This is a genomic window from Candidatus Binatia bacterium (assembly GCA_035631035.1).
Classification (GTDB): Bacteria; Eisenbacteria; RBG-16-71-46; order SZUA-252; family SZUA-252; genus DASQJL01.
The window spans coordinates 1-57,671 of record DASQJL010000050.1; the positions used below are offsets into that span (position 1 = coordinate 1).

The 57,671-nt window shown below is 71.0% G+C and carries 44 protein-coding genes and 1 riboswitch (1 of these 45 running past the window's edge); of the genes, 29 read left to right on the top strand and 15 right to left on the bottom strand.

Annotation, left to right across the window (positions count from 1 at the left end):
* The first annotated feature begins 100 nt into the window (after positions 1–100).
* The 15 genes from VE326_04530 (at position 101) to VE326_04600 (ending at position 19,721) form a co-directional block, all read left to right on the top strand.
* Positions 101–1,741, top strand: coding sequence for a hypothetical protein (locus VE326_04530; GenBank protein HYJ32462.1), 1,641 nt, complete (start codon positions 101–103; stop codon positions 1,739–1,741).
* An 8-nt stretch (positions 1,742–1,749) separates the two neighbouring features.
* The gene (locus VE326_04535; protein ID HYJ32463.1) at positions 1,750–2,586 is read left to right on the top strand and encodes a CpsD/CapB family tyrosine-protein kinase; all 837 of its coding nucleotides are present in this window, start codon (positions 1,750–1,752) and stop codon (positions 2,584–2,586) included.
* A 5-nt stretch (positions 2,587–2,591) separates the two neighbouring features.
* Positions 2,592–3,920, top strand: coding sequence for a nucleotide sugar dehydrogenase (locus VE326_04540; protein HYJ32464.1), 1,329 nt, complete (start codon positions 2,592–2,594; stop codon positions 3,918–3,920).
* Positions 3,921–3,928: 8 nt separating this feature from the next.
* Complete coding sequence (locus VE326_04545; protein ID HYJ32465.1) at positions 3,929–4,876, top strand: SDR family oxidoreductase; 948 nt, start codon at positions 3,929–3,931, stop codon at positions 4,874–4,876.
* Positions 4,866–5,939: a FemAB family XrtA/PEP-CTERM system-associated protein gene (locus VE326_04550; protein ID HYJ32466.1), complete on the top strand. Its 1,074-nt coding sequence runs from the start codon at positions 4,866–4,868 to the stop codon at positions 5,937–5,939. The genes VE326_04545 and VE326_04550 overlap by 11 nt, the downstream gene beginning before the upstream one ends.
* A complete protein-coding gene (locus VE326_04555; GenBank protein ID HYJ32467.1) occupies positions 5,936–7,177 on the top strand; it encodes a TIGR03087 family PEP-CTERM/XrtA system glycosyltransferase in 1,242 nt (413 codons plus the stop codon). The genes VE326_04550 and VE326_04555 overlap by 4 nt, the downstream gene beginning before the upstream one ends.
* 70 nt (positions 7,178–7,247) lie before the next feature.
* Positions 7,248–9,137: an asparagine synthase (glutamine-hydrolyzing) gene (asnB, locus tag VE326_04560; GenBank protein ID HYJ32468.1), complete on the top strand. Its 1,890-nt coding sequence runs from the start codon at positions 7,248–7,250 to the stop codon at positions 9,135–9,137.
* A 16-nt stretch (positions 9,138–9,153) separates the two neighbouring features.
* Entirely contained in the window at positions 9,154–11,043 is a 1,890-nt protein-coding gene (gene asnB / locus VE326_04565; GenBank protein HYJ32469.1) for an asparagine synthase (glutamine-hydrolyzing), read from the top strand.
* On the top strand, positions 11,040–12,302 hold the full coding sequence (locus tag VE326_04570) for a glycosyltransferase (protein ID HYJ32470.1): 1,263 nt from the start codon (positions 11,040–11,042) through the stop codon (positions 12,300–12,302). Before asnB (VE326_04565) ends, VE326_04570 begins: the two co-directional genes overlap by 4 nt.
* Positions 12,299–14,200, top strand: a complete 1,902-nt coding sequence (locus VE326_04575) for an asparagine synthase-related protein (protein ID HYJ32471.1) — start codon at positions 12,299–12,301, stop codon at positions 14,198–14,200. The genes VE326_04570 and VE326_04575 overlap by 4 nt, the downstream gene beginning before the upstream one ends.
* Complete coding sequence (locus VE326_04580) at positions 14,197–15,327, top strand: GNAT family N-acetyltransferase (GenBank protein ID HYJ32472.1); 1,131 nt, start codon at positions 14,197–14,199, stop codon at positions 15,325–15,327. Before VE326_04575 ends, VE326_04580 begins: the two co-directional genes overlap by 4 nt.
* A complete protein-coding gene (locus VE326_04585) occupies positions 15,324–16,433 on the top strand; it encodes a polysaccharide deacetylase family protein (protein HYJ32473.1) in 1,110 nt (369 codons plus the stop codon). Before VE326_04580 ends, VE326_04585 begins: the two co-directional genes overlap by 4 nt.
* A gap of 2 nt (positions 16,434–16,435) precedes the next feature.
* Positions 16,436–17,737, top strand: a complete 1,302-nt coding sequence (locus VE326_04590; GenBank protein ID HYJ32474.1) for a putative O-glycosylation ligase, exosortase A system-associated — start codon at positions 16,436–16,438, stop codon at positions 17,735–17,737.
* A 3-nt stretch (positions 17,738–17,740) separates the two neighbouring features.
* Positions 17,741–18,961: a glycosyltransferase family 4 protein gene (locus VE326_04595; protein ID HYJ32475.1), complete on the top strand. Its 1,221-nt coding sequence runs from the start codon at positions 17,741–17,743 to the stop codon at positions 18,959–18,961.
* A 13-nt stretch (positions 18,962–18,974) separates the two neighbouring features.
* On the top strand, positions 18,975–19,721 hold the full coding sequence (locus VE326_04600; protein ID HYJ32476.1) for a hypothetical protein: 747 nt from the start codon (positions 18,975–18,977) through the stop codon (positions 19,719–19,721).
* A 21-nt stretch (positions 19,722–19,742) separates the two neighbouring features.
* Here the strand turns inward: VE326_04600 and VE326_04605 are convergent, their stop codons facing one another.
* The 4 genes from VE326_04605 to VE326_04620 all read right to left on the bottom strand — a co-directional run bounded on the left by VE326_04605 (position 19,743) and on the right by VE326_04620 (position 26,625).
* Complete coding sequence (locus VE326_04605) at positions 19,743–21,245, bottom strand: oligosaccharide flippase family protein (GenBank protein HYJ32477.1); 1,503 nt, start codon at positions 21,243–21,245, stop codon at positions 19,743–19,745.
* On the bottom strand, positions 21,242–22,534 hold the full coding sequence (locus VE326_04610) for a hypothetical protein (GenBank protein HYJ32478.1): 1,293 nt from the start codon (positions 22,532–22,534) through the stop codon (positions 21,242–21,244). Before VE326_04610 ends, VE326_04605 begins: the two co-directional genes overlap by 4 nt.
* A gap of 97 nt (positions 22,535–22,631) precedes the next feature.
* Positions 22,632–25,478 carry a hypothetical protein gene (locus tag VE326_04615; protein HYJ32479.1) on the bottom strand — a complete coding sequence of 949 codons (2,847 nt, stop codon included), beginning with the start codon at positions 25,476–25,478 and terminating at the stop codon, positions 22,632–22,634.
* Entirely contained in the window at positions 25,459–26,625 is a 1,167-nt protein-coding gene (locus VE326_04620; GenBank protein HYJ32480.1) for a kelch repeat-containing protein, read from the bottom strand. Before VE326_04620 ends, VE326_04615 begins: the two co-directional genes overlap by 20 nt.
* A gap of 497 nt (positions 26,626–27,122) precedes the next feature.
* Between VE326_04620 and VE326_04625 the strand changes: the two genes are divergently transcribed.
* The 14 genes from VE326_04625 to leuS all read left to right on the top strand — a co-directional run bounded on the left by VE326_04625 (position 27,123) and on the right by leuS (position 46,380).
* A complete protein-coding gene (locus VE326_04625) occupies positions 27,123–28,133 on the top strand; it encodes a hypothetical protein (GenBank protein ID HYJ32481.1) in 1,011 nt (336 codons plus the stop codon).
* Positions 28,134–29,699, top strand: coding sequence for an exosortase A (gene xrtA / locus VE326_04630; GenBank protein HYJ32482.1), 1,566 nt, complete (start codon positions 28,134–28,136; stop codon positions 29,697–29,699).
* Positions 29,700–29,884: 185 nt separating this feature from the next.
* Positions 29,885–29,983, top strand: a riboswitch (cyclic di-GMP riboswitch).
* 64 nt (positions 29,984–30,047) lie between these two features.
* A complete protein-coding gene (locus VE326_04635) occupies positions 30,048–30,938 on the top strand; it encodes a fibronectin type III domain-containing protein (GenBank protein ID HYJ32483.1) in 891 nt (296 codons plus the stop codon).
* Positions 30,935–31,942 carry a fibronectin type III domain-containing protein gene (locus VE326_04640; protein HYJ32484.1) on the top strand — a complete coding sequence of 336 codons (1,008 nt, stop codon included), beginning with the start codon at positions 30,935–30,937 and terminating at the stop codon, positions 31,940–31,942. The genes VE326_04635 and VE326_04640 overlap by 4 nt, the downstream gene beginning before the upstream one ends.
* A gap of 82 nt (positions 31,943–32,024) precedes the next feature.
* A complete protein-coding gene (locus VE326_04645) occupies positions 32,025–32,936 on the top strand; it encodes an XrtA system polysaccharide deacetylase (GenBank protein HYJ32485.1) in 912 nt (303 codons plus the stop codon).
* The gene (locus tag VE326_04650; GenBank protein HYJ32486.1) at positions 32,933–34,369 is read left to right on the top strand and encodes a GAF domain-containing protein; all 1,437 of its coding nucleotides are present in this window, start codon (positions 32,933–32,935) and stop codon (positions 34,367–34,369) included. The genes VE326_04645 and VE326_04650 overlap by 4 nt, the downstream gene beginning before the upstream one ends.
* A gap of 103 nt (positions 34,370–34,472) precedes the next feature.
* Positions 34,473–35,573: a DUF5683 domain-containing protein gene (locus VE326_04655; protein ID HYJ32487.1), complete on the top strand. Its 1,101-nt coding sequence runs from the start codon at positions 34,473–34,475 to the stop codon at positions 35,571–35,573.
* Positions 35,574–35,845: 272 nt separating this feature from the next.
* The gene (locus tag VE326_04660) at positions 35,846–37,339 is read left to right on the top strand and encodes a PorV/PorQ family protein (GenBank protein HYJ32488.1); all 1,494 of its coding nucleotides are present in this window, start codon (positions 35,846–35,848) and stop codon (positions 37,337–37,339) included.
* Positions 37,340–37,646: 307 nt separating this feature from the next.
* Positions 37,647–38,396 carry a sugar transferase gene (locus VE326_04665; protein ID HYJ32489.1) on the top strand — a complete coding sequence of 250 codons (750 nt, stop codon included), beginning with the start codon at positions 37,647–37,649 and terminating at the stop codon, positions 38,394–38,396.
* A 638-nt stretch (positions 38,397–39,034) separates the two neighbouring features.
* Positions 39,035–40,888, top strand: a complete 1,854-nt coding sequence (locus VE326_04670; protein HYJ32490.1) for an ATP-binding protein — start codon at positions 39,035–39,037, stop codon at positions 40,886–40,888.
* A gap of 13 nt (positions 40,889–40,901) precedes the next feature.
* Entirely contained in the window at positions 40,902–42,335 is a 1,434-nt protein-coding gene (locus VE326_04675) for a sigma-54 dependent transcriptional regulator (protein HYJ32491.1), read from the top strand.
* The gene (locus VE326_04680) at positions 42,322–42,840 is read left to right on the top strand and encodes an LptE family protein (protein ID HYJ32492.1); all 519 of its coding nucleotides are present in this window, start codon (positions 42,322–42,324) and stop codon (positions 42,838–42,840) included. The genes VE326_04675 and VE326_04680 overlap by 14 nt, the downstream gene beginning before the upstream one ends.
* A gap of 2 nt (positions 42,841–42,842) precedes the next feature.
* Positions 42,843–43,811 carry a hypothetical protein gene (locus tag VE326_04685; protein HYJ32493.1) on the top strand — a complete coding sequence of 323 codons (969 nt, stop codon included), beginning with the start codon at positions 42,843–42,845 and terminating at the stop codon, positions 43,809–43,811.
* Complete coding sequence (gene leuS / locus VE326_04690; protein HYJ32494.1) at positions 43,804–46,380, top strand: leucine--tRNA ligase; 2,577 nt, start codon at positions 43,804–43,806, stop codon at positions 46,378–46,380. Before VE326_04685 ends, leuS begins: the two co-directional genes overlap by 8 nt.
* 657 nt (positions 46,381–47,037) lie before the next feature.
* Here leuS and VE326_04695 read toward each other — a convergent pair.
* The 11 genes from VE326_04695 to uvrC form a co-directional block, all read right to left on the bottom strand.
* A complete protein-coding gene (locus VE326_04695) occupies positions 47,038–47,376 on the bottom strand; it encodes a hypothetical protein (protein ID HYJ32495.1) in 339 nt (112 codons plus the stop codon).
* A complete protein-coding gene (locus VE326_04700; protein HYJ32496.1) occupies positions 47,376–47,753 on the bottom strand; it encodes a hypothetical protein in 378 nt (125 codons plus the stop codon). Before VE326_04700 ends, VE326_04695 begins: the two co-directional genes overlap by 1 nt.
* Positions 47,754–47,784: 31 nt before the next feature.
* Entirely contained in the window at positions 47,785–49,839 is a 2,055-nt protein-coding gene (locus VE326_04705; GenBank protein ID HYJ32497.1) for a glycoside hydrolase family 57 protein, read from the bottom strand.
* 10 nt (positions 49,840–49,849) lie between these two features.
* Complete coding sequence (locus tag VE326_04710) at positions 49,850–50,554, bottom strand: tetratricopeptide repeat protein (protein ID HYJ32498.1); 705 nt, start codon at positions 50,552–50,554, stop codon at positions 49,850–49,852.
* A 67-nt stretch (positions 50,555–50,621) separates the two neighbouring features.
* Positions 50,622–51,428: a hypothetical protein gene (locus tag VE326_04715; protein HYJ32499.1), complete on the bottom strand. Its 807-nt coding sequence runs from the start codon at positions 51,426–51,428 to the stop codon at positions 50,622–50,624.
* Positions 51,415–53,409, bottom strand: coding sequence for an SNF2-related protein (locus VE326_04720; protein ID HYJ32500.1), 1,995 nt, complete (start codon positions 53,407–53,409; stop codon positions 51,415–51,417). The genes VE326_04715 and VE326_04720 overlap by 14 nt, the downstream gene beginning before the upstream one ends.
* Entirely contained in the window at positions 53,406–54,794 is a 1,389-nt protein-coding gene (locus VE326_04725) for an MBL fold metallo-hydrolase (protein ID HYJ32501.1), read from the bottom strand. The genes VE326_04720 and VE326_04725 overlap by 4 nt, the downstream gene beginning before the upstream one ends.
* Before the next feature lie 5 nt (positions 54,795–54,799).
* Positions 54,800–55,579, bottom strand: coding sequence for a hypothetical protein (locus tag VE326_04730; GenBank protein ID HYJ32502.1), 780 nt, complete (start codon positions 55,577–55,579; stop codon positions 54,800–54,802).
* A 41-nt stretch (positions 55,580–55,620) separates the two neighbouring features.
* Positions 55,621–56,565, bottom strand: a complete 945-nt coding sequence (gene xerD / locus VE326_04735; GenBank protein ID HYJ32503.1) for a site-specific tyrosine recombinase XerD — start codon at positions 56,563–56,565, stop codon at positions 55,621–55,623.
* On the bottom strand, positions 56,562–57,194 hold the full coding sequence (locus VE326_04740; protein ID HYJ32504.1) for a methylated-DNA--[protein]-cysteine S-methyltransferase: 633 nt from the start codon (positions 57,192–57,194) through the stop codon (positions 56,562–56,564). Before VE326_04740 ends, xerD begins: the two co-directional genes overlap by 4 nt.
* Positions 57,191–57,671, bottom strand: partial view of an excinuclease ABC subunit UvrC gene (gene uvrC, locus VE326_04745; protein ID HYJ32505.1) — the 3' portion only. Its footprint extends 1,364 nt past the window's final position; the window shows 481 of its 1,845 coding nt (coding positions 1,365–1,845); its start codon lies beyond the right edge, outside the window; its stop codon occupies positions 57,191–57,193. Before uvrC ends, VE326_04740 begins: the two co-directional genes overlap by 4 nt.

Genomic DNA, 57,671 nt, shown 5'->3' on the forward strand with positions numbered 1-57,671 from the left:
CGGAAGGAAGGCACCTCGATCTGGGTCCACCTCGCACAGATGAGCTCCGTCATCTCCCTGGTCGCGTCCATCATCGCCCTCTCCAGGCATTGAGCCGAGCATGAGCGCCGCCGAGCAGGAAAAGGGACTCGTTGTCGACACGCGCGAGATCGTGTGGAAGGCGAAGCGATACAAGTGGCTCGCCCTCCTCCCGATCGTCGGCGCGCTCTGCGCGGCCTTCCTCTACCTGAACGTGGCGCCGAGCGTCTACGAATCCTCCGTCGTCATCTCGATGGAAGACCCCACGCGCGTTTCCGAGGGCATGGAGCGCCTGGTGCGCCCCAGCGATCAGCAGGAAGATCTCGTCCAGAAGATGGCTCGGGTCCGAAGCCGCGTCTTGAACCGCACCTTCCTCACGGCCATCAGCGACCGGTTGGCGCTCGGACGCGATCCCAAGCTGGTATCGATCTCGACGGCCGCGGCACGCAAGTATCCCGGCATCACCCCCGAGGAGTACGCGACCCGCATCGCGGTCTCCACGCTGGCCAAGCGGATCAACGTCCTTCCGGTCGGCTCGACCTACATCCGGCTCGCCGTGAAGGACCCCCAGCCCGAACAGGCGCGGCGCCTGGCGACCGCGGTCGGCGAGGGCCTGATCGAGGAGACCCGGAAGAGCGAATTGGAGCGGACCCAGGCGCGCGGGGAGTTCAGCCAGGACCAGATCGCGGTCGAGCGCGAAAACCTCCGCCGGGCCGAGGACGCCTACCGCGCCGCGGCGACGAGGGTCGTGGGCGCGACCATCACGACGGGATCGGTGGACCCCGGCAACGTGGAGGCGATCCGCGAGCTAGCCGACGCCGCGGACAAGGAAGCCGACCAGGTCTCCGAGCGGATCCGGACCGACAAGCAGACCTGGGTCGACCGGATGGGTGGGGCCCGGATGCCGGACCTGCGCACCGGCCGCACGGCGGAGCTGGAGTCGCGGCTCTCCGGCCTCGAGGCCAGCTACGGCGTGGCCGCGGCGCGCGGCACGTCGCAGGGGGACGCCTCGGGCCAGTCGCTCCTCCAGCAGATCGGCGGGGCGCGCCAAGAGCTCCTCTCCGAGTACGAGAACGCCGCGGGCTCCCTCCAGGGGAACATCCCCGACGACGCCAAGCAGATCGCCGCCGGCGTCGCCCTCGACCGCTCGATCCTCAATTCGCTCCGCATGCGCAAGAAACGGCTCAGCTCCATGGTCGGCTCGTACGTCAGCAAGGCCCGGAGCGCTCCCGCCTCGCAGATGGAGCTGGACGGGCTCAAGGCCGAGATGCAGAAGCATCAAGATCTGCTCGCCACGCTGGAGAAGGAAGCGGCCTCGTCGCGGATCAGCGAAGCGATGGAAACGAGCCAGCTCTCCTTCCGGATCGAAGTCGTCGAGCCGCCCGTGCTGCCGCTCAAGCCGGTGTGGCCCGACAAGCTCAAGGTGATCCTGGGCGCGCTCCTCCTGGGGCCGCTCTTCTCGGTCGGCATCATCCTCGGCGCCGAGCGCGTAGGAGCGATCCTCCGCACGGTGGAGCAGGCCGAGGAGGAGATGGGAACCAAGGTGATCGGGACGATCCCGCGCATCGAGGGGTGGTCCCGCCCCGGCTCCTTCCTCGAGAACAACTGGGCGCCGCTCTCCATCCTGGCCATCGTGATCCTGACCGCGCTGGTGTCCGTGACGTACACGAGCCTCAACTCGACCCGCCACGCCGCGACGACGAGCGGCGAGCTGCGCCGGTAGGGTTCCCCGTGCCCAAAGAAGCGCCGCGCAGCCTCTTCACCGAATTCAGCACCGACGCGCCCTACGTGACCGAGGCGCGGCGGCTTCTCCAGTCGCTGATGCGCCAGCACCGCGGGCCCGCCTGCCGCGTCTACATGGTCTCCAGCGCGGGCCGCGGCGAGGGGAAGAGCACGATCTGCGGGCTGCTCGGCATCGTTGCGGCGCGGATCTTCCACCGGCACACGCTCATCATCGACGCCGACATGCGGCGGCCCACGATGCACCAGCTCCTGGACCTCTCGCAGAAGCCGGGTCTCTACGAGATCCTGCACGGCACGGCCAGCCTGGACCTGGCGCGCCGGCCGACGACGCTACCGCTCCTGCACGCGATCCCCAGCGGGAAGCCGGGGTCGCACGTGAGCGATTCCTACGACGACGAGGGCTTCGAGAAGCTCCTGCAGTCGGTGCGCCCCAGCTACGACCTGATCTTCATCGACGCGGCGCCGATCGTGCCGGTCGTGGAGCCGATCATGATGGCGGAGCACGTGGACGGGATCCTGCTGGTCGCCATGGCCGGCCGCACCCCGATCACGATGATCCGCCGCATGCGCGGCATCCTGACGCCCGTCGCGAGCAAGGTGGCCGGCGCGATCGTGAACAACGCCACGGAAGGGCTGCCGTACTATTACGACTACAGCTACTACGGATACAAACCGCTCCTGTCCCGGCGCGATCGGAATAAGGTGGGGGGTCCGACCGCTCCGAGCGCCGATGTCCAAGCGAACGGCGATGGAGCCGCAACACCCCACGCGGCGTCCTCCCCCGCGCCACCGGCGCACGCCGCGAAACCCAAGCCCAAGGAGTAACTCTCATGTCGCCCCGCAAGCGGTCCGGAACGGCCGCATCGCGTCTTTCCGCTCGCCTGGAGAACCGCAGCGCACGCATCGGCGTCATCGGACTGGGCTATGTCGGCCTGCCGCTGGCCGTGGAATTCGCCAAGGTGGGCTACCGCGTCACGGGCTTCGAGATCGATGCCAAGCGCGCCTCCACGCTGAACCGGGGGATCTCCTACATTCAGGACGTCCCGACCGGCGACGTGCGCGGGCTGGTGCGCGAGGGAATGCTGCAGGCCACCCTCGACTTCGACGCGCTCGCCAAGATGGACGTCGTCGACATCTGCGTGCCCACGCCGCTACGCAAGACCAAGGACCCCGACGTGTCCTACATCGTCGCGGCCGTGAAGGACATCGCGCCGCGCCTGAAGCGCGGGCAGCTGGTCGTGCTGGAGAGCACCACCTACCCGGGCACCACCGACGAGCTCGTGCTCCCGCTGCTGGCGGAGGGGGGCCTGACGGTGGGGAAGGACTTCTTCCTCGCCTTCTCGCCCGAGCGCGTCGACCCGGGCAACGAGAAGTACCAGACCAAGAACATCCCCAAGGTTGTGGGCGGCGTCACGCCCGAGTGCACGCGGCTCGTCGCGCAGTTCTACGGGGCCGTCATGGATTCGATCGTTCCGGTCGGCTCCACGCGCGTGGCCGAGATGGTGAAGCTGCTCGAGAACACCTTCCGGAGCGTGAACATCGGGCTGGTGAACGAGCTGGCGCTCATGTGCGACCGGATGGGCATCGACGTCTGGGAGGTCATCGACGCCGCGAAGACGAAGCCGTTCGGGTTCATGCCCTTCTATCCCGGACCGGGACTGGGGGGCCACTGCATCCCGATCGATCCCTTCTATCTCTCCTGGAAGGCGCGGGAGAGCGGGTTCGAGGCGCGCTTCATCGAGCTCGCGGGGAACGTGAACGGCGGGATGCCGCACCACGTGACCAAGCGGGTGTCGGAGGCGCTGAACTCCGTGCGGAAGCCGCTTCGCGGCTCCAAGGTGCTCGTGGTGGGGGTGGCCTACAAGGCCGACATCGACGACGTCCGCGAGTCCCCCTCGCTGGACATCATGGAGATCCTGGAGCGCGAGGGGGCGCGGGTGACGTACGCCGATCCGTACGTGCCCTCGCTGCGGCACAACGGCTCGATGATGCACGCGAAGTCCCTGACGCCGGCGATGATCCGCGCTGCCGACTGCGTCGTGATCGCCACGGCGCACAAGAACATCGACTTCGCGATGATCGCGAAGCACGCGAAGACGATCGTGGATTCGCGCAACGCCTTGAAGGGACGCCGCACGCGCGGCGTCTTCAAGCTGTAGGCCCGCGCATGGGACGCTACCTGGTCACCGGCGGGGCCGGATTCATCGGCTCCCACATTGCCGAGCGCCTTCTCCGGGACGGCCACGAGGTCCGCATCCTGGACAACCTGGCCACGGGGAAGCGCGAGAACGTGGAGGCGATCCGTCCCGCCGGACCCGGGCGGCTGGAATGGCTGGAGGAGGACGTGCGCGACCTGGCCGCGTGCCGGCGCGCGTGCGCCGGCGTCGAGTACGTCCTCCACGAGGCCGCCCTCGGCTCGGTGCCGCGCTCGGTGGAGAACCCCGGCGAGACCACCGCGGTCAACGTCCTCGGCACCGTGAACGTCTTCCAGGCGGCGCGCGAGGCCAAGGTGCGCCGCGTGGTCTGGGCGTCGTCTTCCTCCGTGTACGGCGACACGCCGACGCTTCCCAAGCACGAGCAGATGCCGCTCTCCCCGCGCTCGCCCTACGCGGCGGGGAAGCTCGCGGGCGAAGAGTTCGCGCGGGTTTTCGCGGGAACGATGGATCTGCCCGTGGTCTCGCTTCGCTATTTCAACGTGTTCGGCCCGCGCCAGGATCCCGACTCGCAGTACGCGGCGGTGATCCCGCGCTTCATCCGCGCCCTCGTGGAGGGGAAGCGCCCCACCGTCTACGGGGACGGGGAGCAGAGCCGCGACTTCACCTACGTCGACAACGTGGTGCAGGTGAACCTGGCCGCCTGCGGGAAGGGCCCCGGGCGCGGCGAGGTCGTGAACGTCGCCTGCGGCGACCGCTACACCCTGAACGACCTCTTGCGCTGCCTCGAGAAGATCCTCGGCGTCAAAGCCGATCCGGAGTACCTGCCGCCGCGCGCCGGCGACGTCCGGCATTCCCAGGCCGCCATCGACCAGGCCGTGAGCCTCTTCGGCTTCCAGCCCACGGTCGGCTTCGAGGACGGCCTGGCGCGCACGGTGGAGCACTTCCGGCGTGCCGACTGAGTCGTCCGAGGCGCTGGAGACGCGCGCCGGAGCGGAGACGCTCCGGGTGGAAGAGGTCGCGCTGGACGACCCGCGGTGGGACGGCTACCTCCGCTCGCATCCCGACGCGACGATCTTCCACCGCATGGCCTGGCAGCGCTCCGCCGCGCGCACGTTCGGGTATCGCTTCCGCGGGCTCCTCGCGCTGCGCGACGACCGCCCCGCCGGCGTCCTCCCGCTCTTCCAGGTGCCCGGCTTTCCCGTCGGAACGTCGCTCATCTCCACGCCGCTCGCGGTCTACGGGGGCGTGGTCGCGGACGACGACGCCGCCGGCGCGGCGATCCGCGGGGCCGCGCGCGCGATGGGAGAGACGATCGGCGCGCGCTACGTGGAGCTGCGCGGCGGCATGCGCTTCGACGGGCTGCCGGTCAAGGACCTCTACGTCACCTTCCGGCGGCCGATGGTCTCCAGCCACGACGCCAACTTCACCGCCATCCCGCGCAAGCAGCGGACCAGCATCCGGGCGGGGCAGAAGCGCGGCCTGACGCACCGGACGGGCGGCGCCGAGCTGCTCGACCGCTTCTACCCGATCTATTCCCACAGCGTGCGCAACCTGGGCACGCCGGTGTTCCCGCGACGCCTCTTCTCGATTCTCATGGAGGAGCATCCCGACGAGAGCGGCATCCTCCTCGTCGAGACCGACGGACAGTTCGTCGCCGCCGTGCTCTCCTTCTTCGACCGCGGCCAGGTGCTCCCGTACTACGCCGGCACGCTGCGCGGCGCCTACCGCTACTCGGCCAGCGACTACATGTACTGGAGCCTCATGTGCCACGCCGCCGACCGCGGCTGCACGGTCTTCGATTTCGGCAGGAGCAAGCGCGACACGGGAGCGTTTCACTACAAGCGGCACTGGGGCTTCGACCCGACGCCGCTGGCCTACCAGTACGACCTGGTCCGGGATCGAGCCATTCCCGACCTGAGTCCGCGGAATCCCCGGTTCTCGCTGGCGATCCAGGCCTGGAGGATGCTGCCCCTGCCGGTCGCCGAGCGGATCGGCCCCGCGATCGTCCGCTACTTTCCGTGAACATCCTGTACCTGGCGCACCGGATCCCCTATCCGCCGGACAAGGGGGACAAGATGGTTTCGTACCACCAGGTGCGGCACCTGGGGGCGCGCCATCGCCTGCACCTGGTCTGCTTCGCCGATGACCGCCGCGACCTGGTCCACGCCGACGTGCTGCGCGAGTTCTGTGCATCGGTGGACGTGGTCTACCGCTCCCCGCGCCGCGCGCGGCTCGAGGGTCTGCGGGGCCTTCTGGACGGGCGCGCGATCTCGGTCGCGGCGTTCGACAGCAAGGCGCTCCGGCGCGCGGCGGCGGAGCGGCTGCGCGGCGCGGACATCGTGCTCGCCTTCTCCTCGGTCATGGCGCAGTACGTGCCGGCGGGGGACTGGAGGCCGCGCGTCATGGATTTCGTGGACGCCGACTCGGAGAAGTGGCGGCTCTACGCGTCGCGAAGCCGCTGGCCCGCCTCCTGGCTGTACGCGCGCGAGGCGGACCGGCTCGGACGCTTCGAGGAGGCGGTGGCGCGCTCGTGGGACCAGTCGCTCTTCGTCTGCGAGCGCGAGGCCCGCGTGCTGCGGGAGCGCGTCCCCGGCGTTCCGGTGGGCGTGATCCCGAGCGGCGTGGACCTCGACTACTACGCGCCGCCGCCCCGCGCGGCTTCGGGGAACGGCGCGGGTCCGCATCACGAGCGGGTGCCGCGCCTGGTGTTCACGGGGATGATGGACTACTTCCCGAACGTGGACGGGGTGCGCTGGTTCGCGGCCCAGGTCTTTCCGCGGGTGCGCCAGGCGCTGCCCAACGCCCGCTTCACCGTGGTCGGGAGGAACCCCGCCCGCTCCGTACGCGCGCTCGCGTCGGTGCCGGGGATCGAGGTGACCGGCGCGGTGCCGGACGTGCGCCCCTACCTCGCGGCCGCCGACGTCGCCTGCGTGCCGCTGCGCGTCGCGCGCGGGCTGCAGAACAAGATGCTCGAGGCGATGGCGATGGGGCTGCCGGTCGTGGCGACGACGCCGGCCTACGAGGGGCTGGACGCGCCCGAGGGCGCGGGCATCGAGGTGGCCGACGATCCCGGCGTCTTCGCCGAGCGGGTCGTGGGATTCCTCCGGGACGAGCCCCGCCGGCTCGAGGCGGGCCGTCGCGCCCGCGCCCACGTCGAGGCGCGCCATCAGTGGGCGGCCCACGGCGCCGCGCTGGAAGCGCTCCTCGAGGGGCTGGTCGCGTCGCGGCCCAAGCCGGGACGGCGAGAAGCGGTATCATGAGAGGCGCGATCGGACCGCGGCCCCTCCATGCCCGGCGCCGGACCGTCGCATCCACCCGGAGCCACGCCTGATGTGCGGCATCGCCGGAATCGTCGAGCTTCGCGGAGCCGTCCCCGACCGGGGAACGCTCGAGCGCATGGCCACGCTGCTCGCCCATCGCGGTCCCGACGAGCAGGGGATCGCCGTGATCGGACAGGCGGGGCTTGCCCATCGCCGCCTCTCCATTATCGACCTCTCCGGGGGACACCAGCCGATGGCCGACGCCACCGGCACGCTGACCCTCCTGTTCAACGGGGAGATCTACAACTTCATGGATGTCCGCCGCGAGCTGGAAACCCGCGGGCACCGCTTCGCGACGCGCTCCGACACGGAGGTGCTGCTCCAGGCCTACCAGGAGTGGGGCACCGACTGCGTGCTCCGGCTGAACGGGATGTACGCCTTCGTGATCTGGGACGCGCCCCGGCGGCGGCTGTTCGCGGCGCGGGACCGGCTGGGGAAGAAGCCGTTCTATTACGCGCTCACGCCCGACCGGTTCGTCTTCGGCTCCGAGCTCAAGGCCGTGCTGGCCGCGCCGGGTGTTCCGCGCGACGTGGACCCGGCCGCGGTGGACGAGTTCCTCTCCCGCTACTACGTGGGAGGGGCGCGAACCATTCTCCGCGGAGTCGCGAAGCTCCCGCCCGCGAGCTGGCTCAGCCTGGAGGAGGGACGCCTGACGGTCCAGCGGTACTGGCGTCCCGCGTTCCGTCCCGACGCGCCCGCGCGCCGCGAAGAGGAGTACCTCGAGGAGCTGGAGGCGCTCTTCCGCGACGCCGTCCGCCGCCGGATGATCAGCGACGTGCCGCTCGGCGCCTTCCTCTCGGGGGGCGTGGACTCCAGCGCCATCGTGGCGATGATGGCGGCCGAGGGGGGGCCGCCGGTGAAGACCTTCACCGTCGGATTCGACGAGGCCGGCTACTCCGAGGTCGAAGACGCGCGCGTCGTGGCCCGCCACCTCGGCACCGACCACCACGAAGAGACGGTTCGCCCCGACGCGATCGCGATCCTTCCCGATCTCGTGTGGCACTACGACGAGCCGTTCGGCGACTCCTCGATGGTGCCGACCTGGTACGTGGCCCGCATGGCGCGGCGCCACGTGACGGTGGCGCTCTCGGGGGACGGCGGCGACGAGCTCTTCGCCGGCTACACGCGCTACCAGCGCGCGCTCGACGAGCGCAGGCTCGACTGGATTCCCGAGCCGCTGAAGCGGCGCGTGCTCGCGCCCCTGGCCGAGGCGCTTCCCGCCGGGGCGCCGGCGCGGAACCGGCTCTACGCGGCCGCGCATCACTCCGTGCTGACCGGCGGTTACGACCTCGGGCTCTACCCCTACATCAAGTCCTGGCTCTACGCGCCGGCGATGCGGACCCAGGTGGGGAACGGCGGCGGGAACGGTGGAGCGGCGCTGCCGGCCGGCCTCACCCGGGCCGACCTGGAGCCGCTGGATCTGGTGAGCCGCCTCCAGTGGATCGACACGCTCGCGTATCTGCCCGACGACATCCTGACCAAGGTGGACCGCGCGAGCATGGCGCACTCGCTGGAGGCGCGCGCGCCGCTTCTCGACTACACCCTGGTCGACTTCATGGCCCGCGTGCCCAGCCGGCTCAAGCTACGAGGCGGCGTCTCCAAGTACCTGTTCCGGAAGATGCTCGCCAAGCACCTCCCGGCGTCCGTCTTCACCAAGCGGAAGCAGGGCTTCGCCGTGCCCAAGGGGGAGTGGTTCCGGCGCGATCTCAAGACGGTCGCGCGGGAGCGGCTTCTCGATCCCCGGACGCTCGCGCGCGGCTACTTCCGCCCCGAACGGATTCGCGAAGTGCTTCAACTGCACGAGGCAGGTCAAAGGGATTACAGCGATTGGATCTGGTGCCTGTTGATCCTCGAGGAGTGGCACCGGACCTTCATCGACCCCGCGACGAGGCGGATCTGAACGTGGAGGCTGCCTGATGTGCGGCATCTGCGGCATCTTCGCACCCGGCTCCGGCGCGGTGGACCGGGCGGTCCTCGAGCGCATGACGTCGTCGATCGTCCACCGGGGCCCCGACGACGTCGGGGTCCACGCCAAGGGACCGATCGGCCTCGGCTTCCGCCGCCTCTCGATCATCGGCATCGAGACCGGACACCAGCCGATGTTCACCGAGGACGGCCGGCTGGCGATCGTCTTCAACGGCGAGATCTATAACTACCGCGAGCTGCGGCGCGAGCTGGAGTCGCTGGGGCACCGCTTCCGCACCGAGACCGACACCGAGACGATCCTCCTCGCCTATCGCCAGTGGGGCCACGATTCCGTGCGGCGCCTGCGCGGCATGTTCGGCTACGCCATCTGGGACGAAGCCCAGAGCGCCCTCTTCCTCGCGCGCGACCGGCTGGGGATCAAGCCGCTCTACTACGCCTGGGACGGAAGCACGCTCCGGTTCGGCTCGGAGATCAAGGCGATCCTCGAGGACCGCTCCTTCCGGCCCACGATGGACCCGCTCGCGCTGGACGAGTACCTGACCTACCTCTACGTCCCGGCGCCGCGCTCGATCTTCCGCGAGGTGCGGAAGCTGCGCCCGGGGCACACGCTGACGGCGACCGCGCGGGGCATCGAAGAGCGCGAGTACTGGGATCTCGCGATCCGTCCCGGCCCGCCGCGTTCGGAAGAGGAAGTCGTCGAGGGGCTGCGCGCCGCGCTCGAGGACTCCGTCGCCTGCCACCTCATGAGCGAGGTGCCGCTGGGCGCCTTCCTGTCCGGCGGGGTCGATTCGAGCGCGGTGGTCGCCACCATGGCGCGGATGAACGACCAGCCCGTGCGCACGGAATCGATCGGCTTCCGCGAGGACGCCTACGACGAGCTCCCGTACGCGCGGCAGGTGGCCCGGGCCTTCGGCACCGACGCCCACGAGAAGATCGTGGAGGCGCACGCCGCCGACATTCTGGACGCGCTGGCGTGGCACTACGACGAGCCGTTCGCCGACTCCTCCATGGTCCCCACGTGGTACGTCTCGAAAGCGGCACGGGAGCGCGTGACCGTCTGCCTCTCCGGCGACGGAGGGGACGAGAACTTCGCGGGCTACCGCCGCATGCGCTTCGATTACCTCGAGAACCGGATCCGGTCGCGCATCCCGCGCTGGGTGCGCCGCGGCGTGCTGGCGCCGGTGGCCGCCGCGTATCCCAAGGCCGACCGTCTGCCGCGGGTGTTCCGCGGCAAGACGCTCCTCACCAACCTGACGCTCTCGCCCGAGCGCGCCTATCACAACACCATGCGCTGGTTCACGCCGGCGATGAAGGCGCGCCTCTACCGCCCCGCGCTCCGCGCCCAGGTGGGGGATCACGACGCGTTCGGCGTGCAGGAGGAGTTCTTCCGGCGCTCGGAGGGGTGGCACCCGCTCTCCCGCATCCAGTACGTCGACTTCAAGACGTACCTGCCGGACGACATCCTGGCCAAGGTGGACCGGGCGAGCATGGCCCATTCGCTGGAGGTGCGGGTGCCGCTCCTCGACCACCGGTTCGTCGAGCACGTCGCGACGATCCCCGCCGATCTCAAGATCCGGAACGGGTCGGGGAAGTACGTGTTCAAGCGCGCGCTGGAGGGGCGGGTGCCTCCCGACGTGCTCACGCGGCGGAAGATGGGCTTTTCCGTGCCGCTCGACCTCTGGTTCCGCGGCGAGCTGCGCGCGCCCTTCGAGGAGCGCGTGCTCGCGCCAGGGTCGTTCACCGAATCGCTGTTCGAGCCGGGCGCGATGCGCTCGCTCTGGGACGAGCACCAGAAGGGGATCCGCGACCGAAGCTATCCGCTCTGGGCGCTCCTCGTGCTCGAGCACTGGGGGCGGCGCTTCACGCCGGCCGCGTCGTGAGCGGCCCCGCCATCGGCGCCGGACGCGAGGGCGCGCGCCTTCGCATCCTCTCCTTCACGACGCTCTTTCCGAACCCGGCCGAGCCGGCGCGCGGGATCTTCGTGCGGAACCGGCTCGCGGGCGTGGCGGCGCACGCCGATCTCGTCGTGATCGCCCCGGTGAACGCGGGGCGAAACCCCCGCGTGCTGCGCGTCCCGCGGCGCCGGAAGGACCCGGCGGGATTCGACGTGCTCCACCCCCGCTTCGCGGTGCTGCCCGGGATGCTCAAGGGCTGGGACGCCGCGCTGCTCCACGCCGAGACGCTGCCGCAGATCCGCGGCGCTCTCGACGAGGCGCTGGGCGGGTCGCCTCCCGACCTCGTCGATGCGCATTACGCCTACCCCGACGGCGCGGCGGCCGCGCGCCTGGCGCGCCACCTCGGGGCCCCGCTCGTGCTCACCGTGCGCGGCTCCGACCTCGAGGTGCTCGCCCAGAACCCGGCGCAGCGGGGGCCGATCCAGCGAACCCTGCGCGAGGCGCGCGCCGTGGTCGCCGTCTCCCGCTCCCTGGAGCGGCGCGCGATCGAGCTCGGCGCCGCGCGCGACCACGTGCACGTCGTGCCGAACGGCGTGGACGTCGGCCGCTTCCGCGCGCTCGACCGGGCCGCCGCCCGCGAAGGGCTGGGACTCCCGGCGGGGCGCCGGATCCTGCTCGCGGTGGCGCGGCTCGATCCCGTGAAGGGGCTCGACTTCCTGCTCGAGGCGATGGCCGCGCTGCGCGCACGGCCCGGCGGCGCGGAGGTCGCGCTCCACATCGTGGGCGAGGGACCCGAGCGGCGCGCCCTGGAGGCCGCGATCGCGAGGCTCCGTCTCGGCGAGGTCGTCACCCTGCACGGCGCCGCCGCGCCCGAGATGCTTCCCCTCTGGTACGCGGCCGCGGACGTGGTCTGCCTCACCAGCCACAGCGAAGGGTGCCCGAACGTGGTCGCCGAAGCGCTCGCCTGCGGGCGTCCCGTGGTGGCCACCGCGGTGGGAGGCGTTCCCGACATGGTTCAGGACGGCGCGAACGGACTTCTGATTCCGCGGCGCGACCCGGCTCTCGCCGCCGACCTCCTGGCGCGGGCCCTGGCCCGGTCGTGGAGCGCGGAGTCGATCGCCGCCGGCGGACGCCGCAGTTGGGAGACGGTGGCCCAGGAGCAGCTCGCGATCTACCGCGCGGCCGCGGCGGGGGCGCCCGTCGCGGCGCTGGCCGCCGCGCCCGGACTGGAGCGCGCACGATGAGCGGCATCGCCGGAATTCTCGTGCCGCCGGGAGGGCGCCCCCTCGCCGCCTCCGATCTGGACGCGATGGCGCGCGCGCTCGGCGGGGAGGAGGCCGGACCGCCGCTCCTCCTCGACGAGGGGCGCGCCGCATTCGTGGTGCGCGGCCGCGCCGGCTACGATTCGGGGCTCGCGAGCCGGCGCGTGGGGAACGCGGTCCTGGGCCTCGCCTTCTTCGGCCGCCTCACCGCGCCGCCGCCGGCGGCAGGAGACGAGGGGGATTCGGGGCCGGGCCGCGGCGGCGCTCCGCTCCAGGCTCTTCTCTCGCTCTGGCTCGACCGGGGACCCTCCTGCGTCGCCGATCTGCGCGGCGAGTTCGCGCTTGCCGTGTACGACGGCCGCGACAAGACGCTCCACCTGGCCACCGACCGGATCCGCATCCAGCCGCTCGTCACGGCCGACCGCCCCGACCAGTTCCTCTTCGGGTCGCACATGGCGGCGCTCCTGGCCTCGCCGGTCCCCTTCGCGCCGACCCTGGACGCGGGAGCGCTCCTCGACGTCGTCGCCTCCTCGGTGGTCTCGGCGCCGCGCACCATCTTCCGCGAGGTGGACAAGCTGCCGGCGGGGCACCGGCTGGCCTTCCGGAACGGCCGCGCGTCGGTCGAGCCCTACTGGGAGCCCGACTTCACGCGCGCCGACGGCGCCTCGCCCGAGCGCCTGGCCACCGCGACCCGCGACGCGCTGGCCGCCGCCGTCCACGATCGGCTCGCGCGGGACGGTGCGGGGAGCTACGGCGCGTTCCTGAGCGGCGGCGTGGACAGCACGACCGTGACCGGACTGCTCACCAAGGAGAGCGGCGGCCGGATCGCGACCTTCTCGATCGGCTTCTCCGAGGAGCGCTTCAACGAGCTGCAGTACGCCCGGGTCGCCGCCTCGACGTTCCACACGCGGCACACCGAGTATTTCGTCACGCCGCGCGACACCGAGGATGCCGTGCTGGCCGTGGCGGAATCGTTCGACGAGCCATTCGCGAACGCGTCGGCCGTGCCCACCTACTATTGCGCCAAGGTGGCCCGCGAGCACGGCGTGGCGACGCTCTACGCGGGAGACGGCGGGGACGAGCTCTTCGCGGGCAATCAGCGGTATGCCGACGGCCGCGTCTTCGAGCCCTACGACCGGGTGCCGCGCTGGCTTCGCGACCCCATTCTCACGCCGGCGATCGCGGCGGCGGGCCGGATCGTGCCGCACCCGCTCTTCGTGAAGGCGGGGAAGTACGTGCGGCGCGCGTCCCTTCCGCCCGCGGAACGGATCGTCTCCTACGATTTCTGGAACGTGGTGCCTCCCGCCGCGTTCGCCACGGCCGACCTCATGGCCGCGGCGGCCGGCTGGCGCCCGGCGGCGATGGTGATCCGCCATCACGACCGCGCGCACGCCACGACCGCGCTCGACCGGCACCTCTATCTCGATCTCAAGATCACGATCAGCGACAACGACGTCCCCAAAGTGGCGCGCATGTGCGAGCGCGCCGGCGTCGCCGTCCGGTTTCCGTTCCTGGACGAGCGCGTGGTGGACGTGGCGACGCGCGTGCCCGCTCGGATCAAGATGCGCGGGGGAGAGCTCCGGACATTCTTCAAGGACGCCTACAAGGACCTTCTCCCGGTGGAGACCCGCACGAAGTCCAAGCACGGCTTCGGGCTCCCGATCTCCGGCTGGCTCAAGAGCGATCCGGGCCTCCGCGCGATGATGCGCGACCTGGTGCTCTCCCCGCGCAGCGTGGACCGCGGCTACTTCCGGCGGGAAGCCCTCGAGGACGTGGTGCGCCGCCACGAGGAGGACGCGACGCCGTACTACGGAACGGTCCTCTGGAATCTCATGGTGATCGAGCTGTGGCACCGCCGGGTGCTCGACGGACGGCGGTGAGCGCGCCCGACCGCTTCGAGGTGGTGGAGCCCGCGCGCGCGTTCGGCGAGCTGGGCCCGGCCTGGGAGGAGCTCCTTTGCTCGAGCGCGGCGGACTCGCCGTTCCTCACGCCGGCCTGGCTCGAGGCCTGGTGGGGCGCGTACGGCGCCGGCCGCGAGCCGCTCCTGGTCTTCGCCCGGCGCGGCGAGGCGATCGTCGGCATCTTCCCGCTCCAGGTCGCGGCCGAGCGGTGGCGCGGCCGCCTTCCGCTCCGGACGCTCCGCCTGTTCGGAGACGGGACGCACGATTCCGACTACCTGGACTTCATCGTGGCGCGCGGCGAGGAGGATCTCGTCCTCCCCGCGTTCTGGGCCTGGCTCCGCCGCGCCGGCTCCTCCCTCCGCTACGAGGTGGCGCAGTGGAACGAGATCCCGGAGGCGTCCCCCGCGGGCGCGGTCGTCCGGAAGCTCGCCGAGCGGGACGGCTCCCTCCTGGAAGAGCACCGCGTCGGGTGCGTCGTCACGGCGCTGCCCCCGTCCTACGAGGGCTACGTCGCGTCGCTCAAGCCGCGGATGCGGACCAAGGTCCGCTCGCTGCGTCGCGTCCTCTCCGATCAGCACGGCGCCCGGTTCGAGCGCGCCGACGAGGCCACTCTGGACGCCACCCTGGACTCGCTCTTCCGTCTGCACGAGCGCCGGTGGACACTTCGAGGGGAGTCCGGCGTGTTCGCCGCTCCCGAGAAGCGCGCCTTCTACCATGCCATGGGACGCGCCCTGTTGACGCGGGGCTGGCTGGATCTGACGACGCTGGTCGCCGACGGGGCCCCCGTGGCGCACCAGTGCTGCATCCGCTACCGCGGGACCGCGTTCCTGCTCCAGGAGGGGTACGACCCCGACTGGGAGGACCGCGGCGTGGGCAACGCGCTCCGCGCGATGACGATCGAGGCCATGATCGGGGACGGCCTCCACACCTACGATTTCCTGGCGGGCGTCACCAGCCACAAGCTCTCCTGGGGGGGCACCGTGAAGGAGAGCCTCCGGCTCACCCTGCGGGGAAACGGCGCGCGCGCGGCGATCGCGTCGGGGCTCTCGCTGCTCTCCGCCGCGCGGGCGCGTCTGCGCGCCGCCTTCTCCCGGAGCGCCCGATGAACGCCGCGAAGGCGGCCGCGGCGGCGCTCTTCCAGGCGGCGGGAGGGGAGCCGCTCCTCCGGGCCGCGGGAAACCGCTGGATGCTCGCGCCGGGCGGCGGAGGCGCGCGCCTGCGCCGCCGCGCGTCCCCGCCCTTCCTGATCCTGATCTATCACCGCGTCCACCCCGACCCCGGGCCGTTCATGATCGATCCCGTGCCTCCGGCGCTCTTCGAGCGCCAGATGCGCCACCTGGCGCGCGCCTACCGGCCGCTGCCGCTCGCCACCCTACTCGAGCGGAGCCGCGCGGGCACCGTCCCCGAGGGGGCCGTCGCGGTCACCTTCGACGACGGCTACGCCGACAACGCCGAGTACGCGGCGCCGATCCTGGCGCGCCACGGGGTTCCCGCGACGATCTTCCTCGTGACCGGGTGCATCGGCACGGGGACGATCCCCTGGCACGACGAGGTGCTCCTCGCGTTCGCGGCGGCGCGCGGAGGCGCGATCCGCATTCCGGGGCAGCCGGCCGACGAGCCGCCCCTTCCGCTCGGAACCGAAGCGGAGCGGCACCGCGCGGCCTTCCGCGCCCTGGCCGCGCTCAAGCCGAGGCCCGAGGCGGAGCGCCTCGCCGGCGTGCGCGCGATCCGGGAAGCGCTGGGGCCGGGCGATCCGGGTACCGCCGCGTCGCTGATGCTCGACTGGGACCGCGTGCGCGCGATGCGGGACTCGGGGATCGTGTTCGGCTCGCACACGGAGACCCACCCCATCTTGAGCCGCGTCACCTCCGAACGGGCGCGCGAGGAGGTGGTGCGCTCGAAGCGGACGATCGAGAAGGAGCTGGGGGAGGAGGCGGCGTTCTTCGCCTATCCGAACGGCCGCCCCGAGGACTACGACGAGGGCGCGGTCGAGGCGCTCCGCGCCGCGGGGTACCGGGGCGCGCTCACGACGACGTTCGGACCGAACGAGGCGGGGGAGGACCCGTTCCGGTGGCGCCGGGCCGCCGCGTGGTCGGCCGATCCGCGGCGCTTCGCGCTGCAACTCGCCTGGTATCGGTTCCGCGGCGCCGACGCGGCGGCCGAAGCGCCCGTCGCCGGCCCCGCGCTGGCCGGAGCCGGAGGGGGCCGCTAGCGATGCGCGACATCCTGATCGCGCTCCTCGTCTTCGGCAGCGCTCCGGTCGCGGTCTTCCGCCCCGACATCGGCATCCTGGCCTACATCTGGATCGGGCTCATGAACCCCCACCGCCTCTCGTGGCGGCTGGAGTACGCGCCGGTCGGGCTGGTGGTGGCGATCGCCACGCTGCTCGGCACGGTGATCCGCGGGGAGATCCGGCGCATCCCGATGAAGTCCACGACCATCCTCCTGATGGTCTGGATGCTCTACACGACGCTGACGACGATGACGGCCATCTCCGGACGCGACGCCTGGATCGAGTGGAACCGCTTCTCGCGGATCATCTTCATGTGCTTCGTGGCGATGATGCTGCTCCAGGAGCGGAAGCGCCTCGAGCGCTACGTCTGGGTGGCGATGGCCTCGATCGCCTTCTACAGCGTGAAGGGGGGGCTCTTCTCCCTCGCGACCCGCGGCGCCTATCGCGTGTGGGGGCCGATGGGCTCCTTCATCGAGGGGAACAACGAGCTGGCGCTCGCCGAGATCATGATCCTGCCGCTCATGCTCTACTTCGCGCGCCAGGTGAAGAAGACCTGGCAGCGCTGGGCCTATTACGGCTCGATCGTGCTGACGATCTTCTCGATCCTCTTCTCCTATTCGCGGGGGGCCTTCGTGGCCTTCGCCGGCGTCGCGGGCATCCTCCTGGTCCGCTCCCGCTACCGGTTCCAGGGACTTCTGATGGTGCTCGTGCTCGGAGCCGCCCTGATCTCCTTCGTTCCGGCCGAATGGAAGGATCGGATGACCTCGATCGAGTCGTATCAGACCGACCAGTCCGCCCAGGGGCGTATCAACGCCTGGCACTTTGCCGTGAACATCGCGATGACGCATCTCTTCGGCGGGGGGTTCCGCACCTTCACGAAAGAGCTCTTCATGGTGTACGCCCCAAACCCGACCGACGTCCACGACGCGCACAGCATCTACTTCGAGGTGCTTGCGGAGCAGGGGTTCCCCGGGCTCTTCATCTTCCTCGGCATCCTCGCCACCGCCCTCTGGAAGCTGGAGCGGATGCGGAAGCGCTGGCCGAAGGATCCCGACCGGCGCTGGGCGCGCGACCTGGCCGAGATGCTGCAGTTCTCGCTGCTCGGCTACATGTTCGGCGGGGCGTTCCTGGGGCTGGCCTACTTCGACCTGCCGTACTACCTCGTGGTCTCGACGATTCTCCTCGAGTACGTCGCCGAGCGCCAGCCGGCCGCCGTCCCGGTGCCGTCGCCGGCGGAGCCGGCCCGTCCCGGCGCGCTCGGCCGCGCGCCCGCGGCGGGCTAGCGCATGCGGCTGGTCGTCGACCACCGGACGCAGGGGCAGGGCGTCGAGGGGGTGCACCTTCTCGGCATGGCGCGCGCCTTCGAGCGCGCGGGCGCCGAGGTCGTGATCGTCTCGCCGCCGGGGGTGGAGGTGGGGCGGCCCGGCGCGGCGCCGCGCAAGGCGCCCGGCCTCCGGGGGCTCTGGTGGATGCTCGCCGAGCACGTCCCCGAGACGCTCTTCGAGCTGATGGAGATGGTCTACAACGTCCCGGCCTATTTCCGCCTGCGTCGGGCGCTGCGGACGCCGCGGGCCGACGCGCTCTACGAGCGCTACGCGTTCTTCCACGTCGCGGGAGCGCTGGCGGCGAGCGCCGCGGGCGTGCCGCTGATCCTGGAAGTGAACTACACCGCGGCGACGCCGCTCTACCGGCGCCGCAGCCGCCTGCTTCGCCCGATCGCGCGCGCCGCCGAGCGCTTCGTCTTCCGCCGCGCCCGGCTCATCGTGGCCGTATCGTCGGTGCTCCGCGACGCCATCGTGGCCGGCGGCATTCCCGCCGACCGCGTCCTGACGCTGCCCAACGCCGCCGATCCCGATCGATTCCGTCCCGAGATCTCGGGGGAGGCGGTGCGCGAGCGGCATGGGCTTCGCGGCGCCCGCGTCGTGGGCTTCACGGGGGCGTTCTTCCCCTGGCACGGCGTCGGGTTCCTGCTCGACGCGGTGGCGGCGCTCCTGCGCGAGATGCCCGAGGCGGCGGCCCTGCTGGTGGGGGACGGTCCCGAGCGGCCCCTCCTGGAGGAGCGCGTGCGCCGCGAGGGCCTCGAGGCGCGCGTGCGCTTCGCGGGATGGATCGGCCACGACGGACTCCCCGAGCACGTCGCCGCCTTCGACATCGCGGTGATGCCCGACTCCAACGAGTACGGCTCGCCGATGAAGATCTACGAGTACATGGCGATGGGGAAGCCGGTGGTGGCGCCGCGCCTGGGCCCGCTCGCGGACGGGATCGTGGATGGGGCGACGGGAATTCTCTTCCCGCGGCGGGACCCCGCCGCGCTGCGTGCGGCGCTGGCGTCGCTTTTGGGCGACGAAGCGCTCCGGGCGCGCATGGGGGCGAACGCCCGCGCGCACGTCCTGGCCCATCACACGTGGGACCGGAACGCGGCGCGGGTCCTGGAACGGATCGGCGCGTCCCCGCCCACGACGCCCGCCGGGGTCGGGGGACGCACTGCTGCGCCCTCGGGAACGTGATACTCTTAGGGGTATGAGAACGATGCGATGGGCCGTTCCGGCCCTCCTGATGGGCGTGTGCGCGGCGGCGTTCTGCGGGTCCCGGGAACAGGCCCGCGCCCAGGGGAGCTATATCCCCTCGCCGCCGGAGCAGGACTCGATCCTCTATCCGGAGCAGAAGCAGGATCCCCGGGTCGCGCCGCACGACGCGCACAACGCCTACACCAAGGACCCGTACTCGCCGAAGAACGAGAAGAAGGGGTTCGTCAACAACGACTACTTCTCGATCGCGGTGAACCCGACGGCCGCGCAGCTCATTCCGATCGTCGAGAACGGGCACCTGGGCTCAAAGAACAACCCGCGCGGCTTCTGGCCGCGCTACAACGAGGGGAACAAGGACCAGGCGTTCGGCGAGCTGAAATACGTCCTCTGGGTCTTCCCGAACCATCCCCGGGCGCTCCACCTGCTGGGGATGCTCTCCCGGGAGACCAACCAGCCCGCGATCCCGATCGCCTACTACGAGAAAGCGCTCCGGCTCTTCCCGGACCGTGCCTACACGCACGCGCAGTATGGCGCCTACCTGGTCGAGATCGGGGAGAAGACGCAGGGAATCCTGCAACTCCAGCAGGCCCTGCAGATGGACCCCAGCCTGCTCACGGCGCGCGCCTGGCTGGACAAGGCCAAGCGCTCGGTCGGGATCGAGGTGGGGGACAACGCCCCGGCGTCCAGCAGTCCCGAGAACCCCACCCAGCGGGACGGAATGTACGTGCCGAGGCGCTAGCCGCCGGCCGTCGATTCGATCCTAGGAAGCTTCCGGCGCTGCCGTGCCGGGGCGCAGCCGGGCCCGCACCCACGCGACGAGCGCCTCCCGCTCCTCCTTGCGGATCCATCCAAGACCCCACATCAGGCCGGCGTACACGAGGAAGAGGGCGATTCCCACGGCGAGCGATGCGACGAGCGGCATCGGCGGCAGCAGGGCGCGCAGCCCCCAGATCGCCGCCGCGAGCAGGGCCGCCGGGACGACCCGCCCGAACTCGAAGCGGATCGGGTAGGCGCGCTGCCCCTCGCGATAGACCCACACCGCCTTGAAGGCGAACGCGATGACGGTGGCGAGCACCGCGCCGAACATCCCCCAGCGGGGAATCAGGACGGCGTAGAGCCCGAGGCAGAGGAGGCAGGTCCCGGCGAAGATCGCTCCGAGGAGCGGCGTGCGGCTCTTCAGCTTCATCCCCAGCTCGAAGTAGGTCCCGATCCCGTTCAGCACGTACGCCACGACGACGAGGGGGACCAGGCGCGCCGCCGCGGCGTAGCTCGGCGGCGCCACGATGCCGATCACGTCGCGGATGACCAGCGCCATGCCCAAGCCGGCCGCGAGGAGGCCCAGGGTGAAGTAGCTGAAGACGCGCGTGTAGAAGGACGGCGCCGCGGGGTCGCTCGCGACCTCGAACGATTTCGCGTTCCACACCTGGAAGAACGACGCGACCACGAGGGTGTTCAGCATGATGCCGAATTTGTAGGCGAGGGCGTAGATGCCCACCTGGGCGAAGCCGGCGCTGGCCTGCAGGAAGAAGCGGTCGGCGAAGTTGATGCCGAACAGGCTGAGCTGCACCAGCACCAGCGGGTAGCCGTAGGCCACCATCTTCCGGAGGAGGGCGCCGTCGAACCCGAGCCCCACCGAGCGGATTACGTACGCGAGGAGGACGCCGCCCAGAGCCAGGTTGGTGATCAGGTTGCTGACCAGGATCCCCTCGACGCCCCAGTGGAGGCCCACCAGGAAGAAGACGTTGAGGAGCGCGCCCACGATGAACTTGATCACTGTGATCGTGCTGAAGAGGGCGGAGCGCAATAGAACGGCCAGGTAGGTCATGCCGAACTCGGCCACCATGTTGAATCCGAATCCGACGAAGAGGATCCGGAGCCAGCGGGTGAAGCGCGGGTCGTGGAAGACGCCCCGCGCGAGCCAGGGCGCCGCGAGAAAGAGCGCCGCCGCGATCGCGAAGGACACCGCGAGGATGGGGAGGAGCGCGGTGGAGACCACGCGCTTCCGCTCCTCCTCGGGGGCGAGATAGTAGTAGCGGTAGATGGCGTTCGCGAGCCCCAGGCTGAAGAGCATCCCGATCGCGAGGGCGGTCAGGTCGAGGTACTCGATGACGCCGTACTCGGCGGGGGAGAGGTTGTACGTGTAGAGGGGAACCAGGAGGAGCCCGGCGATGCGGATGCCGACGTTCCCCAGGCCGTAGATGCCGGCGTGCTTGAGAACGCTCGCGAAGGAGGCGGCGGAGGGCTTCCCGGCGGGGGCGCTCACTCGGGGCGGGACGCCTCATCGCCGGCCCGGGCAGGCATGGCGCGTCCGGTCGGGTCCGAGGCGCCGCGCGTCCCGCCCAGCCGCCGCGCGACCGCGGTGCGCACGCGGCGCGCCAGGGGCGCGAGCCAGGCCGCGTAGGGGCGAAGGTCCCGCCAGTCGAAGAGGGCGAACCGCTTCGGCTCGAGGAGCTGGGCGATCAGGCGGCCCTTCGGCACGGCCGGGTCGGACCACGATTCCAGGAACACCCCCAGATCGCGATCGCCGTCCACCCACGCGGCGCGGTTCTTCTGCCGCTCCGAGGCGCCCACGTCCACGCCCGCGAGGTCGGCATAGACCAGCGCCGGCAGGTCCACCCCGTTCACGATCATCGTCTTCATCCAATAGTCCGACCGCCCGACGGTTGCCTCGATGAACCAGGGGGCGCCGGCGCCGTCCAGCTTGAACTCCACCGAGGCGATCCCGCGGTAGTCGAGCCCGCGAAAGAGGCGGAGCCCCTCGTCGATCAGGTCGGGGCGATCGAGGCCGCGCGCCGCGCTGCTGTTGCCGAGGGTGCGCGGCACCTGGCGGATCTTCTGTCCCGCGAAGGCGCCGCGCGGGCGCCCCTCCCGATCGAAATACCAGGCGGCGAACACGACCTGCTCGTCGCCGCCCTCGATCCACTGCTGGAGCAGGTAGCGGTCGATGTCGCGATGGCGCTCCGCGAGCCGCGCGAGCTCCCCGCGGTCGGGAACGATCTCGACCTTGAGCGAGGACATCGGCACCGCGGGCTTCACGACGCAGGGAAACGCCGCGGCGTCGAGCGCGGCCGAGGGGCGTTCGCCGCGGGCCTCCGCGGCGCTCACCGCAGTCGTGCGCGGCACGCGCAGGCCCTGACGCTCCGCGAGGGGTCCCAGGGTGTCCTTCTCGATCAGCTCGAGGAGGAGCTCGGGGCGGGGAAAGGGAATCCGGTAGCGGTCGCGGAGCCCCGCCCGCGGGTCGTTCACGACGCGGACCATCCGGTCGTTCGTCACGAAGAGGACCGGGGCTTGGGGCAGGGCGCCGGCCAGCTCGGTGAGAAAGGGAGCCAGCGAGGGCCCGTGCACGTCCTCGTGGTGCAGCTTCAGCCCGTAGCGGGTCGCGGCGGAGGGCTGCGCCCAGTTCGATTCGACCGCGACCACCGTGACCCCTTTCCGCGCGAGGGAGCGCACGATGGCAAGCCCGTGCGAGCAGAGGCCAACCACCACGGCCGGCGGCCTGCCGGACGCGGGCAGGGCCCGCCTCAGGCTCTCGACCGAGCGGTGGATCGTCACGCTGGAAACACCTCCGGGAAGACCGATGGAACGGGAGGGGCGGGAGCGCCCCGGCCGACCATCTTAGACGATTTCGAGGATTTGGGGCGGGCCCGGCTCAGCGCGCCATCAGGTTGCTGGGCGGCGCCGGGGGGGTCGTGTCGACGACGTTCGTCGTGTAGCGCACCGCGAACTTCCAGCTCTTCGCGGGGTCGAGGCCGCTCACGGTCACGGTCTGCACCGAGCCGGGCGCGAGCGGGGCCGGGACCGTTCCCGGCGCGTCGCCGGCCGCGAACCACGCCACGTTGCTCGCCGGCGGGAACTGGTAGGCGCGCGTCGCCTGGTTGAACCCGAGCCAGGGAACGATCGTGCGGTCGGCCGCCTTGATGCGGTAGCCGGTCGTGCCGGGGGGAACGGTCCAGGAGAGCTGGTAGGAGCCGCTGCCCACGCTGGTCGCGGCGACGCCGGGAACCGTGAACCACCCCGTGACCGGACGATACAGGTCGGTCTGCATCATCGCCTCGCTCGCGGGATCGCTGGGGGTTCGCACCGTGACGTACTGGATGTCGCCGACCAGGAGCTTGGCCGCGCGCGTCAGGTACTTGGCGTCGCCGGTCAGGTTGTAGGCCAGCGTGAGCGCCCGCGCGCTGGAGATCGGACGGAAGCCCTCGGACCAGTAGGGATTGGTGGCGTCGTTCACCTGGTCCAGGTAATAGGCGTAGACGTATCCGAACTGCGTGCTCCCGCTGCCGACGTCGAAGTAGAACTCGTTGTAGATGAAGTCGGCCAGCCCGAGCAGGTAGTCCTCCATCGCCTGTGCGCGCGGATCGTTCGCCTCGCGCATCAGGCGCAGCCCTTCCCACATCGCCTCGAAATGAATCTGCACCGTCATGAAGTCGGAGACCAGGCGCGGCGTGACGTAGCCGTTCCAGGACTGCCACATGTAGCCCCGGTCCAGGTTGCGTCCGGCGGGAAGGCCGCTGCCGGGCGTGTCCCGCGATGCGAGGGTCGCGGTCGTCATCGTGCTGAGGTCCGACCAGTAGCGCGGATCGCGCGTGATGTCCCAGAGGAGCGCGAAGTCGCGGTAGTAGCGCGACCACCCGCGCATGCCTCCGTCGCCGAAGGTCTGGAGCGGCTTGTAGTAGTAGGGCGTCACGCCGTCCGCCATGCCGTGCTTCCATTCGCCGTAGTCCAGGAACGCCTCGTGGTAGAGCTCGTTGCCGGTCATGTAGTAGGCGATCGGCACGCTGATCCAGTGGGGGTGCTCGAAGTCGAAGATCCGGCCGTTGAACGTCCCAAGGTTCACGCCGCTCCCCTCGTCGCCCGGGTCGATCTGGTTCGCCGTGTAGTCGAATCCGTCCGAGTGGCGCACGGCGGTGTCCGCCTTGTAGAGCGAGTTCCGCTCGCCCTCCGCCAGGAAGCCGCCGTTGCCGGTTCGGATCCAGTCGATCATGTCCACGAAAGCGAAGTCCATCTGGTTGCCGCCGCCGCCGGCGCCCCACGCCTTGTACCGGTAGAAGCCCGGGGTCAGGTTCGCCAGGGAGGGGCTGGTGCCGCCGTGGGCGGTGAACCAGCGCTGCTGGTCGTTCGCGGAGACCAGCTTCGTCTCGCCGTAGATGGCGCCGGCCGCGGAGTACTGCGCCATCGGCGCGCGGCCGGAGAGCGGGTACTGCATCTCGTAGAGCGCGGTGTTCCGGTTCGCCGGAGCCGTGGCGTGGAAGTCGAAGAAGAGCTCCCGCGTCTCGTAGGCGCCCCACGCGAACTTGATCGAGGTCTTGCTGTTCCGCTTGCTGAAGAGCTCGATCCGCGCGCTGCCATCGCCGGCCAGCTCGAATCCGGCCGGCCAGAGCGCGCTCATCCAGCGCATGCCGAGGGTGATGCCGCGTCCCGTCCCGTCCTCCAGCGAGGCCCATCCCAGGGCGTAGTCGGCGGCGTTGCCCGACAGCGCCTGGTAGATCGTGCCGCCGACCTTCCGGACCTCGACGCCGTTCTGCGCGAAGGTCGTCCCCGAGATCACCATCGGCGCGTTCGTGTAGGCGTTCTCCGGGATGCCGTCCTGCGTCGAGTAGGCCTGGTAGAGGTACATCGTCTCGCCCGAGGCGAGGGCGTCGGTTACGGTCCCGCGCGACGTCGCCGTCGTGAAGCGCAGGGAGGGTCCGGGGGAGAGCGGCACGACGACTTCGGCGCTCTTGAAGGCGAAGGCGGAGACGTTCGCGGCCCTGGCGTTTCGGAGCGAGACCCACGCCCGCGCGTACGACTTGCCCTTGTAAAAGTGGAGCCGGACCAGGTACTCGCAGAGCCTCGTGCCCGCGCCGTTCTTCAGGGTGCCGGTCGCGCGCACCACCGCGCGCACGGGTCCGTTCTCCTCGATCGTGACCGAGGCGCCGGCATCGTTCGCCGAGGTGAAGCGCCCGCCCGAGGGATCGATCGCCACGACGCCCTCGCCGCCGGCCGTGACGAGGGAGGTGGCGCCGACGGAGACCTGATCGAAGAGCCGGAAGGGGCTCTTTCGGATGGTGAAGGTCGCCGCTCCGGTCGCGATCTGGATCGACGTGCCCTGATCGGTCGCGAGATCGGACCCGCCGAAATTCCCGGCGCCGTTCGTGAGCGAGACCGAGGCGCTCGATCCTCCGGCGGCGAGGTCGCTCTGGTAGTCGACGAGGACCCAGCGGATCGCCCCGCTCGGGTAGCGCGCGAGCTCCCGGAACTGGCCCGCGGCGGCGCCGGTGAGCCCCAGCTGGGACACGCTCGTGATCCCCTGCGCTTCCTCGAGGGGGATCCCCACGCTGACGGGACCCGCCGTGCGCGCGAGACCCGCGGCGCCCGCCACGAGCGCTTCCTGAACCGTGATCGGAACGGGGAGCGCGGCGAGCGCGGGGAACACAGCCACGGAGGTCAGGAAGAGGAACGCGGCCAGCGCGGTGGCGCCCGCGGCGACCGCGCGTCTACCGGATCCGGAGGTCACTCACGTCCCCGGGCGCGATGGCGTCGCTGCTCGATGCGTAGCGGTAGAGCCAGAAGTCTCCGTTCATGTGGAGGATGAAGACGTCGTTGTCCGGATCGTAGATGAGATCCTCGTTGCTCATGTCCAGGTTCGGCGGGGAGGTGGCGGGGAAGACCTGCTGCCACTGCCGCGTCGAGGGCCGGTAGAGCCACGTGTCGGTGAGCGGCGTCGTGTTGTTCGTGCCGCCCCAGAGCATGACGAGATCGTGCTTGGAGTCGTACGCCATGGACGCGAAGCGGCGCACCGGCGGCGGGCTGTTCTGGGGCGACACCTGCGACCAGACGCGGGCCGATGCGTCGAAGGCCCACATCTCGTTCCCGGGATTGGGGTAGACGGTGCCTCCGCCGAACACGTAGGAGACCCGCCGCATGGAATCGAAGACCATCGACTGCGACATCCGGGCTGCCGGCGTGCTGGCCGTGGTGGCCTGCTCCCACAGCTCGGTGTTCACGTCGAAGAGCCAGGCCGAGGTTCCGCTGCCGTAGGAGGACGTGGCGCCGCCGAACACGACGAAACGGTGCGTGTTCGGATCGTACGTCGAGGTCTGCTCGAAGACGTTGAAGGGGTGCGTCGTTCCGGTCGCCTGGTGCCAGGCCTTCGTCGCGAAGCTGTAGATCCAGGTGTCGCCGACGTAGTCGTTCGGGATGCTGCTGTTCGCGCCGCCCCACATCACGACCTCGTTCTTCTCGGGGACGAACGCGATGCAGGCATAGGAATGGCGGTCGAACGGCGTGGGATCGGTCGTGTTGGCCGGGAGGGCGGTCGTGATCCCGTTGATCCGTGCCCAGTTGCTCACCTTCTCCAGGGAGATCCGGTTGGCGAGCGGATCGTACGTCCAGAGCGCGTTCGCGTAGATGTTGTAGGGGCGCGACGCGTCCATGTAGCCGTCGAAGAGGATCAACCGTTTGCCGAGCGGGTCGTACATCATGCGGTTCCAGCCGCGCGCCTGGAACTGCCCCGAGAACCCGGAGAGCCCGACCTGGCTGGGGGTCGGCTGCTTCACCCAGATATTGGATGGAATGGAGATGGCGGCGGCCGCGTCGCTCGAAACGATCAGGAGCGCGGCCGCGAAGAGCGCGGCGAACGTTCGCTGCAGCCACAGGAGCACAGTTCCACCCTCCGGGACCGGCGGTTCGCGCCGCCGGCGCCGATCTCGATTCTCGGTGTAGGTTCTCGGTGACGGAGACGGCTTTCCCCCGGAAAGCGCCGCACACGAACAAGCAGCTATCGTACCATCGTTCGGCAGCGCTGCGTCGCGGGATCAGCGTGGCCCCGCATTCGATTGGGCCCGACCCATATGGCATCCGGGACGCGCCGCAAACCGCAACTCGCGACCGCAGCTACGGCGCGAGGTCTTGCACGCCCCGCGTGCGAGACGCCACCGGCCGTGGCGGCGGCTTGGGGGCCGGATCCAGCCCAAGACGACGCGACTCGCTCCGAATCACGTACCGATCCGTACTCCGAGCGCCCGAACGGGGTTCGGCGGGGACATGGCACCGGGCGGGCGATTTGCCTCATAATGGCTATCTTGCCTTCCGATGGTACGAACGCGGCAGGGGTTGCCGGATGGGTCGACCGGCGGCCCGCGACCAGAGGAGACAGCACATGAGGGACCGGACATCGAGAATGCGTCGCGCGGTCGCCCTCGCGCTGGCCGCGGGCGCCATCCTGGGCGCGTCCGCCTCCCGCGCGCAGAGCAACGGCTACAACTCCCTCACGGCGTTCTGGACGGCTCCCGGCGACGACGGCACCACAGGGCAGGTGAGCGCCTACGAGCTCTTCTATGACACGCGTCCGCCCGGAGCCGACATCGGGGCTTGGTGGAACGCCGTTCCGTTCTCGCAGCGGGTGAGCCTCATCCCGCCCCTCGCGGTCGCGGGGCAGCCCGATTCGGCGCGCATCGCCGGTCTCAGCCAGGGCACCACCTATTATTTCGTGATCGTGGCGCGCGACGAGGCCGCGAACGTTTCCGGATATTCCAACGTCGCCTCGGGGACCACGCTCTCGTGCGGAGCGCCCACCACGGCGCCCTCCTCGTTCGCCTCCGAGGTCGATTCGGCCGGAGTCCTGGTCACGTGGGACGCGGCCACCGATCCCGCGGCGCTCTCCCTTCACCTCTATCGCGCGACCGGTTCGGGGCCCTCGTGGACGATGCTCCAATCGCTCCCACCGTCGTCCACCTCCTGGCGCGATCCCCAGACCGCGGCGGGAACGACCTATCGCTACCGGGCCACGTGGGCCGGTCCCGACATCCAGGGCGTCACCTGCGAGGGGCCCTACTCCGCCCAGGCGGTCGTCACGACCCCCTCGCGCGCCGGGACGGCCGCGATGGCGGGGAGCGGGCAGATCCACGCGTACCCCAATCCCGCCTCCGACCACGTCCAGGTCGCCCTCGACGTCACGGCGCCGTCGCCGCTCGCCGCGCGAATCCGGGTCTACGACCTGAACGGGCATTGGCTCGCCACGGTCGCCGAGGGGACGTTCCCGCCGGGGCGCAGCGTCGTCACGTGGGACCGTCTGGGGCGGAGCGGCTTGAAGCTGGCCCCGGGCTACTACGAACTCCTTGGGACGGTGGGGAACAGCCGCGTGCGCGAGCGCCTCGTCCTACTCCCCTAGGTGGATTCCCTTCGAGCCAAGTCCGGCGGCCTGGCCCCGTCGCTCGACCTCCCGCGACCGCGGCGCTGGCCGCTCGCCGCCGCGCTGTTCGCCTTGGGCCTCGCGGCGATGGCAGCGGCCTATCCCGCGACCCTCGGGTCGTTCTACGAGGTCTGGCGCGGGTCCGACACCTTCACGCACTGCTTCTTCGTGATCCCGATCACGGCGTGGCTCGTCTGGCGCCGGCGCGCCGACCTCCGCGCGCTCGCCCCGGAGCCGTTCTGGCCGGGGCTCCTCCTCATCGCGGGCGCGGGCGCGCTCTGGCTGGTGGCCCATGTCGCGGGGGTGCTCTTCTACGAGCAGCTCGCGTTCGCCTTGATGATCCCGGCGCTCGTGATCACGCTCTTCGGGCTGCGCGTGACGCGCACCCTCACCTTCCCGCTCGCGTTCTTCTTCTTCGTGGTCCCGTTCGGCGAGGCGCTCCATCCCGCGCTCATGAGCTTCACGGCCCGGGCCACGGTGTTCGGCCTGCGCCTCACCGGCGTCCCGGTGGCGGTGGAGGGGATGTACCTCACGACGCCCACAGGGAACTGGCAGGTGGTGGAGGCCTGCAGCGGCCTCCGGTTCCTCATCTCGATGTTCACGCTCGGCTGCCTCTTCGCCTACCTGCACTTCCAGCGCGCCCGAAACCGCATCCTCTTCGGCTCCCTCGCACTCGTCGCGCCGATTCTGGCGAACGGGCTCCGCGCCTACGTGATGGTGCTGACCGGATACCTGAGCCGGCGCGAGATCGGAGCCGGCTTCGACCACTTCGCGATCGGCTGGACGGTGTTCGCGATCGCGATGGCGATCTTCTTCTTCCTGGGGAGCCGCTGGCGCGAGACGCCGGTTCCCGTGGACGACGCCGCCGCGCCCCGGCCCGCGACGGCGCGCTCGCCACGCCGGCTCGCGGTGACGGCCGCGGCGGCCGTGGCGCTCGCGCTCGCGCCCGCGGCGTACGCGGCCTGGATCCGGCCGCCCGTCGAATCCGCACCCGTCGCGCTCCACGCCCCCGCTCCGGCCGGAGGCTGGACGCCGCTCCGGATCCCTCCCTCCGCCTGGGCGCCCGAGTTCAAGGGCACCGACGCCGCGGTGCGCGCCGTCTTCGAGAAGAACGGAAGCCTGGTCGACTGCTACATCGGGTTCTACCGGAATCAATCGCAGGGGCGGGAGCTGATCCACTACGCGAACGTGATCGCCCCGCGGGGGGAATCGGTCTGGCACGTCGTGACGCAGCGCGACACCACGATCGCCGCCGAAGGGGATGCGGTCCCGGTGCACGAGACGCTCATGCGCTCTCCCGGGCTCCGCTACGGCGTGTGGCACTGGTACTGGCTGCCCGACGAATTCACGGGGAGCGCCACGCGCGCCAAGCTCCTCCAGGCGCGCTCGAGGCTGCTTCGCCGGCCGGACCACGCGGCGGTCGTGATTCTCTCGGCGCCGTACGTGGACAACCCCGCGCGCGCCCGCGCGCGGCTCGAGGACTTCACGCGCTCCATGCTTCCCTCGATCCACCGCTCCCTGCGCGAGGCCGACGCCTCCCACTAGGTTGCATCCTGAAATGCCTTCAGGTGCAAAACCCCGGGTGCATCCTGCACGGCGCGCCCTGCCGGCATCGCGCTTCGCAGCCATGAGCCCACGTACCCTCGCGTGCCCGCCGTGCACAACGCAAGACGTCTCCTGGCACCGAACCTGCACGGGCCCCGGACACGCGGGGGCATCCAATCGCATATCCATGCTCAGAGCAAACCGTTCGAAAGGACGGGGCGCAGAGTCACGGGGCTTCCGATCGCGGGGTCTTTCCCTCGATCCACGCCGGCCGGGCCGCCATGGATCCGAAGCGGGTCGTGGCGGGCTCCGACATCCGGCGGGGGCCGTCGAGGAGGGGGACAACGCATGCCTGACATCGAATCGACGACCGAATCCGGCGCCGCGAGAACCGCGAGGGTCCCCCTGTGGGTCCTCATCGCGGTCTTTCTCGCGGGAGTCGCGCTGCTCTCGGTGATCCAGCCGGCCGCCGCGCACGCCCAGACCGCCGCCGACTCGACGGTGCTCCTGAACTGGACCGCGCCCGGCGACGACGGCACGGTGGGACGCGCCACCACCTACGACATCCGCTACCGGACGGTCGCGATCGCCGGCACCGACACGACGACGTGGTGGAACGCCGCGACCCAGGTGACCGGCGAGCCCGTGCCCGGCACGGCGGGGGCGTCCGACTCGATGCGCGTCCGCGGCCTCTCGCCGCTCACCACCTACTACTTCATGATTCGCGCCGCCGACGAGGTGCCGAACTGGTCGGGCTACTCCAACGTCGCGGTCCGCTCCACCAGCGGCGACGCGACGGCGCCGGCCACGATCGCAGACCTCACGGTCACGGGCACCACCGGGACCTCGGTCTCGGTGCGCTGGACGGCGCCGGGCGACGACGGCACGACCGGCACCGCGGCGAGCTACGACGTGCGCTACTCCACCTCGGCCATCACGAGCTCCAACTGGAGCAGCGCGCTGCAGGCGACCGGCGAGCCGGCTCCGGCGGCGGCGGGGACCTCCCAGTCCTTCACGATCAGCGGCCTGAGCGGCAGCCGCACGTACTACGTCGCCATCAAGACGACCGACGACGCCGGCAACGTCTCGGTGCTCTCGAACGTGGTGAACGGCACGACGTCGGACACCGTGGCTCCGGCCCCGGTGCGCGACCTCTCGCGTCTCGACGGATCGGGCCTCTCCTCGGAGATGCTGGCGCTCGCCGACGCAGACTCGAGCGGCGCCGCGGACCTCCCGTGACCATGCACACGATTCCGGGCCGGGGCCGCCGCGCGCACGCGGCGGTCCCTTCGCTCGCAGCGGCGATCCTGTTCGGCGCGTCGGCGCTCGGCGCGTCCTTCGGCGCGCCGGCGTCGGCACGCGCGGACTCGATCACGCTCACCTGGACGGCGACCGGCGACGACGGATCGGCCGGGCGCGCGACGGCGTACGAGCTGCGCTTCTCGGAGCAGCCGGTGTCCGGAGTGGACACGACCTCCTGGTGGAACAGCGCCTCGACCGCCGGCGTCCTGCCGCCACCCGCCACCTCGGGAACGCGCGAGAGCTACGTGATGTCGGGACTCGCGACCGGCTCGACCTATCACTTCGTGCTGCGGGTCGCCGACGAGGCGGGCAACTGGTCGGGCTTCTCGAACGTGCGCGCGCGCCAGGCCGGCACCACCGGCGGCACGCTCGCGACGCCCGAGTCGTTCACGGCGTCGGCGGTGAGCGGCGGGGTGGACCTGACCTGGACCGAGCCGGCATCGGGCTCGGGCAGCGGCTATCACCTGTACCGCCGCACGAGCGCGGGACCCGACACGCTTCTCACGTCGCTCCCGGTGGGCGTCGTGGCGTGGTGCGACTCCACGGCGGCGGGGGGCTCGTCCTACGAGTACCGCCTCGCCACCTACCAGGGCTCGGGCGAGGGCGTTCCGGCCGTCGCCTCGATCGCGGTGCCGAGCGATCGGCTGGCGAACGCCACGACCGGGATCCACGGCTATCCCAACCCGGCCCGGGGCCGCGTGACCCTTCGCTTTGCAGGCGGCACGAAGGAGGGTGCGCCAGGGCGGGTGCGCCTGGTCATCTACGATCTCACCGGCCACATGGTCTGCCAGCTGGTGGACCGCGTGCTCCCGGCGGGGGAGCAGGCGATCGAGTGGCCCTGCCGTTCCGACGCCGGGAACGCGGTCGCGCCCGGCCTCTACAATGCCATCCTCGACGCCCCCCAGGGACGTACCGTTACGCGCATCGCCGTCGTCCCCTGACGACCTTCGCTCTTCCGCGCAGGCCCTCCGGTCCGTATCCTCTCTGGTCGCGCGCACCATCCCGCGCGCGGGGAGGAGCCCCTTGTCCAATCGTCCGCCGGTTGGCGGAAACGGCGCCCACGGAGGCGCCGAGCCGGCGCTCGCCTTGAGCGTCGACGTGGAAGACTATTACCAGGTGCAGGCGTTCGCGGGGATCGTGCCGCGCGACGCCTGGAGCAGCTATCCCTCCCGCGTCGTGGCGAACACGCGCCGCCTGCTCGATCTGTTCGACGAATCGGGGGCGCGGGGGACCTTCTTCGTGCTCGGCTGGGTCGCCCGGGCGGAGCCCGGGCTGGTGCGCGAGATCGCCGCGCGCGGGCACGAGGTGGCCTCGCACGGGATGGACCACCGGATGCTGACCGAGCTCTCGCGGAGCGAGTTCCTGGCGCAGGCGCGCGAGTCGCGCGCGCTCCTCGAGGACCTGGCGCAGGCGCCGGTGCTCGGCTATCGCGCGCCCAGCTACAGCGTGGGGAAGGGCACCCTCTGGGCGATCGGCGCCCTCGCCGAGGCGGGGTACGCCTACGACTCCAGCGTCTACCCGATCCGCCGCCGCCGCTACGGCTACCCCGAGGGGCCGACCCGCCCCACCCGATTCGAGGCGGAGGGCGTCACCCTGGTGGAGTTTCCGCTTCCGACGGTCCCGATCGGACCGGTGCGCTTCCCGGTGCTCGCGGGCGCGTATCTCCGGCTCCTGCCGCGGTGGGTCTCGGCGCGGGCGCTCGACTACCACCTGGCCCGGGGCGTGCCGCTCATCCTGAACGTCCATCCCTGGGAGGTCGACCCCGACCAGCCTAGCGTCGGTCCGGCCCGTCGTCCCTGGACCCACTACGCGGGCCTCCACAAGACGGCCGGCGTGCTCCGGGCCGCGCTGGCCCGGGCGCGCTTCCGCACGGCGGCGGCATGCCTCCGCGATCTGGGCCTCCTCCCGGCCGCGCCTGCCGGAGCGATTCGATGAGCATGGATCTGCTGCTCCTCGGCGCCGGAGGCATGATCGCCCTGATCGCCGCGGGAATCGTGGCCATCCTCAGTCCGGGAGGCATCGTCTCGCTGATCGCCGCCGGAGCGCTGGCCATGCTCGGAGTCCTCGAGTTCTGCTTCGCGCGCGCGGTGTTCGATCTGGCGGCGACCGGCCGCACCGAGTGGTTCGTCAACTCGCTCGCGCTCTCGCTGCCGGTGTCCGCTCTCTGGGTGCTACTGGCGGCGACGCTCGGCCGCACGCGGGGCTCGCGGGGCATCGGCGCCTGGCGTTTCTACCTGCTCTTCCAGGCGCTGCTCGCGGCGGGAGTGGCGACGTACGCCTTCTTCCGCGTCGATCGCGCGCCGGAAGCGCCGGGCGAGGTCTTCCACCTGCACGGCGTCGACTGGGCGATCCTCGCCGCCATCCTCCTCAACCTGATCCTGCTGGCGGCCAAGTTCGAGGCGACGCACCTGTCCCTGCCGCCGCGCCGGCGGGAGACGTTCCGTCCCGCGCTCCTCGGGGTGCTCGGCTGCTCGGGACTCCTTTCCTACCTGATCTTCTCGATGCTGGCGACCGGCCGCGTCGACGTGGGGGACATCGGAGCGAGCGCCGCACCGGCTTCGCTCCTCTCGTTCCTCCTCGCCGCCTCGCTGATCCGCGGCCGGATCGGCGAGGCGCGCGCGCCCGAAGACCGGCTCCCCGCGACGGCCACGACCTCGCTCCTGATCGCCGTGGGCTACGTGACGTGGACCGCGATTCTCCTGTGGCTCACCCGGTCGGCGGGGATGCGACTTGCGGAAGGGCTGCTCTGGATCACGGTCGGGGGGGTCGTCGTCGGCGTGACCGCGCTCACCGTGTCGAACCGGCTCCGCCGCAAGCTCGACCTCTTCCTCGATCCCGTGTGGTTCGAGCCGCGCGCCGTGCGCCGGATGGCGGCCAAGGGCGCCGACGCGCCGCTGGCGAGCGCCGCGTCGCTGGAGGATCTCTGCCGGCTCATCCCGGAGAATGCGCGCGCGCTGGCCGACGTCGACCCGGTCACCCTCTTCCTCGCCGATCCCGCCGAGCGCTGCTTCCGAGCGGTGGGGAGCACGATCGCGCCGGGGCCGGGTGTGGTGATCCCCGACCGCGAGCCGCTTCCGATGGAGCTGCGCCGCGCGCGGCGCCCGATCCGGCTGACCGGCCGCTCCGACGATCTCGAATACGTCGGCATCTACGTCGAGAACGCCGAACAGATCGCGGCCTGCTCGGCCGTCTGCGCCGTGCCGATCCTGGGGGACGAGGGGCTGATGGGATTCCTGCTCTGCGGCTCGCGCGGCACGGCCCGGCAGCTGCACGGGGAAGAGCTGGTTCTCCTGAATCTCGTCTCGCGCGACTACGCCGAGCGGCTCGAGCGGCTGCAGCGGGAGACGGCGCGCAGCCGCCCGCTGTGACGCCCGCGAAGAAGTCCACCGCCGCGAGCGGCGCGGCCCGCTCCGCCGCGACACCGGGTCGGTCCTTGACAGGCTCGCGGGCCGCCCGTACCGTCTCGTGGCCATGACCCCACACCGGTTCCTGCCATCGCTCGGCCACGCCGCGCCGCTGCTCGCCGCGCTGCTGCTCGCCGCGGCCGCGAGCGCGCAACCGCTGGGCGAAGCGCCCTCGGCCGCCGAGCCGGGGCCGCCCATCCTCACCGTGCTTTCCAGCCCGCCCAACGTGTCCTTGTCGCTCTCGGGGCCGGCCGAGGTGTACGGGCGCACGCCGATGGACCTGCCGTCGTCGGTGGTGGGACGCTTCTCCGTCCTCGCCGAGGGCGGGGGCGTCGCGAAGACGCAGGGCGTGTTCGCCTTCAGCCCGCGGGGCGGGGCGCCGTACTGCCTCTCCGAGCCTCCCGGCATGAGCGCCGGGCTTCTCATTCGCTCGCTCAACTATCCGGGCGTTCCGGCCATGACCGTGAAGCGCGCCCTCCGCGGAGCCCCCCTCGCGATCGCCGAGACCGGCGCGATCGCGGAGGCGCTGCGCGCCCATCTTCGCTACCGCGACCGCCTCGACGAGCCGGGAACGCTGTCGGGGTTGCGCGCGGTCGAGGAGCGCCGCGTGCGCAACGGGTGGATCATCTACGGCGCCTCCGTCTGGGGCATCAGCGCCATCGATTACTGGATCCGCCCGCGATTCACGGTCCAGGAGGCGACCCCGTCACGGCTCTCGCTCGTCATCCCGACGCTCGACCGCCAGGAGGTGGTCACGCGCTCGCTCATCATTCCGGGAGCGGGCCAGGAGTTCGCGAACCACAGCACCCGCGGCGCCCTCTGGCTGGCGGGCGTGCTCGCGACCGGCGCCGGGTACACCGCCGCTCAGGCGGTCGTCAATCACAAGCGCGCCGACATCGCCTACAACCAGATCCTCGCCGATTCCAGCGGTCCCGGCGATCAGCTGCGCTACCTGCGCGAGGTCGAGGTCCTCAGGAGCGACCTCAAGTCCGCGCAGGATCTCCGCCGCGGATTCGCCTACGCCACGCTCGCGGTGTACGCCGCGAACATCGTCGACGCGCTGGTGCTCTCGATCGGACCGCCCGCCGCCAAGACGCCGGCGCGCGTATCGGCGACGTTCCCGATCGGGCCCCGAAGCGCCGGTTTCGCCCTGACCTACCGCTACTGACGCCGCCGCCGCGCGCGTACTTCGCGAAACGCGGCGTGCGGAATACGGCGTCCCGGCACCACGCCACGATTGCGTTTTGCGCGATCGCGCCGGCCCCGACCCACCCCTCGAAACCGCATACGCTTCCACGGTTTCCGAGCGTGCGTAATGCGCGATTCCGCTGGCATGTTCCGTGCTCGACCATGAGCGGACACCCAATCCTCAAATGCCTGCCTCGCAAAGTTCGGCGGACGGGGGCCGATTCAGACTCGACATCATCGGGGGAAACTCGCATGTCCAGGCTGCCTCACGCCTCCTCGTGCTGCGCCTCCACGCCGGTTCGCCTCGCCCTGATCACGACCGCCTGCGTCCTCTCTGCGTACCTGTTCGTACGCCCCGCGTCCGCGGATGTTTCCGTCGGAGCCTCCTCGGGGGACTTTCTTTCGTTCGAGGTGGGCGGACGTTCCGCGGGCATGGCGGGCGCGCACACCGGCGTCGCCACGGGGGTGACGGCGCAGTTCTGGAATCCCGCCGGGCTCGCGACGCTGACGCAGCCGCAGGTCGGCGCGATGCACGCGAACTGGCTCCAGGACCTCAGCTATGAGTGGCTCGGCGTGGCGAAGCCGATGGGGATCGGCGTCGGCTCGCTCAGCGTTGCGTATTTCCACACTCCGGGGATCCAGGGGGTGGATGAGTTCGACAATCCCACGGGCGACTTCCGCGTCTACGACCTCGCGGTGACCGCGGGCATCGCGCGATCCCTGGCCCGCGGGTTCTCGATCGGCGCGAACGCGAAGATGGTCCGCCAGAGTCTCGGCACGATCTCGGCCACGGCGCCCGCCGTCGACTTCGGCGCGCGCGCCACGGTCGCCGGCGCCAGCATCGGCGCCGCCGTTCAGAATCTCGGCCCGGGCCTCTCCTTCGGCGGCTCGGCCTATCCGCTGCCGCGGGAGATCAAGCTGGGCATGGGCCGCTCCTTCTGGAACGACCGCATCCAGCTCGCGGCGGACTACAACATGCCCAGCCACTACTACGACGACCTGCGCGTGGGGACGGAACTCCGCGCGCATCCGAACGTCTCGCTGCGCGTGGGGTATCGCCACGAATTCGGCACGCCGGAGGATCCGGCCAACGGACTCTCGTACGGGCTCGGGCTCCACTTCCACCAGCTCGAGGTGGACTACGCCATGACGCCCAGCAACGCCTTCGACAACGTGCACCGGCTCTCGTTCGGCTACAGCTTCGGCTCGGGCTCGGAGGAGAAGAAGCCGGAGAAGCCCAAGCCCGAGGTCGAGCCTCCGCCGCCGCCCGCGCAGCCGGGCCCGAAGGTGATCGCGTCGGCTCCGGAGACGAAGGCCCCGTCGCCCAAGCCTCAGGCGAGCGTGCAGGCGCCGAAGGCCATCGCGGCGGCGCCGGCAGCGCCGACGTCCAAGCCTGCGACCGAGACGGTGGCCCAGGCGGCGCCGAAGCCGGACCAGGCCCTTGCGACCGCGTCGGCTCCGGCCGCCCCGTCCGAGCCGGCGCCGAGCAAGCCGGCCAAGGCCAAGGACCTCGAATACCTGGTGATCCTGCCCGGCTACTGGTCGAAGGAAAGCGCTGAGGCGGAGCTCAAGGCGCTCTCGCTGCTCGGATTCCGGATCAAGGACGCGCAGATCGAGAAGAGCCCCGGATCCGGCTACCAGGTCCGGCTGGCGCGCACCCGTTCGAAGTCGAACGCCGACGACATGGCCGCGTCGCTCTCGCGCATGTCCTTCCGGGCGTCCGTCGAGGTCGCCTCCGCGCCGTAACACGCTGCTGACGGCAGAGCGTCCGCTCCATAGGCTCCATTGTCGAAGCCGCGGTCCCGAGGGGGCCGCGGCCTTGTTTTGAGGTCTCCCGTCGCCTATAATTGACAGCGATCGGTGGGGGGCCGGTCCGCGGCGGGTCCACACTCGCGCGCGGGCCCTCGCCTGACATCCATCGGTCCCGCCGTCCCTGGTGCCGGTGCACGGGAATGGCGGAGCCGCCGGATCCGCGTCGCTCCTGATTCGCACGGGGGCTTGCGCGCGCCCGGCTGTCGCCCGGCGTTCCACGGCGAGGAACGGCCCCTTGAGCATGATGATCCTCCCATCCACGATGAAGGAGGGGACGGCTGTGGCCAGGGGATTCGCCGACGTGCCCGCCAACGGGCGCATCTACTCCCGCCTGAAGCGCGCGCTCGACATCCTCGTCTCCGGCATCGGTCTGATCCTCCTGCTCCCGATCTTCGTCCTGGTGGCAATCGCGATCAAAATCGACAGCCGCGGACCGATCCTCTACGCGCAGGAGCGGGTGGGGAAGAACCGCCGCCGCCGCCCGCGCCGCGCCGCCGATCCCGCGTCCGGACTACGCCCCGGAGCGCCCGACCGGCGCAAGGCCGACTGCTATGGGCGCGTCTTCGAGATCTACAAATTCCGAAGCATGGTCGTGGACGCGGAAAAGCACACCGGCCCCGTCTGGGCCACGCAGAAGGACGCGCGCGTCACGCGGGTGGGGAAGATCCTCCGCAAGTCGCGCCTCGACGAAACTCCTCAGCTCTGGAACGTGCTGCGCGGCGACATGAGCCTCGTCGGCCCGCGTCCCGAGCGGCCGAACTTCGTGATCTCGCTCGCGCGAACGCTCCCCGACTACCCGGCCCGCTGCCAGGCGCTGCCCGGCGTCACGGGGCTCGCGCAGGTGAAGTGGCGCTACGACACCTCGATCGAGACGGTGAACCGAAAGCTTCAGTACGACCTCTACTATCTGCGCTATGGACGGCTGCTGCTGGATCTGAAGATCATGGCGGCGACACTCCGCGTCGTCGTGCGCGGCGATGGGGCGCTCTAGACCGAAAGACTGACGCACGCGCAGGTCGTCTCTACAGGCGGCCGGGCGCACTGCGGTTGGCGCGAGGAGAGACAGCCCTTCGGGCGGCCGCCCTTCGGCCCGACTCTCTCCTCGATGGTGGGTACCGCCACGGCGGGCCTCCGGGAGGCGCCCTCCGCGGCTGTCTCTCCTCGCGTCCAAGACTGCGTTGCGGCCTGCCCCCGTAGATTCGAAGTGCGTGGCGATCGTCTCCCGTTAAGGCACTCCACGAAGCGCACGGCGCCGCCCCGCTTCTCGTGAAATCATCATCCCCCCGATCGAGTCCCGATTCATTCCCACCAAGAAGACTGAGCCGCACGCACCGCACCCCACCGTGTGTACGTGGGGGAGGGCGGCGCGCGAAGCGCGCACGCCCGAACGCCGGCAGGTCACATCGCGGTCTTTGACGTGAGGAGAGACAGCCGCGGAGGTCGCCTCCCGGAGGCCCGCCGTTGGCGGTCGGCAATCACGAGGTCAGTGTCGGGCCGTAGGGCGGCCGCCCGAAGGGCTGTCTCTCCTCACGCCAACCGCAGTGCGCCCGGCCGCCCTTTGGCGTGGTCGCTCGAAGGGGGCGTCTCCCTTGACCGCACCAGAGTCGGATGCTAGCGTGCGCCACAAGCTTGAAGACACCCCCTCGACCGACACAGCGCACCGCCGTCGAGCGCCTTTGGCGCCGCGCGGAAGAGATCCGATCGCTCTGCGGTCTGCCTCCGCTCACGGGGCAGGAGCAGGGCGCGCCGGAGAGCGGCGATCCTGTCGCGCTCGAACCGCTGGTCGAGATCCTCCTTCGCGACCTCGAGACCAACTTCCGCCGCGAGCTGGCCACGCGCGTCCAGCTCGAGGGCCTCGGCGAGCTGGTCGCCTTCGCCGCCCGCGACGCCGAACCCGGGCGCCCCTATCAGATTCTCGTGAACTACCTCGCGCGCGCCCTCGACGAGCCGCGTCTCTGGCTCGGCACCGTCGACGGGAGCCCCGCCTCGTTCACCGTCTACCGCGCCGGCGATCCCGCCGTGATGGACGTGAGCCCCGACCGCGTGCAGGTTCACTGGCTCCAGCCCGACTGGCTCCACTGGATCGCGCTCGGGGAGGGGAACCGCCAGCTCTGGATCGGACCCTCGGGCTCGCGGAAGGGCGGACCGTGGCATCCGATCCCCGTGCGCGGGGAGATCGCGGTGGACCGTCTCACCGGCGAGGTGCCGATCTGCCCGGGCGCCGTCGGAGGCGGCAAGTCGTGCGGCCTCTCGCGGCTTCCGCTTGAAGAGATGGCCGGGGGGCATCGCGCGTGCGGCCGCTGCCAGTTCCGCCACGTGGTGGCGCTGATCGGGATCGAAGGGGCGGACGCACGGCAGCGGCTCTCGCAGCTGGAGGCGATCGCCCCATCGCTCGGACCGATCCTCGTCAACCTCGGCCTGAAGGAGGTGCTCGATCTGGAGGCGCGGTTCCGCGACGAGGTGATCGAGAACCTCCCGCTCGGCGTGGTCGCCATCGACACGCGGGGCCGCGTGCTCGCCTGGAACCGCTCGGCCGAGGCGATCGTCGGGCTCGATCGCGAGCGGGTGCGCTCGGGACCGCTGCCGCGGCTCCTCCCGGAGCGCTCCTGGCACGAGGTGCTGGTGCGATCGCTCGAGATGGGGGAGACGACGGTGGGCGCGGAGAACGACATCGTCCGCCCCGACGGATCGAGCGTTCCGGTGGAGGTGAGCACCGCGCCGCTGCGCGACGCCGAGGGGCGGATCCGCGGCGCGGTGGCCACGCTGCTCGACGTCTCCAGCCTGCGCGAGATGGAGGACCGGATCCGCCAGCTCGACCGGCTCGCGGCGCTGGGGCGGTTCGCCTCGAGCGTCGCGCACGAGCTCCGCAACCCGCTCACCGGCATCGCGACGGGCGTCCAGTATCTGAGCCGGGGGTTCCCGGAAGGAGACGAGCGCCACGAGAGCGTGGCGTTCATCCTGCGCGAGGTGGTGCGCCTGAACACCATCATCCAGGACCTCTTCACCGCCACCAAGCCGCGCGCCATCCTGCCGCGGCCGACCCGACTCACCGACGTCGTGGAGTGGGCGGTGCGGGGGCTCTCGCCGGCCATCGACGCTTCGGGGGTCACGATCGAGCGGCAGGGTGCCGATACCTGGCCCACGGTCACGGCCGACGCGGACCAGCTCCAGCAGGTGCTCCTGAACCTGATCCAGAACGCGGTCCAGGCCTCGCCCAAGGGCGGCACGGTGACCATCCGCGCCTTCCGGCGTCCGGGGGACCGGCCCTCGGTCGCCATTCAGGTCGAGGACCGCGGGCACGGCATCCCGCCCGACCTCCTGCCGCGGATCTTCGAGCCCTTCTTCACGACCCGGCCCAAGGGGACCGGGCTGGGGCTCTTCGTCGCGCATGGTATCGTGCAGCGCCACGGCGGAACGCTCGAGGTGGAGAGCGACGCCGCGGGAACCCGCTTCCGCGTGATCCTGCCGGAAGCACCGGAATGAGGGCCCGACGGGCATGGCCAAAGCGTCGATCCTGATCATCGACGACGACGAGACGATCCGCTACTTCCTGCCGCGCGATCTCGAGGCGGAGGGGTACCAGGTCACGACCGCCGAGAGCGGCACCCTGGGCCTCCGCGCCCTGGAGCGCGACACGGTGGATCTCGTCCTCCTCGACATCCGCCTGCCCGATCGAAGCGGGATCGACGTGCTCCAGCGGATCCGGACGCAGTGGCCCGACCAGGCGGTCGTCATGCTGACCGGCGAGCCGGACCACGAGACCGCGGTGCAGGCGATGCGGCTCGGCGCCCGCGACTACCTGACGAAGGGAAAGCCGATCCGGGAAGAGCTGCTCGCCGTGCTCGAGCGGGAGCTGGCCACGCAGCGGCTGGGCCGCGAGGTGCAGCACCACCGGCAGCAGAAGAGCCAGCACTTCTCCCGCGAGTTCGTGAAGGGACAGAGCCCGTCGATGCAGCGCGTCTACGCCATCGTGGAGCAGGTGGCCGGCTCCGACTCCACGAGCGTCCTGATCGAGGGGGAGAGCGGGTCGGGGAAGGAGCTGATCGCCCATCTCATCCACGAGCTCTCCGCCCGGCGCGAGAAGCCGATGCTCGAGGTGAACTGCGCGGCGATCCCGCGCGAGCTGTTGGAATCGGAGCTCTTCGGCCACGAGAAGGGCGCCTTCACCGACGCGCGCCAGCAGAAGCAGGGGCTTCTCGAGCTCGCGAACGGCGGAACGCTGTTCCTGGACGAGGTGGGGGAGATGAGCCTCCAGATCCAGGTGAAGCTCCTCCGCGTGCTCGAGCGGATGACATTCAAGCGGGTCGGCGGCACCAAGGACATCACCGTCAGCGTGCGCGTCATCTCGGCGACAAATCAGAACCTCGAGACCATGGTCCGCGAGCAGCGCTTCCGCGAGGATCTCTACTACCGCCTCAAGGTGGTGCCGATCCGCGTGCCGCCGCTGCGCGAGCGCCGCGAGGACATCCTCCCGCTGGCGCAGCACTTCCTCGCGCAGTTCAATCGCGCCTTCAACAAGGGATTCGAGCGCATCGACCCGGAAGCCGACCGCGTGCTGCTCGCCTACCCCTGGCCGGGGAACATCCGCGAGCTCCGGAATCTATTCGAGCGGATCGTGCTTCTCAATTCGGGGGACCGGATCCAGGCGCAGCACCTGGCGGCGGCCATCGCCCCGCCCACGGCCCGCACCGGGTCCTCCCTCGACGTGCTGCGCACGGTCATCGAGAGCGGGCAGTTCGCCGAGAGCGGCATCGATCTCGAGACGGCGCTCGGCGAGGTGGAGCGGGAGGTGATCCAGCGCGCGTTCGACTGGACCCGCGGCAACCAGAGCCGCGCCGCCCAGCTGCTCCAGATGAAGCGCGACAAGCTGCGCTACCGGATGAAGCTCTATGGATTCCACGACGCGACGGCCCCGGGTGAAGTGCTGTAGGCTCCTTCTCCAGCTCGGCCTCGTCGCGCTCGCCCCGTGGATGATGTCCGGCTGCGGCTACACGCTCTCGAGCGTGGTCCCGGGCTACATCAAGACGATCGCCATCCCGGTCTTCCAGAACAGCACCGTCGAGTTCGGGATCGCCGAGGACGTGACCCGGGCCCTCCAGGACGCGTTTCAGGCGAACGGGCGCCTCACGGCGGCGGGGGAGAAGCAGGCCGATTCCGTGCTCCGCGGGACCGTGCTCGCCTACCGGAACCAACCCTTCGGCTACACGCAGCAGGAGCGGGCCACCTCCTACGAGGTCGCCCTCACCGTGCGCGTGCTCTACCGTGATCTCGTGAAGAGCCGGGATATCTGGAAGGAGGACGCGCTCACCGTCCGGACCACGTACAATATCGTCGCCGTGGGAGGGGTGCCCGCGCGGACCGAAACGGACGCGAGGGCCGAGGTCGTGCGCAAGCTGGCCGACCAGATCGTGAGCCGAACCGTCCAGGGGTGGTGACCATGCTGAAGCGGGGAACCGCGATCGCCTACGACGAAGCGGAGCGCCTGCTCGCCGGGGACGCCGCGGGACTGCCGCCGCTCCTCGTCGCCGCGGGCCCCGACGAGTACCTGCGCGAGCGTCTCGTGGACGCCTTCCGCGCCGGAGGGGAGCGGGACGGCTCCGAGTTCTGCCGCCTCGAGGGCGACGATCTTCAGCCGGCCTCGCTCGCCGAGGCGCTCGCGTCGATCTCCCTCTTCTCCTCCTCGCGCCGGATCTGGATCCGGGAAGCCGCGAAGCTCGACAAGGCGTGCGAGGAGGCGCTGCTCGACTGGTCGCGCGGCTCCGCCGACGGCGCGCGCGTTCTGGTCACGACCGCGCGGGAGATCCCGGAGCTGAGGACGCTCCAGGCGCTGGCCGCGGCGGGCGCCTCCACGACCTGCGCGCCCCGGCCGGGGGAGGCGGCGCGCTGGGTCGCCCGGATGATCGACGAGGCGAAGCTGGTCCTGCCGCCCGGCGCCGCCGAGGCGCTGGCCGGAGCCGCGCGCGATCTGCTCGAGGCCCGCCAGGAAGTGGAGAAGCTTCGCGTGCACGCCGAGCCCTCGGGCAAGGTGCCGCCCCGCGCGCTGTCCGCGCTGCGCGGCGCGCGCGCCGGCGGGTCGCTGGACCGCTGGGCGGACGCCGTGCTCGCGCGGGACGCCGCTTCGGCGCGGCGCGAGGCCGCCGCCCTCGATGCCGAGGGGGTGGGCGGCGGGAACTCGCTCTGGGCCGTGGCCGAACGCGCGCTCGCGGCGCTCGAGCCGCAGTCGTTCGGCTATCGCCGCGCCGCACCCCGCGTCGCGCTCACGCCGTCGGCCGCCCGGGCGGCGCTCGACGCCGTCTACGCGGCCGACCGCGCCCTCAAGCGGGGCGAGGTGCGGGACGCGGAACTTCGCGATCTGATCGAACGGAGACTCATGGCAGCGGAAGGAGCGACGGGAACGCATGGCTGAGCCGCGACGAACCGGACCGGACACCGCGCAGCCCGCGGAGGAGCCGCGCGGGGAAGAGCGCGGCCGGAGCTACCCCTTCCGCGAGCTGGAGGCGGCCGCGCGGAAGCGCTGGCAGGAGGAGCGCCTCTTCGAGCTGGACGATCCGATGAAGGCGGAGCGCCGCTTCTACTGCCTCAACATGTTTCCCTATCCCTCGGGCGATCTCCACGTCGGCCACGGCCGCAACTACATCCTCGGCGACGCGGTGGCGCGCGTTCGGAAGATGCAGGGCTTCACCGTGCTCCAGCCGATGGGCTGGGACGCGTTCGGCCTGCCCGCGGAAAACGCGGCGATCAAGAACCGGACGCACCCCGCGATCTGGACGCGGAAGAACATCGCGCGGATGAAGGCGCAGCTCTTTGCGTGGGGCGTGATGTTCGACTGGAACCGCGAGATCTCCTCCTGCGAGCCGTCCTACTACCGCTGGACGCAATGGATCTTCCTCAAGCTCTACGAGCAGGGGCTGGCCTACCGCGCCATGGGGGCGGTGAACTGGTGCCCCTCCTGCCAGACCGTGCTCGCCAACGAGCAGGTGGTGGACGGGAAGTGCGAGCGGTGCGGCACGACGGTCGAGACGCGCGAGCTGGAGCAGTGGTACTTCAAGATCACCGACTACGCCGAGCCGCTCCTGCGCGACCTGGCGCTGCTCGAGCACTGGCCCGAGAAGGTTCGCGTGATGCAGTCGAACTGGATCGGACGAAGCGAGGGCGCGTCGGTGCGCTTCCCGGTCGCCGGCCGCGAGGCGGCGCTCGAGATCTTCACGACGCGCCCCGACACCCTGATGGGCGCGACCTTCATGGTCGTGGCCGCCGAGCACCCGCTGGTCGCGGCGCTCGCGTCCGAGGGGAAGCTCTCGGCGGAGGCGGTCCGCTTCGTGGACCGCCTGAAGCGCGCGCGGGTCGAGAACCGCTTCGCCGTGGAGACCGAGAAGGAGGGGGTCGACCTGGGGCTCAAGGCCGTGCACCCGCTGACGGGCGCCCGCCTCCCGGTCTGGGTCGCCAACTACGTCCTGATGGGCTACGGCACCGGCGCGATCATGGCCGTTCCCGCGCACGATCAGCGCGACTTCGAATTCGCGACGCGCTACCGCCTGCCGATCGTCGAGGTGATCCGCCCCGCCGAGGGCCCGGCCTTCGACGGAACGGCGGCGTACGAGGGGGACGGCGTCCTCGTCCACTCCGCGCCGTTCGACGGGCTCCCCGCGGAAGAGGGAAAGCAAGCGGTCGTGAAGGCGCTGGAGAAGGAGGGGAAGGGAGAGGCGCGGGTGAACTGGCGCCTCCGCGACTGGCTGATCTCGCGGCAGCGCTACTGGGGGGCGCCGATCCCGATGGTGACCTGCCCCTCATGCGGCATGCAGCCCGTGCCCGAGTCGGAGCTGCCCGTGATCCTGCCGGAGCAGGTCGAGTTCGAGCCGACCGGGAAGTCGCCCCTGCTTTCCAACAAGGCGTTCCTCGAGACCAAGTGTCCCAAGTGCGGCGGCCCCGCCCGGCGCGAGACCGACACCATGGACACCTTCGTGGACTCGTCGTGGTACTTCCTGCGCTTTCTGAGCCCGAAGGCGGAAGACCGTGCCTTCGATACGGATGCGGTGAACCGTTGGCTGCCCGTCAACCAGTACATCGGCGGCGTGGAGCACGCCATCCTGCATCTCCTCTACTCGCGCTTCATCGTGAAGGTCTTCCAGAAGATGGGCCTCGTCTCCTTCCGCGAGCCCTTCGAACACCTCTTCACGCAGGGGATGATCACCAAGGACGGCGCCAAGATGTCCAAGTCGCACGGCAACGTCGTCCCCCCGGACGCCCTCATCGAGCGCTACGGCGCGGACACCGTCCGCCTGTATACGCTCTTCATCGGCCCGCCCGAAAAGGAGGCCGAGTGGAACGACCGCGGCGTCGAGGGCGCGTACCGATTCCTCACGCGCTACTGGAAGGTGATCGAGGATTTCACGGAAGCCAACGAGGTTATCCCGGGCAGCAAGCGCCCCCAAACCGCGCCGGTGGCCGGACCCCGGACCGCCTACGCCGCGTCGGGCCCGGCCAGGGACCTGCGCCGCCGGGTCCACCAGCTCGTCCACCAGATCACCGGCGACGTGGAGCGCTTCCACTTCAACACCGCGGTGAGCGGCCTCATGCAGGTCGTGAACGCCGTCCAGGAATACCAAGCCGCGGAAGGAGATCTGAGGGCCCCGGAAGTCGCCGAAGCGGTCGATCTGGCCACGAGGCTCCTGGCGCCCCTGGCCCCACACACCGCAGAAGGCGCCTGGGACCGCCTGGGACACCCCGATTCGATCGTCCCGACCCCCTGGCCCTCAGCCGACCCCGAAGCCCAGCAGAGCGCCTCCCAAACGCTCGCCGTCCAGGTCAACGGCAAGCTGAGAGCCCAGATCCAGGTCCCGGCAGCCGCCAAGAAGCCCGAAATCGAGCAGGCGGCCCTGGCCGACCCCAAGGTGCAGAAGTTCACCCAGGGCAAGCAGGTCGTCCAGGTGATCGTCGTCCCAGGCAAGTTGGTCAACGTAGTCGTCCGAGATTAGCCGGCGGAGCCAGTTCAGGGGGCCAGGGCCGAGGTCTGAAAGGCCGACCCGTGGGTAGATAGCCCAACCGGGATTAGAGGCGGAAGGCCGAAGGCCGACCCGCCCAAGGCCGAAGCCCCTCGGACCCGCTTACGGGACCGCCGATGGGGGGAGGCCCGCCGATCGCCGATCGGTATTCATGTCCAACTTCACGCCCAAGCCATGGCCGGCGAGCCAATTCGGTCCCGGCGTGAAGTTGACATAATACCCCTTATGCGACATGCATTCGAACGCCTGGGGCCGCGCCCTGCGGCAGGCGCCAACACGTGATCGGCTTCCGCCCTGTTCATAGAGATTACTTCTGCGGGCAGCCCCCGACTTGCGCCTGGCGCAAGTTGACCGAACCGTCTACTCGCCCCGGGGCGAGTTGTGGTGACTCTCAGTCACTGGCCAAGCGCCCGGAGATGGCGAGGCCCAACTTGCGCCAGCGCAAGCTGACCGCCACTCTCCAACTTGCGCCAGCGCAAGTTGACCGACGCGCTCCCGACTTACGTCAGCGCAAGTTGACCGTGTGCCCGCGCCCGAACCTGCAAAACCCGCGACAAGACCCAACAAAAAGGGCCCCGGAACACACCGAGACCCTCAGCCTTCCTCAATTCCCGTAGAAAGCCGCCAGACCTACTCCCGCTCCACGACCTCACCGACCCGATCCCGCACCTGCTGCATCAGCGTCGTGAGCTTCTCCAGCACGTACGTCGACTGCTTCGTGTTCTCCTCGATCGCCAGGATCACCTGGATCGACTGCGCGATCCAGAGCAGGTTCACGAAGATCAGCCCGCCCGAGGCGCCGTACTTGAGCCATTCGATCAGCTCGAGCTTGTCGCCGTTCATGACGCTCCGCGCGATCCCGACCGGCGTGACCACCACGATCAGCGCGAACACGAGCCAGGCGCCGATCGTCATCGCCTTGGCCAGCCGGCGGAGCAGCCAGAAGCGCTTCTCGGGGATCATCGACATCAAACCTCCATGCGGTCGGCCACGTCGCCGAGATATGGGATCCGGACCGTCTCGCCGGAGAGCGCCTTCGCGATGCCGTACAGCGCCGCGGCCAGGAACAGGAGTCCCAGGGCCAGGCGCAGCACCGCGCCGGTGACCACGCCCAGGACGGGGATGCGCCCGAGGGATCCGTCCACGATGGCAACCGCGACCATCCCCGCCGCTTCCGCCAGGAAGAGGACCAGTCCCTGGCGCGCGTGAAAGCGCACGAAGCGGTTCCGGGGCGCGTCGAGGAGTCCGATCAGGAAGAGCCCGGGGAGATAGGCGACGGCGGCGAGCGCCCGGCCGGTCGCGATCTCGCGCTCGGATATCGCTTCGTACGGCGGCCGTGTCGCCACGGGGGACGGATAGCACGCGGCTCGTAACCCGTCAAGCATGGGGCGCATCCGCCGCGTCGAACCAGCCCTCCTCCGGGGCGCGCTCCTCCACGGCTTCCCCGCGCCCGACCACGAGACTCCAGGGGCGGGAGCCGGCGGATCCCTCCGGCAGGAGCGCGAGCGGGATCCGGACCTCCACCGCTTCCCCGCGCTCGTAGGAGCCGCCGGGTGAGCCGTCTTCCCAGGCGAGAGCGCCACGATCGGGGCCGTCCAACGGAATCCGCACCACCCGCCCGTGCGCCACGCCGGCCGTCAGCCGCAACGCGGCGCCCTCCCGCGAACCGCCCGGAGCCAGGCGGATCCTCACGAGCAGGTCGTCTCCCTCCCGGCGCCACCGGATCCGCTCGAGAAGGCCCGAGACCCGGTGCATCGAGCCGGCCGCGCCCGCCGCCTCGTAGCGCGCGGCGCCGGCCCACCCGGGCCCGTCCTCGCCGACGTCCTCCGCATGGTCGACTCCGCGAAAGCTCCGGCTCAATACCGCCGGGGGCTCGAGTCCCAGCGACGCGTACACGCGACGCAGAAGTCCCCGGAAGAGCGCGTCGAAGACGTCCTTGTGATCGCTCTCGTGGTCGTCGCCGTACCACCAGAACCAGTCGCTTCCTTCCGCCGCCTGCAGCGCCTCGCGGGCATCGGCCGGCGCCTCGCCGCCGCGCGCAGCGAGAAGCGCGCGCGCGTCGCGCAGCGCGGCCCAGGCAGCGTTCTTCTCGGGATGTCCGATCCAGATCCCGAGGTCGTCCCGGATCCAGGATCCCACCGGCACGCGCGGCAGCGTCTCCGCGGGGGGCATCCGCTCGAGCGCCTGGGATACGGTGACCGCCTCGATCGAGGGATGACTCTCGAGGCGCTCGTAGAGCGCTTCGAGAAAGGGGCGCCCGTCCTCCTCGTAGCCCTCCCAGCAGTTCTCACCATCCAGGATGACTGTCACGAGCGCCGGCCCGGACCCCTTCGCGTGGGCGGCCGAGGAGCGGATCTGCTCGACGAAATCCTCCGCCGCGTCCACGGCGTCCCAGCGCTGGTAGACGAATCCGATGCGGTCGGAGAGCGCGCGGTCGCGGAAGATCATCGACAGCGGCCCGGCGGACGTCTCGACGCGGTAGGGGCGGCAGCGCGCGGCGGGCCAGTCGGGCGGGTCGATCCCTCCCTCGCTCGCCAGCGCGCGGCGGAGCACCGTCTCGTCCGAGGCGGCCCAGGTGAACCCCTGCGCGCGGATCAGGTCGAGCGCGGCGTCGCTCACCGCACCCTCCGGCGGCCACGTGCCGCGCGGCGGAGCGCCGAAGCGCCGCGCGTGGCTCGCGCGCGCGCTCTTCAGCTGCGCCTCCGCCTCTTCCGGCGCGTGAAACGGCGGATCGGGGAGCGGGAACGCGGCGCCGGCCTCGCGAGGCGCGTCGCTGTCGACGAGGAGCGGCAGGATCGGATGGTGATGGGCGGAGGCGGCGATCTCGATCTGCCCCGCCGTGGACGCCTCGCGGTAGGCTGGGATCACCGTCCCCGCGAGCGCGCACCCCCAGTCGAGGAGCGACCGCTTCTCGTCCTCCGTGTACCCCTCCCCTTTCGCGAGGAGGGACCGCAGCGGCTCCTCGCCCGCGTAGGAGGGATCGGTCCAGGCGAGGTGGAACCAGACCTGGAGGTCGCGCAGCTCGGCTTCGGTCAGCGGCGGCCCGCCGGAGCGCTCCTCCCCGGCGCGGCGGAGGAGCTCGCGGTAGCGCGGCCGCGGCTCGAGCATCCGCTCGCGGTGCACCGAGAAGAAATCGCGGAGCAGAGCCGCGCGGTCTTCGGGCGCGAGCGCGGCGGGCGACGCGCGGGCGAGGCGCAGCGCCTCGTCTTCCCCGCCCGCCGCGATCCGCTCCAGCTGGTCGAGCAGGACGGGGGTCAGGTTGAACGTGCAGCGGACGCGCGGGTAGGCGCGCAGAAGGTCCACCATGTCGCGGTAGTCCTTCGTGGCGTGGAGGCGCGTCCAGGGAAGGAGCGAGCGCCCGGACGCGGGATCGCGGTAGCTCGGCTGGTGCATGTGCCAGACGAGCGCCAGCAGGATGGGACGCGCCGACATCGGCGCCGGGTCAGGGTGCCGCGGGAGCGGTGACCGAGAGCTCTCCCAAGTGCGTGTTGGCCGCGTCCTTGATCGGCACCTCGGCGCCCGGGAGCGTGGCGGTCTTCTGATAGATCTCCACGGCCTTCCGGGTCTGGCCGGCGCGCATGAGGCTGCGCGCTTCGGACAGCATGGCGCGCCCGCGATCGTTGTCGCTGGTCGAGCGCTCCGCCGACTTGGCGTAGGCGTCGGCCGCGGGGGCGAACTGTCCCCCGTCCTCGAGCGCCGCGCCCAGGCCGAGATAGCCGGCGCGCTCGAGCGTCTTGTCGCCGCCGGCCTTGTCCACGAACTTCTGGTACCAGGTGGCCGCTTCCTTCGGATTGCGCTGCGCCATCATCGCGTCGCCCAGGAGGAGCATCGCGTCGCGAGCCGCCCGGGTCCCCGGCGAGTTGTCCACCAGCTCCTTCAGCATCGGCGCCGCCGACTGCGCGTCGCCCTGCGTCAGGGCCACCTGGGCGCGGAAGAGGTCGCCCATCGCGCGCTGCTCGGCCTGCGCCCGGGTGCGGAGGACGAAGAAGACGAGCAGGGCGAGAAGAAGAATCCCGCCGGCGGCGATCAGGATGGTCCGTCCGAAGCGCTCCCAGACCTCGGTGGCCCGGAAGGCCGCGGTGACGAGCGGGTCCTCCTTCATCTGCCGCTTGGTGAGCTTCTGGTGCTTCACGAGATGCGTCGACATGGCGCGGGACTCCAAGGGATGAGCGTCGATTACGAGTCGCCGAGTTTACCCCGGCTCCCGGGGAGTGTCAAACGGGCGGCAGAAGGGTGATCAATGCGGCCGCCACGAGCCGCGCTTCGGTATCGAACGCGCGCTGCCGCACGGCGGCGGCGAGCTTCCGCTCCCAGTCCTCCTTCAGCTGCAGCATCCGCCCCGCCTCGCCGTCCGTGGGGCGGCGCCGGCGGCCCGCGCGCTCCTCGGCGATCAGCGACCGGAAGTGCACGCTCAGCGTGCGCATCTCGCGGTGGAGCTCGCGGCGCACGCGGTCTTCGTGCGGGCGGAGCCGCGTCCGGATCCGAAGCTCGAGCTGCCGGAGCGCGCGATGCCAGGCGCGCGTGAGCCGCTCGGGATCGGGGGTGTCGAGGAGGCCCGCCTCCTTCTCCGTCGGGGCGCGCAGCGCCCCGTCGCGGGGAGCGCGGACCCCGCTGGTTGCCGCGATCGGCAGGGTCTGCGCGAGCAGCTCCTCGGGGAGGTCGTCGCTTCCGTACCGGATCCGCCAGTGGAGCCGGACCCATTGCGCCGGCGCCTCGCTTCCCTTGGGAAGCGGCGCGCGCGCGACCAGCCGCGTCACCGTGCCCATCGACCGGCCGATCAGGAGGATCCGCTCGGTCATCGCGGCGTCGGCCTCGGCGCCGCGCGCGGCGCGCCCGGCCGGCGAGGCCACGAGGCGCACCCGATCCGTCCCGAGTTCCTTGGCCAGCGGCTCGGGAAGCGACGCCTCCCACACGCCGCCCCCGCGGCGCGCCACCTCGGCGCCCCGGGTCTCGAGGATGGCCGCGAGGAGCTCGGGCAGCTCAGCGCGGGGGCCGTCTCCGGAGCGCTTACGTGTCGCCATTCTCCACTCCGTCCAGGAGCTTCCGGTCGAGGTCCTCGACCGCCTCGTAGCGCTTGCGCCCCACCAGGAGCGCCGCGCCCAGCTTGCCGAACTCCCGCTCCAGGTCCCGCTCCCCTTTCGCGTTCGCCCAGATCGTGAAGACGGCGTCCTCGAACGATCCGGCCTCGGCGTAGGGTCCGAGCACCATGTCCATGTCTCCGATCACAGCGCGGAAGAGGTTGATCTTCTCGTGCACGATCTCGAGCACGTAGTTCTCGACGGTGTTCTTCGCGGTGAAGTTGAAGACGCGCACGTCGTGCGTCTGCCCCAGCCGGTGGAGGCGCCCGATCCGCTGCTCGATCCGCATCGGGTTCCAGGGGAGGTCGTAGTTGACGAGCAGGTGGCAGAACTGGAGGTTTCTCCCCTCGCCGCCCGCCTCCGTGCTCACGAGCACGCGGGCGCGGTCCTTGAACTGCGCGATCGCCGCCTCCTTCTCGCGAAGGGAGAGCGCTCCGTGGAAGACTGCCGTCTTCACCCCCAGCCCGCGCAGCGACCGGGCCAGGAACTCGAGGGTCGCGCGGAACTGGGTGAAGACGACGAACTTGTCGCGCGAGGAGTCCACGATCTTCTGGATCCCCTCGAACTTCGCGTTGGTCTCGATGGCGCGGGCCCCCTGGAGGAGCGCCTCCAGCTCGTTGCGCGCCTGGCCGGGCGTCTCGCGCGCGAGCAGCTTGGCCAGCGTGGGCGCCGCGGCGAACGTGCTCGAGCCGATCTCCTTCTGCAGGGTGAGGAGCGTGAGCTTGATCGCCCCCCGCCGGTTCTCCTTCTGCGTCTGCACCAGGCGGCGCACGAGGCGGGTCACGTTCTCGTACAGCTCCCGCTCGGCGGGACTCTGGTCGAATAGCACGTTCGTGACCTCGCGCTTCGGGAAGCGGATCGAGGTGCTCGCGCGCGTGGTGCGGATCATCGTCTCGGAGAGGAGGTTCGCGAGGCGCTGGGTGTTCTGCGGCATGCGCCGGTCGCCGCGCCGCATGAACTCCCGGCCGAACGTGCGGTAGGTGCCGAGCAGCCCGGGGCGGAGCAGCTGGACCAGGTTGTACAGCTCGTGCAGGTCGTTCTGCACCGGCGTCGCGGTGAGGAGCAGCAGATAGCGCGGCGCCAGCCGGTCGAGGAACTTCCAGGCGAGCGTCTTCTGGTTCTTCAGCCGGTGCGCCTCGTCCACGATCACCAGATCGAACGAAGCCGCGGCCACCTTCTCCCGGTGGCGCAGGAGCTTCGCCGTGTCCATCGAGGCGAGCAGAAGCGGCTCCTCCCACCAGGGGGTGCCGTGCTTCAGGATGGCGAACTCGAGATCGAACTTCCGCCGCAGCTCCTGGTCCCACTGCTCGACGAGCGACGCGGGCACCAGGACCAGCGCGCGCTGGACGAGGCCGCGGAGCAGGTACTCCTTGAGCACGAGCCCCGCCTCGATCGTCTTCCCCAGCCCCACCTCGTCGGCGAGGAGCGCGCGCCCCCGCATGCGGCGGAGCGCCGTCGCGCACGCCTGGATCTGGTGGCCGTAGTGCTGAACGTCGTGGAGGCGGTCCAAGCAGAGAAGCCGGTCGAAGCCGCGGTGGAGCGAGTAGCGCTCCACGCGCAGGCGCAACTCGTGCTCGCGCGCCGCGTCGTAGGGCCCGGTGAGGAGGCGCTGAACCAGGTCCTCGGCGCCGGGCGCGATGCGGAACTGCCCCCGCGTCGGCAGGTCGAGGCCGAGGCGCACCGAGGCGGCGGCCGGCGCCGACGCGACGGCCGGCGGCCCGGTCGCGCGCCCCGCGCCGCGCGCCGGCTCGAGCGGATAGAGCGACGTCAGCCGGCGGATGCCGTTCGAGAAGGCGATCTCGAGCACTTCGAAGCCGTCCCGCTCCCGAACCTCGACGATCAGCCCCTCGCCGAACGCGCGGTGCACGACGCGGTCCCCCACCCGGAATCCGGGCGAGCGCGGGTGCCCGCCGTCGCGGCTCATCCGAGGTCCCACGTCTCGCCCTCGGTCGGGATGCGGCAGTTGAAGCCGGGCCGCAGCGCGGCCCGGAGCGCTTCGGCGCGCAGGAGGTCGGCGTGCACGATGGCGCATCCGGCCGAGGGGGCGCAGCACTCGGCCTGAGCCACCAGCGCGGGATGGTCGGCGTGCGCGCTGAATCCGTTCAGCACCTCCACGCGGGCGCGCACGGCATGCGGATCTCCGAAGATCCGGACCTCGGGCAGCCGGTCCACCAGGCGCTTCCCCAGCGTCCCCTCCGCCTGGTAGCCGACGATCAGGATGGTGTGGCGCGGATCCTCCACGGTGTGGCGGAGGTGATGGAGGATGCGCCCCGCCTCGCACATCCCCGAGGCCGCGATCGTCACGAACGTGCCGGGCTTCTCGTTCAGCTTCTTCGACTCCTCCGGATCGCGCACGGCGATCACACGCCTCATGCCGAGGGGGTCCTCGCCGCGCGCGAGCGCCGCGCAGGTCTCGTCGTCGAAGACCTCCGTGTGCCGCGCCACGATCGCCTGCACCTCGTTGGCGAGCGGGCTGTCCAGGTAGACGGGGAGGGAGGGAATCCGCTTCTCGGCCTCCAGCCGGCTCAGCGCGTGCACCACCTCCTGCGTCCGTCCGACGGCGAAGGCGGGGATCACGATCCGGCCGCCCCGATCCACCGCCTCGCGCACCACGCGCTCGAGCGCGGCCAGGAGCGAGGGCTCGTCGGGGTGGATCTTTCCGCCGTAGGTCCCCTCCGTGATCAGATGGTCCGCGTGCGGGAGCGGGGCCGGGTCGCGGATGATGGGACGGTGCAGCCGCCCCAGGTCGCCGGTGAAGACCAGCGAGCCGGAGCGCCCGTTCTCCTTCCAGCGGGCCTCCACGTGGGCCGAGCCCAGGATGTGCCCCGCCTCGTGGAAGGCGACCGAGAGGTCGGGCCGGACCTCGAAGACCTCGCCGTAGGGGTGCGGACGGAACTGCTCCAGCGTGCGCTCGACGTCGCGGGTGTCGTACAGGGGGATCAGCCGCTCGCGCCCGTGGCGGCCCCCGCGGCGCCGGTTCATGTACTCGGCGTCCTTCATCTGGATGTGCGCGGCGTCGAGGAGCATCGCGCGGCAGAGGTCCGCCGTCGCGGCGGTGGCGTGGATCGGCCCCTCGAAACCGCTCTTCACCAGGAGGGGAATCGCGCCCGAGTGATCGATGTGCGCGTGCGTGAGCACCAGCGCGTCCACGGAACCCGCGTGGAACGGGAGCGCCTGGTTCCTCGCCATGGACTCGGCGCGGCGCCCCTGGAAGAGGCCGCAGTCCAGCAGCACCGTTCCCTGGCGTCCGGCGAGGAGGTGCTTCGATCCGGTCACGGTGCGTGCCGCGCCCCAGAAGGTGACGCGCACGCGGGCTAGTCTCCGGGGTAGAGATGGATCCCGAGACTCAATTGGCCCATCGACGTGAACTGGGAGTTGGAGACCATGGCGTACCCGCGGATCGAGACGTCGGCCGAGAAGCGGGGGCGGATGAAGCGCTCGAAACCCGCTCCCACGACGGCGAACGCCCCTTCGTTGACGCGGCTCGACTGGTCTTCGGAGAAGATGATGTCGGGCGAGGCATAGCCGAACCCGCCGACGAAATACGGCATGGCCATGCGTTCGCGGTGGACGTAGAAGACTCCCTCCACCGAGACGGTGGTGGCCACGACGTGGCTGTCGGCGAAGACGCCGGTGTTGATCGGCGCGTTGATGGCTCCGAAGCGCTGGTGCTCGAACGAGAATCCGACGGCCGCGCTGGGCGAGACCATGTAGCGGAAGCGGAAGGCGTAGCCGGGGCCGTTGTCGAATCCGTCGGCGAGACGGGAGTTCCCCCGGATCGCCCCGTACTGCCCCTGGATTCCGACGCTGATCGTGTTCGGGCGCTGCCGGCGCTCGAGCACGCGCGCCGGTTTCTCCGGCACCGGCTCGGGCTGGCGCCGCGCGGCGCGCCCCGCCTCGGACGAGACGGCGACGAACAGCCCTTCCCCGTCGCGAAGGAGCAGCGTGCCCCCTTCGCTCGCCGCCGCGTCCCGCGCCTGCGGCGCGCTCACGGCGCTTGGGTTCGGGTACGATGCGTGCGCGGACGGCGCGTAGGCGGCCGCGATCAGGAGCAGCGGGCCCAGCGCGAGCGCCCCGACGACTCGGTCTCTCATCTCCATCCCTCCCCGACTCCGGCGTGCTCCGGCGGTTCGTCTCAGGCTCTCGGATGAAACTTGGCGTGGACCTCGCGCAGGTAGTTCCGGTCCAGATGGGTGTAGATCTGCGTCGTCTCGATCGACCGGTGCCCCAGGAACTCCTGCACGACGCGCAGGTCGCAGCCTCCTTCGAGGAGGTGCGTCGCGCACGAATGCCGGAGCGTGTGCGGCGAAACCGCCCGGTCGATCCCCGCGGCCAGTGCGTAGCCGCGAAGGAGCTTCCAGTAGCCCATCCGCGTGAACGGCCGGCCCAGGCGCGTCACGAACACCGCGCGCTCGGCGCGCTGCCGCACCAGGAGCGGCCGCGCCCCGTCCAGGTAGCGGACCAGCGCCGCGCGCGCCTGGCTCCCGAAGGGGACGATGCGCTCCCGCTGCCGCTTCCCCACGCAGCGAACCAGCCCCTCCTCGAGGTCGACCTCTTCCAGGGCCAGCTTCACCAGCTCGCTCGCGCGGAGGCCGGTCGCGTACGCCGTCTCGAGGAGCGCCCGGTCGCGCACCGACTGCGGCGACTCGCCGCCCGGCGCCTTCAGGAGCGCCTCGATCTGCTCCACCGCGAGCACGTCGGGCAGAGGGCGCGAGCGTCGCGGCGGGCGGACCGGAAGCGCGGGATTGTCTCTCGCGAGCCCCCGCCGGCGCAAGAACTCGTGGAAGGAGCGGAGCGCCGCGATCTTCCGCGCCACGGTGGAGGCCGACCAGCCGGCCGCGGCCACGTAGCGCTCGATGTCGGCCGGAGAGACCGCCGAGGGCTCCCGGCGTCCCTGGCCCGCGAGGTAGCGGTCGTACTGCGCCAGATCGCGGCCGTAGGCGCGCACGGTGTTCACGCTGAGGCGCCGCTCCTCGGCCAGATGGTCCCGGAAGCGCTCGAGGAGCGGGCCGAGAACGCTCTTCGCGCGCTTGATCTCGGGCTCGGCGGCGCCCGGCTTGTTCCTCGGGGCGGGGGTCAACGACCTCCCGCCCGGCCGGCCGCCCGCCCCGCGGCGCGCAGCAGTCCCAGCACCCCCCGTCGCGGCTTCCGCCACTCCAGCTCCAGCTGACCGCCCTCCAGCGAGAGCAGGTAGCGCTTCCAGTCGAGCCCCGACGTGAATCCGCCGATCGAGCCGCCGGAGTGGACCACGCGATGGCACGGGACGACGATCGGCACCGGGTTCTCGCCGAGCGCGTTCCCCACGGCGCGGACCGCTCGCGGCGCGCCGGCGCGCCGGGCGATCTCGGCGTACGAGACCACCTCGCCCCAGGGCACCGCCCGCGTCGCCTCCCACACGCGTCGCTGGAACGGCGTGCCGCAGGCAAGATCGAGCGGCAGGGTCGCCGGGACGGCGCCGCCGCGCGTGAAGCGCCGCATCGCGGCTTTCGCCCCCGCAGTCCAGCGCGGCCGCCGCACGTAGCGGATCCCCCGCGCCCGCGCCTCGCGGCGGCGCGTTTCCGCGGCGCCCAGGTGCACCTCGCGCAGCCCCGCGGCGCTGCAGACGACCGTGATCGTTCCCGCGGGAGTCCGGACCGATGCCACCGCGAGCGGCTCCAGCTGGAGCTGCCCGCGCCGTTCCGCCTTCGCCGCGCGCTTCTTCGTCTTCATGACCCACTCCCCCCTTCGCTCCCCGCCCCGACCGTCTCGAGAATCCGTTCCGCCATCCGCTTTCCGATCCCGGGCACGGACGCGATCGTCTCGATCGGCTCGTTGCGGAGCCGCGTCACCGAGCCGAAGCGCGCGAGCAGCATCGCGCGGCGCTTGGGCCCGAGTCCCTTCACCTGATCCAGAGCCGACTCGCTCGCGGCGCGCCCCCGGAGCGTGCGGTGATAGGTCACCGCGAAGCGGTGCGCCTCGTCGCGCACGCGCATGAGCAGCTTGAGCCCCGGCGCGCGGCGCGAGAGCCGGAGCGGCTCGCGCCGGCCCGGGATCACGATCTCCTCCAGACGCTTCGCCAGCCCCACGACCGGCACCGTCTCGAGCGGCGTCCCGATCGCGGCGCGGCGCGCCGATTCCAGCTGCCCGACGCCACCGTCGATCACGATCAGGTCGGCCGCCGAGAGGTCCTGGATCGCGACCCGCTGC

What these genes read in the sequence shown, in the direction of transcription:
- VE326_04530 (HYJ32462.1), top strand. Translation starts at nt 101, where the DNA reads ATGAGCGCCGCCGAGCAGGAAAAGGGACTCGTTGTCGACACGCGCGAG.
- VE326_04540 (HYJ32464.1), top strand. Translation starts at nt 2,592, where the DNA reads ATGTCGCCCCGCAAGCGGTCCGGAACGGCCGCATCGCGTCTTTCCGCT.
- VE326_04545 (HYJ32465.1), top strand. Translation starts at nt 3,929, where the DNA reads ATGGGACGCTACCTGGTCACCGGCGGGGCCGGATTCATCGGCTCCCAC.
- asnB (HYJ32468.1), top strand. Translation starts at nt 7,248, where the DNA reads ATGTGCGGCATCGCCGGAATCGTCGAGCTTCGCGGAGCCGTCCCCGAC.
- asnB (HYJ32469.1), top strand. Translation starts at nt 9,154, where the DNA reads ATGTGCGGCATCTGCGGCATCTTCGCACCCGGCTCCGGCGCGGTGGAC.
- VE326_04575 (HYJ32471.1), top strand. Translation starts at nt 12,299, where the DNA reads ATGAGCGGCATCGCCGGAATTCTCGTGCCGCCGGGAGGGCGCCCCCTC.
- VE326_04585 (HYJ32473.1), top strand. Translation starts at nt 15,324, where the DNA reads ATGAACGCCGCGAAGGCGGCCGCGGCGGCGCTCTTCCAGGCGGCGGGA.
- VE326_04590 (HYJ32474.1), top strand. Translation starts at nt 16,436, where the DNA reads ATGCGCGACATCCTGATCGCGCTCCTCGTCTTCGGCAGCGCTCCGGTC.
- VE326_04595 (HYJ32475.1), top strand. Translation starts at nt 17,741, where the DNA reads ATGCGGCTGGTCGTCGACCACCGGACGCAGGGGCAGGGCGTCGAGGGG.
- VE326_04600 (HYJ32476.1), top strand. Translation starts at nt 18,975, where the DNA reads ATGAGAACGATGCGATGGGCCGTTCCGGCCCTCCTGATGGGCGTGTGC.
- VE326_04625 (HYJ32481.1), top strand. Translation starts at nt 27,123, where the DNA reads ATGAGGGACCGGACATCGAGAATGCGTCGCGCGGTCGCCCTCGCGCTG.
- VE326_04635 (HYJ32483.1), top strand. Translation starts at nt 30,048, where the DNA reads ATGCCTGACATCGAATCGACGACCGAATCCGGCGCCGCGAGAACCGCG.
- VE326_04650 (HYJ32486.1), top strand. Translation starts at nt 32,933, where the DNA reads ATGAGCATGGATCTGCTGCTCCTCGGCGCCGGAGGCATGATCGCCCTG.
- VE326_04655 (HYJ32487.1), top strand. Translation starts at nt 34,473, where the DNA reads ATGACCCCACACCGGTTCCTGCCATCGCTCGGCCACGCCGCGCCGCTG.
- VE326_04660 (HYJ32488.1), top strand. Translation starts at nt 35,846, where the DNA reads ATGTCCAGGCTGCCTCACGCCTCCTCGTGCTGCGCCTCCACGCCGGTT.
- VE326_04665 (HYJ32489.1), top strand. Translation starts at nt 37,647, where the DNA reads ATGATGATCCTCCCATCCACGATGAAGGAGGGGACGGCTGTGGCCAGG.
- VE326_04675 (HYJ32491.1), top strand. Translation starts at nt 40,902, where the DNA reads ATGGCCAAAGCGTCGATCCTGATCATCGACGACGACGAGACGATCCGC.
- VE326_04685 (HYJ32493.1), top strand. Translation starts at nt 42,843, where the DNA reads ATGCTGAAGCGGGGAACCGCGATCGCCTACGACGAAGCGGAGCGCCTG.
- leuS (HYJ32494.1), top strand. Translation starts at nt 43,804, where the DNA reads ATGGCTGAGCCGCGACGAACCGGACCGGACACCGCGCAGCCCGCGGAG.
- VE326_04695 (HYJ32495.1), bottom strand. Translation starts at nt 47,376, where the DNA reads ATGTCGATGATCCCCGAGAAGCGCTTCTGGCTGCTCCGCCGGCTGGCC.
- VE326_04705 (HYJ32497.1), bottom strand. Translation starts at nt 49,839, where the DNA reads ATGTCGGCGCGTCCCATCCTGCTGGCGCTCGTCTGGCACATGCACCAG.
- VE326_04710 (HYJ32498.1), bottom strand. Translation starts at nt 50,554, where the DNA reads ATGTCGACGCATCTCGTGAAGCACCAGAAGCTCACCAAGCGGCAGATG.
- VE326_04715 (HYJ32499.1), bottom strand. Translation starts at nt 51,428, where the DNA reads ATGGCGACACGTAAGCGCTCCGGAGACGGCCCCCGCGCTGAGCTGCCC.
- VE326_04720 (HYJ32500.1), bottom strand. Translation starts at nt 53,409, where the DNA reads ATGAGCCGCGACGGCGGGCACCCGCGCTCGCCCGGATTCCGGGTGGGG.
- VE326_04730 (HYJ32502.1), bottom strand. Translation starts at nt 55,579, where the DNA reads ATGAGAGACCGAGTCGTCGGGGCGCTCGCGCTGGGCCCGCTGCTCCTG.
- VE326_04740 (HYJ32504.1), bottom strand. Translation starts at nt 57,194, where the DNA reads ATGAAGACGAAGAAGCGCGCGGCGAAGGCGGAACGGCGCGGGCAGCTC.